The sequence below is a fragment of the Variovorax sp. CF313 genome, assembly GCF_000282635.1.
In the GTDB taxonomy this organism is placed as follows: domain Bacteria; phylum Pseudomonadota; class Gammaproteobacteria; order Burkholderiales; family Burkholderiaceae_C; genus Variovorax.
In genome coordinates, this window is record NZ_AKIW01000028.1 from 55,817 (window position 1) to 106,312 (window position 50,496).

Here is a 50,496-nt window from a genome sequence, read left to right on the forward strand (position 1 = left end):
TCGTCGTCCTGGCACTGGTGCTCATGAGCGGGCTGGCCGCCTGGCTGCGCCGCTTCGGCTTCGGACGCCTGCCCGGCGATTTCGAGTTCCGCGCCTTCGGCCGCGAATGGCAACTGCCGATTGCGAGCACGGTGGTGCTCAGCATGATCGCGGCGCTGGTCGCGCGCCTCCTGTAGACAAGAGACAAACAGCAATGAGAGCCTGCGTAGACATCGGCGGCACCAAGGTGGCCGTGAGCCTTTCCGCCTCGAGCGACGCGCCGCTGATCGGCCGCCGCAGCGAGCCCACGGCCAAGACCGGCGACAACGATGCGGTGGCAGTGCAGATCATGCGGATGATCGACGAAGTCTGTGCGCAGCAGGGCATCGATGCGGCGAGCATCGATCGCGTGGGCGTGTCGTCGGCCGGGCCTTTCGAGCTGCGCGACGGCCAGGTCGAACTGGCCACGCCCAACATCTGCGGCGGCATCGCCGGCCCGGCGCGCGGCCTGCCCAACACCTGGATGACCGCGCTGATCGAGGCCCCGCTGGCAAAGCGCTTCGCCCGCGTGCGGGTCGAGAACGACGCCGTGGCCGCACTGGAGGCCGAGCGCCATTGGGGTGCGCTCCAGGGCGTGGACGATTGCGCCTACGTCACCTGGAGCACCGGCGTCGGCGTCGGCCTGTGCGTGGACGGCCGCGCGCTGCGCGGCAAGAACGGCAACGCCGGCCATGCCGGCCACAGCTTCGTGGTGGACGACGCCAGCGGCGCGCTGTGCGGCTGCGGCAACGTCGGCGACGTCGAAGGGCTGATTGCCGGCAATTCGATCGCACGGCGCTTCGGCCAGTCCGCGGCCGATCTTTTCAGTTCGGCTGCGGGTGGCGAGCGGCATTCGCTCGAGATCGTCGATGCGCTGTGCCGCGTGATGGGCCGCATGCTCTACAACCTGATCGCCACGCTTGACCTGCAGCGCATCAGCCTGGGCGGCAGCGTGTTCTGGCACCACCGCGACTTTCTGCTGCCGAGGCTGCAGGCGCAGGTCGACGGCAAGCTGCCGCCGCTCACGCACGGCGTGCGCCTCGTGCCTGCCGGCCTGGGCGACAAGGTCGGCGACTACGCGGCGCTGGCGCTGCTCGACTGAACGGCCACGCGCGCCGGCGAAACCATGACTCAGCTGCCCCGCCGCCGCTCCTATGCCTACCTGCTGTGGCTGGTGGGCGGCTTCATCGGGGCGCATCGCTTCTATTTGGGGAGCTACCTGGGCGGCGCGGCGCAGCTGGCGCTGCTGCTGTACGGAATGGCGGGCCTGCCGGGATCGCGTTTCGGCCTGGTGCTCGTCCTGCCGTGGCTGCTGTTCGACCTGTACTGGATTCACCGGCAGCTGGCGCGGCAGGGTGCGGCCGGGGCCAGGAAGGAAGATGCCGCGGCCCGGCGCAACGTCCGCCGCGCCGCGGTGAGCGACGCCAAGGACTTCGACCTCGCCGCCCTCGCCGAAGCCAGCCGGCTGCAGGAGCGCTTCGTGGCCGCAGCCGAGGCCGACGACTGGGCCGGGGCCGTCGCCATCGGCGAGCAGGTCGTCGCCAGCGCGCGCCGCGTGTTCAAGGGCCCGCACCAGAACCTCGCGATGAGCCTGTGCATGCTGGGGCAGGCCTGCCACCAGCTCGGCGCCCTCGACAAGGCCCGGGCCTGCCTCGAGGAAAGCCTGTCCATTGGCCGCAAGATCGGCATGCCGGCGGAGGACATCGACATCGCCCGCAAGGCACTCGACCTGGCCCTGGCCGACATTGAGGAGCGCAAGGCCCGCGGCGCGGCATCCGACGAGCAGGGCGCATTGCTGAAGCTGCTCGAAGACCGCGAGGCGCGCTACCGCGACGCGCTGGCCCAGGGCGACCTGCCGAGTGCCGAGAAGCTCTGTGCCGAAACCGTCGCCGCCAGCCGCCGGCTGTACGGCGGCCCGCACAAGGCCGTGGTGCTCCACCTGTCCAGCCATGCGGAGCTGTGCCGCCGGCTGCACTGGAACGACGAGGCGCAGGCCGCGGCCGACGAGGCGCTGGCCATGGCCGGGCAGCTCGGCCTCGACGACAGCTGGCGGCGCGGGCCGACCAACACCCTTGCGCTGCTGCACGCCGCGGCCGGGCGCTCCGACGAGGCCGAGACGCTCTACAAGAAGACCATCGCCATGGCGGTTGCCGAGGCCCGGGGCGGCTCCAGCGACGGCGTGGTGCGCGCCTTCAACAACCTCGCGTTCCTTTACGCCGACTCTGGCCAGGACGAGAAGGCGGAGCTCTGCTACGCGCGCGCCCTCGTGCACCTCGACAAGCTCCCGCCGGGCGAGGGCGATGCCGAACTGCATTCCGACATGCTCAACAACTTCGCCGGCCTCTACATGGCGCGGCGCGACTTCGTCCGGGCCCGGGAACTGTTCGAGCGTTCGCTCGACATCCAGCAGCGCGACTGCCGCGGCATCTCCCCGGCGGCCGCCACCGCCCACAACGACCTGGGGCTGATCGCGCAGGAAGAGGGCGACCTGCGCCAGGCGCTGGTGCACTTCAAGCGCACGCTGCTGCTCAACCAGATCTGCTCGCCCGACCACTTCAGGAACATCGACAACGCGCAGCGCAACATCGACAGCGTGAGCATGGCGCTCGCGGCCGTCGCACGCGCCGCACGCATGGAGCCCAGCACTTGAGCATCGGCGCCGCCTTCTACGCCCTCGACCGCTACCGGCTGCGCGCGCTGGTGATCGATCCGTCCACCGTGTCGGACTTCCTGCACTCGGCTGCCGAGCAGGGCGGTCCGCACGATAGCCAGACGGTGGAACAGGCCTGGGACGTGGTACGCACGCTGATGCCCGAGGCGGTGGATGGCGAAGAGCTCGAAGGCACCGACGGCCTGGGCTGCATCTATCTCACGGCGGCCCACGTGGAGCGCGCGGCGGCGCGGCTCGCGCAGTGCGACGTGGCGGAACTGATGGGCCGTTTCATGGGCGAGCCGGCAAAGTTCGCCGAGCTCTACTGGGCCAGGGTCTGGCAGGACGGCACACAGGATCTCGCGGGCTTCATGGAAGGCGTGAAGCGATTCTTTGCAGCCGCGGCCGCTAGGCGCGACGCGGTCGTCTTCTACATCGTCTGAATCGCAGCTAGCCCGGCGGCCGCACGGCCGCCACGATCTCGCCCAGCCGCCTCAGCCCCGCATCCACCGCCTTCGAATACGGCCAGCCGCAGTTGAGGCGCAGGTAGTTGTCGAAGCGCCCCGAGTTCGAGAACTGCGCGCCCGGCGCCACCAGCACGTGCTCGCGCAGCGCGGCTTCGAACACGTCCACCGACGAGCGCTGCGCCGGCAGCTCGACCCACAGCTGCAGCCCGCCGCGCGGCAGGTTCAGCCGCGTGCCGGCCGGAAAATACCTGGCGATGGCGTCCGCCGTCTGGTCGCGCTGCACGTGCAGCCGCTCGCGCAGCCGGCGCAGGTGGCGGTCGTAGGCACCGCTGGCGATGAACTCGCCCGCCGCGATCTGCGCCAGCGCCTCGTTGTTGCGGGTCTGCGCGTACTTGAGCATTTCCACCTGCGCATGCCAGCGTCCGGCGGTGATCCAGCCCAGCCGCAGCCCCGGCGCCAGTACCTTGTGCAGCGAGGCGCAATAGATCACGTTGCCCGTGCGGTCCCACGACTTCATGGCGCGCAGCGGCGTGTCGCTTTCCACGAGGTCGCTGTAGGTGTCGTCCTCGACCAGCGCAATGCCATGGCTCTCGCACAGGTGCACCAGCCGCTGCTTGTGGGCGTCGGGCATCACGCTGCCGATGGGGTTCTGCAGGTGCGGCACCACCACCACGGCCTTGATGTCGTCGTAGGTGTGGATGGCGAGGTCGAGCGCCTCGAGGGAGATGCCGGTCTGAGGGCTGGTCGGGATCTCCAGCGCGCGCAGCCCCAGGCTTTCGAGCACCTGCAGCAGTCCGTAGAAGGTGGGCGACTCCACGGCCACCGTGTCGCCTGGCTTGGCGATCGCGCGCAGTGCGAGGTTCAGCGCCTCGATGCAGCCGTTGGTGACGAGCACTTCGTCGGGCGGCACCGTCATGCCGACGCGCAGGTTGCGCTGCGCCAGCGCCTCGCGGAACTGCTCGTGGCCTTTCTGCGACGAGGCGGTGGTCAGCAGCTCGGGCCGCTGGCGCAGCGCGCGCGTCATCGAGTTGCGCAGCGCCTCGGCCGGATAGAGCTCGGGGGCCGCGCGGGCGATGGCGAAGTTGAGCTTCACGCCGGTGTGCCGGCCGCGCGCCATGAAGTTGGCCATGCGCGCCCGCATGCTGACGAACTGCGCCGGATCGGGCGGCACGCCAGCCACCGGCTCTTCCATCGGCGCGATGGCCAGCCGCTGCGGCCGCCGCACGAAATACCCCGAGCGGTCGCGTGCCTCGACCCAGCCGTCGCTCTCCATCGCGCGGCAGACCTGCAGCGCGGTCGACAGGCTGATGTCGTGCAGCCGCATCAGGCTGCGCAGCGACGGCATCTTGTCGCCCTGCTTGAGCGAACCAATGTGGATCGCGTCCACGTAGTGCGCGGAGAGCTGGCGGTAGAGCGGTAGCGAGTCCATGGCGTCGATGTTCCCCGCATCGGGCATCCGAAAACAGATGCAGTTGCTCGGGAAAACGACCATAACAGATGCGTTCACAGCCGGGCTGTTCCGGTCGCAATAGCCGTGGCGTGTGCCTGTTTTTTGAGTGGCCGGATTTCTACGATCGATACCCGAATCACCGCTTTTCAAGGCACGCCATGATCACCACGCTCACCTCCGCACCTGCCTCCGTCATCCTGGAGCCGGGCCAGTCCCTGCGTACCGCTGTCGATGCCGGCACGTGGCTGCAGGTGGCCGAGGGCCGGGTGCGCGTAGTGTCCCCGCCCGGGTGGTTCGGCGAGACGGTGTTCATGGCGCAGGCGGTGCTGAACGAGGGCGATGTGCATCACCTGGCGCATGGCGGCTGGATCGAGGTGTCTGCGCTGGCGACGGCGCATCTGCGGATTCATGCGCCGGCGGCGGGGCTGGTTTCAGGACCCGAACAGGGCCGGCCGGTGATGCGTTTCGTGCGCTTGCTCACTGGCTGGTGAGCGTCTCATTCCGTGGCGTGTGCGAAGGACACCGGGTGCTCCCTCCCGCGAATGTCCCCCGGTCGGTGTGAGCACGCCCCCGAACTGAACTGAACAGACAGTTTCAGCGCTCGCTCGCAGCCTCCCGCAGCGCATCCAGAAAGCTCCGGCGCCACCAATGGATGTCCTGCTCGCGAATGCGAGACAGCAGCTTCTGGTGCCGTTCGCGCCGCTCCTCCAACGGCATCTGCAGCGCCTGCTGCACCGTCTCGGCCGTGCCATGGGTGTCGTACGGATTCACCAGCAGCGCTTCCTTCAGCTGCTCGGCCGCGCCGGCAAAGCGCGACAGCACCAGCACGCCCGGGTCGGCCGGGTCCTGCGCCGCGATGTATTCCTTGGCCACGAGGTTCATGCCGTCGCGCAGCGGCGTCACCAGCCCGACGGCCGCCGCGCGGCACAGCCCCGGCACGCGCTTGCGCGCCACCATGCGGTGGATGTAGCGCACCGGCATCCAGTCGAGCTCGCCGTAGTCGCCGTTGATGGCGCCGCACAGCGATTCGAGCTCGCGCCGGATGTCGCCGTACGCATCGACCGTCTCGCGCGTGGGCGAGGCGATCTGGATCAGCGTCGCGCTGCGCCGGTTCTCGGGGTAGTTGGCCAGCAGCTCGCGGAATGCGCGCACGCGCTGCGGAATGCCCTTGGAGTAGTCGAGCCGGTCGATGCCCAGCAACAGCCGGCGGCTCGAGTACTCGCGCTTCATGGTCTCGTACATGTCGCGCGACTCCTTCGCGTGCGTGAGCGCCGCGAACTCGTCGACGTCGATGCCGATCGGGAAGGCGTTGCTGCGCACCGTCTGCCCGTAGGCGCGGTACATGTCGTTGCCCAGGTACTCGCCGTGGGCCTCGTTGCGCACGTAGTGTTCGAAGTGCTGCACGTCCTGCTGCGCCTGGAAGCCGATCAGGTCGTAGGAGAACAGCGAGCGCATCAGCCACGCGTGCTGCGGAATGGCCGCGGTGATGATCTGCGGGGGCAGCGGAATGTGCAGGAAGAATCCGATGCGCTGCCTGCAGCCCATGGCGCGCAGATCGGCCGCCAGCGGGATCAGGTGGTAGTCGTGCACCCAGATGATGTCGTCGTCCTTCAGCAGCGGCAGCAGCTTGCGCGCGAACAGCTGGTTCACGCGCCGATAGCCGCCGATGAAGCCGGCGTCGAAGTGAGCGAGGTCCAGGCGGTTGTGGAACACCGGCCACAGCACGTCGTTGCTGTAACCGAGGTAGTAGCTGTCGTGGTCCTCGCGGCTCAGGTCGATGGTGGCCAGCGTGACCTGGCCGGCCTGCTGCCTGTGCAGTTCGCCTTCGCCGGTCGGGCCACCCTCGACGATCTGTCCGCTCCAGCCGAACCACAGGCCGCCGCTTTGCTGCAGGCTCTCGCCGAGCGCCACGGCGAGGCCGCCGGCCGCCGGCTTGCGCGGGTCCGCCACGCGGTTGGAGACGACGACGAGTCGGCTCATATGCAGGAATCCCAGGGCGCCGACAGGCGCACGGCCGCATTGATGATGCCGACCATCGAATAGGTCTGCGGAAAGTTGCCCCACATCTCGCCCGTGACCGGGTGCGTGTCTTCCGACAGCAGGCCCAGCGGGTTGCGCGCCGCGAGCATGGTCTCGAAGATCTGGCGCGCCTCGGCCTTGCGGCCGATCTTGGCGAGCGCGTCGATGCGCCAGAAGGTGCAGATGTTGAACGCGGTCTCGGGCTTGCCGAAGTCGTCGGCCGCCTCGTAGCGGCGCATGTAGGGGCCGTCGCACAGCGACTTCTCCATGGCGTCGACGGTGGAGATGAAGCGCGGGTCGCGCGCGTCGATCAGGCCCACCTCCACCATCAGCAGGATGCTCGCGTCGAGCTCGTGGCCGCCGAAGCTTTCGGCGAAGGCCTGGCGCTCCTCGCACCACGACTTGGCGAGGATCTCTTCCTTCATGCGCGAGGCATGGCCGTGCCAGTAGGCCGCGCGCTCGGGCAGGTTCAGCGCGCGTGCGATCTTGGAGAGCCGGTCGCAGGCGGCCCAGCTCATCAGCGCCGAGCTGGTGTGCACGCGGGCGCGCGTGCGCAGCTCCCACATGCCGGCGTCGGGCGTGCCGTACACGCGCACCGCCTGCTCGCCCACCGCCTCCAGGTGCGGAAACTCCGCCACGCCCGCGCGGCTGAGCAGCCGATGGTCGTGGAAGGCCTGTGCCGCACCGAGCACGATGTTGCCGTACACGTCGTGCTGGAAGTGCTCCTGCGCCTGGTTGCCCACGCGCACCGGACCCATGCCGCGGTAGCCCGGCAGGCCTTCGACGAAGGACTCGGGCAGCTCGCGCTCCAGCCCGATGCCGTACAGCGGCTGGATGTGCTCGCCGTGCGAGCCGATCACCACGTTGCCGAGCCAGCGCAGGTAGTCTTCCATGGTGCCCACTTCGCTCAGCGAATTGAGCGCGCGCACCACGAAGAAGGCGTCGCGCAGCCAGCAGTAGCGGTAGTCCCAATTGCGCTGGCTGCCCGGCGCCTCGGGGATGCTGGTGGTCATGGCGGCCACGATGGCGCCAGTGTCCTCGTACAGCGAGAGCTTGAGCGTGATGGCCGCGCGGATCACCGCCTCCTGGTACTCGAAGGGAATGGCCAGGCGCTTGCTCCAGGTGCGCCAGTAGGAGATGGTTTCCTGCTCGAACTTGCGCGCGGTGTCGGCGATGCCGTCGAGCAGCGTCTCGTCCACGCCGAACATGAAGTTGTATTCGCGCGAGATCACGAAAGGCTGGCGCGCGAGGATGTGCGAGATCGAGGCGTCGGTGTTCAGCCGCAGCGTCACGTCGGGACCGACGTAGCGGATGTGGTTGCTGCCGCGCGTCACCTCCTCCGGCGCCACGGCGCCCCATTGGAAGCGCGGGTCGAGCGACACGCGCACGCGCGGCGCTCCGGCGATCGGCCGCACGCGGCGCACCATCATCAGCGGGCGGAAGTAGCGTGAGCGGCTGTAGAAGCGCGGCGCGAAGTCGGTGATCTCGATGCCCTGGCCCGCGCTGTCGAACAGCTGCGTGCGCAGCACCGCGGTATTGGGTTCGTACCACTGCTTGCTGGAGGCGAAGTCCTCGATCTCGATGGCCCAGGCGCCGGCGTCTTCGCCGGGATGCAGCAGGGCATTGAAGACCGGATCGCCGTCGAAGCGCGGCAGGCAGCACCACACGGCCCGGCCGCGCGCGTCGATGAGCGCGCTGTAGGCGCAGTTGCCGATCACGCCCACGTTCAGCGAAGGTTCGGCCGGCGGCGCGAAGCCGCGCGTTCCGGGCGCGGCGGCCGCCTTTGCATCGACGGGGGCCTTGTCGTCGGGACCGGCGGCACCGGCCAGCGCCTCGCCCGCGCGGTCTTCGGGAGCCTCCATCAGTTGTCGTTCTCTCATCGGGGGCTCCTCGGGGGTTCGGTGTTCTTGTTTTCGGGGGCTGTCAGCAGGTCGCGTGCCTGCACCAGCCATTCATAGACGTCGCGCGGCGATTCGAGGCGGTGCAGCGCCAGGCTCGGCCCGGAGCCGACCTTGACGGCGATGCCGCCGCGCGGCTGTACCACGGCAAAACCGGTTTCGTCGGTGGTGTCGTCGCCGAGGAAAACCGGCGTGCGGCCCGCGAAGGGCGCTTCGCTCATGAAGGCCTCGATGGCGATGCCCTTGTGCACGCCGGCAGGCTTCACCTCGAAGACGAACTTGCCGTGCATCAGCTCGAGCTGCGGTTCGTGCGCGATGGCGCGCGACATCGCGTCGCGGCACACCGCCTCGAGCTGCGGCGCGAGCCGGTAGTGCAGCGCGATGGCGGCGTGCTTGCGCTCCACCAGCAGGCCTTCGTGCACACGCGCGAGTTCGTTGGCGATGTCGAGGATGGACACGAGGTCGGGCGCGCGCTGCTCCTGCATATGGCCCTCGGCGTCGCGGCGCTGCACGCCGTGTTCGCCGGCCGCGGGCAGGCGCAGCGGGGCCAGGAAGCGGTCGATGGAATCGATCTGGCGGCCCGACACCACGGCGAGCGCGCCGCCGAGCAGGTCGCGCAGATCGCCCAGCAGGGGCACGAGGGCAGGAGGAATCTCGATGGCTTCAGGCGTGGGCGCGAGTCCGACCAGCGTACCGTCGAAGTCGAGAAAGAGGGCTGCGTCCCGGCCTAACGGAGGAGGCAACTGCAAGTTGCTGGAGGACTTTGGCATTGGGAAAAACCATAACACGCGCCATCATGCGCGCGTGTCGGCAAATGCCGAATCTCCCTTTGGCGTCAGCGGGCGGCCGTTTCAGGTTCGTGCCGGCAGCGATGCCGCGACGGCTTCCACCCGCGCCCGGTGAATCGCCTCGCCGATCTTCGGGCCGGTGGCACCCGACTGCTGCGCAGCCTTCGCCACCGCATCGGTGGCCACTGCCGCCGCCGTTGCCAGCAGCGCGAGCAGGCGCTCTCGCTGCGGGTAGGTCGCGTTGCCGAAGCCGGGCCGGCCGCGCGCATCGCACTCGCAGGCCAGCAGCGCCTCGGCGAAGCGTGCGGGCTTGCGGAAAGCATCGCAGCGCTCCAGCAGGCGCACCAGCCCCGTTGCATCGAGTGCGCCGCTGCCGTCGACGTGGCCATGCTCGCGCGCCACCACCTCGGCCAGCTCCCGGATGTCCACCGGCACGCGCCAGCGGTCGCACACCTGCTGCAGCTGCGGTTGTCCAACGCTGCGCATGAGGCAGGCGAAGCGCACCGCCAGCGAGGCCCGCAGGCGCGCACCGGCATCGATGGCCGCCATGGCTTGCGTGCCGGTTTCGATCCCGGGCAGCAGCACGGCCAGCGCGCCGCAGTCGCGCAGCACCTCGAACATGCGCGAGGGATGCGCTTCCATCAGGCCGCGCGACAGCTCCTGCCACACGCGTTCGGGCACCAGCGCATCGGCCTCGCCGGCCGCGACCATCTCGCGCATCAGCGCCATCGTTTCCGGGGCGACGGAGAAGTCGTCGAAGCGGGCCGCGAAACGCGCCACGCGCAGGATGCGCACCGGGTCTTCGCGGAAGGCGTCCGTCACGTGGCGCAGCACCTTGTCGCGCAGGTCGCGCTGGCCGTGAAAAGGGTCGGCGAGCGCGGCGGGCGTGGGGTCGAAGCGGCCGTCGGCGCCCACCAGCTCGGCCGGCAACGCGATGGCGTTGACGGTCAGGTCGCGGCGCGCGAGGTCTTGTTCCAGCGTGACGTCGGGCGCGGCATGCACGGTGAAGCCGCGGTAGCCCGGGGCGCTCTTGCGCTCGGTGCGGGCCAGCGCGTATTCCTCGCGCGTCTCGGGGTGCAGGAACACCGGAAAGTCGCGCCCCACCGGCAGGTAGCCCCGGGCCACCATTTCTTCGGGCGTGGCGCCGACCACCAGCCAGTCGTGGTCGGACACCGGGCGCTCCAGCAGGCGGTCGCGCAGTGCACCGCCAACGAGAAAAATCTTCATGGGTGCAGTGTAGGGATACTCCCGGGTTCAAAAAATAGAACGGTCGTTCGATAATTTTCGAAGCAAACCGGGTAATCGTTCGTCGACCGGACGAAATGAAGCGGCAGACACAAGCCAGCTCCCGAATCCGCGGAGGGATCTTTCAATCAAAGGAGCAATTCGCATGAAGAAGACGATGTTTGCGCTGGCGACTCTGGGGGCCTTGGCGTCCGGAAGTGCGATGGCGCAACAGGCCGGCAACTGGGTCCTCGGCACGGGCTGGTTCCATCTGTCACCGCAGGATTCCAGCAAGCCGCTGACCGTGACTTCGCCCATTCCGGCCGTGCTGCCCGGCTCCGGCGCGAGCGCCAGCGACTCCGACACCCTCGGCCTCAGCGCCATGTATTTCCTCGACAGCCACTGGGCGGTGGAAGGCGTGTTCGGCGTGCCGCCGAAGTTCAAGCTCGACGGCACCGGCACCCTGGGCCGCGTCGGCCAGCTTGGCGAGGCCCGCCAGTGGAGCCCGACCATCCTGGGCAAGTACTACTTCAACGAGGGCAACGACGCCTTTCGTCCCTATGTCGGCCTGGGCGCCACCTACGTCTGGTACAGCGGCGTCAAGCTGACCTCGAACCTGCAGGGCGCGCTGGCCAGCCAGTTCCACCAGTCGCCGTTTGCGGTCAACACCACGGCCAAGCTCGACAGCTCGTTCGCACCCGTGGTCAACGTCGGCGTGGCCTACCAGTTCGACAAGCACTGGGGCCTCTCGTTCTCGGTGTCGTACATCCCGCTGAAGACCAAGGCCAGGCTGACCACGACCTCGGTCACCGGCCTGCCGGTGGCCACCAGCGAGGCCAGCCTGAAGCTGAACCCCATCGTGACCTACCTCGCGGCCACCTACCGGTTCTGACCTGCCACCTGCCTCGAAGACCCTAGCGCCGGGTGCGGTAGGGCTCTTCGAATGGCAGGAAGTCCTTCTCCGCCAGTGCATCGTCGATCCAGGCCTTGACGCCCGGCAGCGCCTGCACGCGCTCGATGTAGGCCGTGATGTGCGGCGGCACCGGCAAGCCAAAGGTCTTGATGCGCGTGCCGACCGGTGCGAAGTAGGCGTCGGCGATGCCGAACTGGGCGCCGAACAGCATCGGGCCGCCGTGCGCCTCCAGCAGGCCGCTCCACATCTGCACGATGCGCGCGAGGTCGCTGGCGACTTCAGGCACCTCCTTCATCAGCCGCGCACCCACTTCGGGCAGCGAAGCCTCGATGTTCATGCCGCAATGGTTGCGCAGGCCGCCGAAGCCCGAATGCATTTCGGCGCAGACGCTGCGCGCGCGCGCACGGTCGGCCACCGACCGGGGCCAGAGCTGCTTCTCGGGGAAGGCTTCGGCGAGGTATTCGGCGATGGCCAGCGTGTCCCAGACGACGAGTTCGCCGTCCACCAGCACCGGCACCTTGGCCACCGGGTTGAGCGCGCCGATGGTGTGCTTGAACTGCGAGTCGGCATCGAACGAATCGAAGCGCAGCACGACTTCCTCGAATTCGATGCCGGCCTGCTTCATCAGCACCCAGGGCCGCATGGACCACGACGAGTAATTCTTGTTGCCGACATAGAGCTTGCGCATAGGGAGGCCTCCGTTCGTTGCGGTGATTCGGGGAAATGCCTTCGATGCTAGCCGGGCGCCGCGCCGCGATTGATGCCGAACGCGGCGCGAATTGATGCGGGGCCGTGTTCGGCCTCAGGGCAGGTCCTTGTTCGGTTCCGGCTCGGCCGCGTCGCGCGGCCCCACGCGGCCCAGGCGCTCCTTCAGCGACTGCGGCCGGCCGCTGATGATGGCGGCATAGTTGGTGGTGTTGGCCAGCACCTTCTTCACGTAGTCGCGCGTCTCGGTGAACGGCACGTTCTCGGCCCAGATGGCGGCGTCGAGTACCGGCCCGTTGCGCCAGTTGCGCGGTCGGCCGGGGCCGGCGTTGTAGGCGGCGGCGGCCAGCGCCATCGATCCGTCGAAGTCGTCGAGCGCGAGCTTCAGGTAGTTGGTGCCGATGGTGATGTTGGTCTCGCGGTCGTTGATCTGGCCGGGCGAGAAGTCCGACATGCCGATCTTGCGGGCCGTCCAGCGCGCGGTGGCGGGCATGACCTGCATCAGGCCCGAGGCGCCGACGCCGGAGCGTGCATCCATGATGAAGCGGCTTTCCTGGCGGATCAGGCCGTAGACGTAGGCCGGGTCGAGGCCGATGTCCTGGGCCTTGCGCAGCACCGTGTCGTGGAAGGGCATCGGGAAGCGCTGCTCCACGTCGACCACGCCCTTGGTGCGCTCACTGGTGTTGATGCAGCGGTCCCACACCTCGCGCTGGCAGGCGAAGTCGGCCGCGGCCAGCAGCGCGCGGTCGTCCATGCCGCCCTTGTCGTGCAGGTTGGTGGCGTAGTTCCACTCGCGCGTGCCTTCGGGGCGCAGGCCCATCGCGATGGCGTAGAGGCCGCGGGCGAGCGCCGGGTTGTTGCGCGCGGCGGCCTTTTCCTCGGGCGTGAGCGGGGCGGGGCGCGTGGGCACCACGGTGCGCTGGCCCAGCTCTTCGAGCGCCAGCATTTCGTAGAAGCCGCGCGAGCCGGCGATGCTCTGGTAGAGCTCGCGGGCCTGGGCGCGGCGTTCGTCGCCGCCGACGCTGGCCAGGGCGCGGGCTTTCCAGTAGACCCAGGTCGGGTCGAGCTGGGCGGTTTCGCTCATGGCGTCGATGGCGGGCGCCACCTCCTTCCACTGGCCCGTACGCAGGGCGGCGCGCACGCGCCAGCCGAGCATGTCGTCGGACAGGTCGCCGTTCTTCGTGACGTTGGCGAAATAGCTGCCGGCCTGCGGCCACAGCTTGATGGCGGCGGCGCGGCCGATGGTTCCCCAGAGCCAGTTGCGCTCTTCGGCGGAGAGCATCGGGCCCCACTTGCTGTCGAGCTGCGAGGCGGCCAGTTCGGGATCGGCAATGGCGACCTTGATGAGCGCCAGCACCACCAGCTCCTTGCGCGACTTGGCGGCCACGAAGGCGCGGCCGGTCAGAAACTTGGCCGAGCTGGCGTTGAGCTCGTCGAACAGCGGCAGCGCATCGGGCGCGGCGATGGTGACGGCGGCGCGCGCGGCCTGCGGGCGGTTGGCCTCGATGGCCAGGCGGGCCTTTTTCCAGACGTCGTTGGTCGACATCAGGCGGGCGGCGACCATGCGGTCTGCGGCGGTGAGGCAGCCGTCGTCCAGGTCTTTCTGGGCGAGCCAGCTGCGACGCACCTCGTCGGCCTGCGCCTGCGTGGCGGTGCCGCTGCGCAGCGTGTCGACCAGGACCGCGTAGCAACGCACCTGTGCATCGTCGCCCATGCGGAAGCCGTCGAGCGAGGCGGAGAAGTTGTCCCAGTCGCGGCGCTGGCCGGTGAGCAGCAGCCAGTCGTTGCGCAGGCGGTCTTCCTGGTAGGTGCCGGGGTAGCGCGCGAAGAAGTCCTGCACTTCGTTGGGGGCGGCTTCCTGCAGGCGTGCCTTGAGTTCCCAGTAGGCGGCCCAGGGTTCCAGCGCATGGCCTCGGGCTTGCGGCAGCAGGGCGGCCAGGCGGGCTTTGTCGCCGCGCTGGAAGGCCTGCTTCATCTGGATCAGCACGTCGTCGTTGGTGTTGCCGTTCTGTGCCGCGGCGGGCTGCTGCGAGAGCAACGCGGCGAGGGCCAGGACAGCGGAAAAAACGAGTGCGGGGGTTGTGTTGCGCGGGTAGGCGCGCTTGGGTGCCAAAATGCTTGGGAACTGCATCGGGGGATTATGGACAAGTCAAAGGATGCCGGCACTTCGGCGACGGCGAGTTTTCTGAAGGATCAGCTGCGCAAGGCATTGATCGCACAACGCCTGGCCATGCCGGACCGGCTGACACGCGCAGACCTGCTGCAGCGCGTGATGCGCATCTGGCTGGTGGGCCGGCCCGACACCGTGATCGGCGCCTACTGGCCGATCAAGGGCGAGTTCGATCCGCTGCCCGCGCTACATCGATGGAAGGAAGACGGCGAGCTGATGGAGGAGGCGCAGCGTCGCCGCATCGGACTGCCGGTGATCGACAAGGTCCACAAGACGCTGACCTTCCATGCCTGGTACCCGGGCTGCCAGATGGAAGAAGACGCCTACGGCATTCCCAAGCCCAAGGACACCGAGCTGATCGTGCCGACCCTGCTGTTCGTGCCCTGCGTGGGCTACAGCGCGGGCGGCTACCGGCTGGGCTATGGCGGCGGTTTCTACGACCGCACGCTGGCCGCGCTGGAGCCGCGGCCGTTCACGGTGGGGCTGGGGTTCACCCACGGCTTCCTTGAAGACTTCGAGCCAGAGGCGCACGACCTGCCGCTCGACGCGATCCTCAACGACAACGGCGTCGTCTGGCCAACGAGCTGAGCGGCTCGGTCAGTCGATGTTGTCGACGGTGTCCGGATCGGGCACCTCGCCGATGGTCTCGCGCGTGGTCACGGCCTGCAGCTGCAGCCAGTCGCAGAAGGCCCTGATCTCCGGGCGAAGCGCATTGCGCGGCCCGGCGATGAGCCAGTAGGACATCGGCGAGTCCATGCGGTGCTGCGGCAGCACCTCCACCAGGTCGCCGTTGGCCAGGCTCTCGGCAATCAGCGAACTGCGCGCCAGCGTCACGCCCTGGCCGGTGAGCGCGGCCTGCACCATCTGGTAGGCGTAGTTGAAATAGAGCCAGCGCTTGGGCTGTGCGCGCTCCAGCCCGTTCACCTCGAACCAGCGGCGCCAGGTCAGCCACTCCAGGTGCGTGCGGTGCGCGTCGCCGGCCTCGATCAGCGTGAACCGGGTGATGTCCGCGGGCGTCTTGATGGGCGGGTTGCTCTTCAGCAGCCAGGGGCTGGCCACGGGTGTCAGCGTTTCGCCGAACAGGCGCACGGCGCCGGCGGGCATGCTTTCACGAGGGCCGTAGCGCAGGGCGATGTCCACGTCTGCCACTTCGAGGTCGACCGCGACGTCGCTGGCGTCGATGCGGATGTCGATCTCGGGGTTGTCGCGCTGGAAGGCCTCCAGCCGCGGGATCAGCCACATCGAGGCGAACGAGGCAAAGGTGGTCAGCGACACGCTCTGGCGTCCCGCGCTCTGGCGGATCTGGCGCACGGCCATGTCGATGCGCGGCAGCGACTGCTGCACCGCCAGCAGCAGCAGGGCGCCGGCGCTCGTGAGCTCCACCGCGCGCGTATGGCGCAGGAACAGGGCCACGCCCACCTCTTCCTCGAGCGATTGGATCTGGCGGCTCACGGCCGACTGGGTCAGCGCCATTTCTTCCGCTGCGGCGCGGAAGTTCAGGTGCCGGGCCACCGCCTCGAAGGCGCGCAGGTGCCCGGCGGAGATCGGGCGGGAGCGCAAATGGGTCTGCGAATGTTGCATGGGTATGACTTTGGAGGGCGAGTCGGCGTCCAGGTCGATTGATGCTGAACACGCATCAGTAGGCTAACTCGTTTTCATTGGACCGCCAACGCCGTAGAAACGATCATTCATTCCCGAACTGCGCTATTGCCTCTTTCTGTCAAGCGCTTCGGCAAAGCCCAAGGAGTTACACCATGTCCACCGCTGTCTGCACCACCGAATCGTTCTCGCCCGTGTCCGTTCCTGCCCGCGCCGCCGCCGTTCCGCCGGCCGTGCGCCGTGGCGCCTGGCAGATCGCGCCCGGCGAGGCGATGAGCCTGAAGGCACGGTCGGCCAGCATCCTGCGGGTCAAGCAGGGCCGGGTGTGGATCACGCCCGACGCCACGCTGCGCAATCCCAGCGAAGACCTGGTGCTCGCACCCGGCGAATCGCTGACGGTGGCCGCGGGCCAGCGCATCGTGATGGAGGCGTGGGACGGCTACGGCGCGACCTACAGCTGGGACAACGCCTGATCGACCGACCGCCTCCAGGAGCTGAAAAAGCGGCCTTCCGGCCGCTTTTCTCTTTTTGGGGAGCCAGCCGCTCCATTCAGCAGTTGATGTCGAAGCTGGGCCGCAGGTCCAGGAAGTGCCGAAGGGCCGCCTCGCCGTCCAGCACGTGCACGCCGGCCATCAGGTCGAGGCCCTCGCATTCGGCCAGCCCCATGCCGAAGCCGCTGTAGCGGCGGGCCTCCAGGGGGGCCTCGTAGAGCACCCTGACGTCGACATGGCGCGGATCCTTCTCGATCTGCCGCATCAGCATGTCGACGGCCTCGCGCGGGCCTTCCAGGTGCTGGCAGAAACGCAGGCCGTCGAACACCAGCAGCCCCGTGATGCCGCGCTCCGCGTTGCGCGCGCGTGCCTGGGAAGTGATCGACCCCACGGTAGCCGGGGACTGGTCCTGGGCCAGCGTGCTGCAGTAAAGGACCTCGTGGAGCGGGAGTTTCTGCGGTTGTTCGTCTGTCATGCGTCTGGTGAGGGGAGGACATGCGCAGTGTAGGAAAGCCGGGGACGCCGCGAAATGTCAAAAGACACAGGCGAACGGCCTATAGTGAAGCGTGAAATTCGAGGACTACCCCGTTGCCGCGTCGCCTCCCCAGGGCATGAATCCGTGCGACCAATGCGTATTGCGCCGCCTCGATGCATTCCTGCCGGTCTCGGGCGAAGAACTCGCGACCATCCAGGCGTTTCGCGTCGGCTCCCGGCGGGTGGAAGCCGGCAGCTCGATCATCGACGAGCACCGGCGCAGCCCGCAGCTCTTCACCCTCTATTCGGGCTGGGCCTTTCGCTACAAGACCTTGAGCGACGGCCGGCGGCAGATACTGAGCTTCCTGCTGCCCGGCGACTTCCTCGGCCTGCAGGACGAGTTCGCCGACGGCCACACGCACGGCGTGGAGGCGGTGACCGACGTCACGCTGTGCGCGTTCTCGCGCGAGCGGCTCTGGGAGCTGTTCCATGCCCAGCCCAAGCTCGGCTACGACATCACCTGGCTGGTGGCGGGCGAAGAAAAGATGGTCGACGACAGCCTCGTCACCTCGGGGCGGCGCAACGCCGCCGAGCGCGTGGCCATGCTGCTGATGCACCTGTACCGCCGCGCGGAACGCGTGGGCATGGTGCGCGACGGCTGGGTCGAGTTTCCGTTCAACCAGCAGCACATCGCCGACGCGCTCGGGCTCTCGCTGGTGCACACCAACAAGACGCTGCGGCGGCTGCAGCGCCTGGGGTTCTACAAGATCGACGCCGGCTGGCTGCGCATCATGGAGCCGCATGCGCTGGAAAAGCTGGGCGACTACTTCGAGCGCCCGATGCGTCCCACGCCCCTGATCTGAGGAGGCAGGCCCTTCAGCGCGTGGCCGCCAGCTGGCGCAGGTCTTCCTGGTAGGCCTGCAGCCGGCGCACCGCCTGCGCGCGCTGGCTCGCGGTGGTGCCGTTGTGCAGCGCTGCCGTGTTGCGGCAGCCTTCCTGCAGCAGCGCCTGCTGCTGGTCGCGCCAGGGTCCGGGCGGCGGCTCAGCGATGCGCTGGATGTAGTCGTGCAGCGCGGCGCGCGCCTCGGCGGGCGATGGCTTGCCGGCGACGAAGCCGCGCAGCACCGCCAGTGCGTCCTGCTGGCGCCTGCGGCGCTCGGCATCCGTCAGCCGCGGGTCGAACACCGACTGCGCCGCCTGCTGCTTGAGCAGGTCGCGCTGCTCGTCGGTGAGCCGGCCATAGAAATCCTCGGCCCGGTCGAGGGCCCGGTCGTAGCGCTTTTCCTGCACCTGCGCCGGGGTGCGCTCGAGCCAGCCCTTGCGGTATTCGGCGTTGACCTTCGCGTACTTGCGTTCCAGCTGCTGCAGTTGGGACTCGCTCAGGCTGAGCGCCAGTTCGGTACCAGCGGGCTCGGCGCGCTCGGTCACGGCCAGCAGGCGCTCGCGGATGCGGTCGGTCATGGCGCATACCTGTGCCGGCGTCACCTCGCCCGGCGCCAGCGCCTGCGCCTCCTGCAGCAGCGAGGCGATGCGCGGCAGCTCGTTCTGCCGGTGCCAGGCCAGCAACTGCTCGAGTTCGTCGCGCACCTTCGGTGTCTGCGCACCGTTGAAGTCCAGGTAGGCGTCGAGCCGCCAGTAGCTCACCGTGGGCAGGTTGTTGTAGGCCAGCTTGATCGCGCTGCAGGCGCCCAGGGCGGCGGCGGCAAGCAGCACGCCGATAATCCGCGCCACTGCAGCGCAACGAAATCGGGAAGAAAAACGCATGAATCAAACTCCGCAACAAGACAACCAGGGGCCGGTCGACATCGTCATCATGGCCGCCGGCAAGGGCACGCGCATGAAAAGCAGGCTGCCCAAAGTGTTGCATCGGTTGGGTGGCCGCGCCCTGCTGGCGCATGTGGCGGGCACCGCCGCGCGCATCGGTGCGCGCAGCGTGGTGGTTGTCACCGGGCACGGCGCGGCCGAAGTCGAGGCTTCGCTGGACAGCGGCATCCCTGGTGCCACGCTGCGCTTCGCGCGCCAGGAGCCGCAGCTCGGCACCGGCCACGCGGTGCAGCAGGCCGCGCCGCTGCTGCCGGACGACGGCACGGTGGTCGTGCTGTCGGGCGACGTGCCGCTGATCGGCGAGGACACGCTGCGTGCGCTCATCGCGGCCAGCGGGGGACAGCGGCTCGCGCTGTTGACCATCGAATTCGACGACCCGAGCGGCTACGGCCGCGTCATCCGCGCGGCGGGCGGTGGCGAGGTCACTGCCATCGTCGAGCACAAGGACGCAAGCGAAGCGCAGCGTGCCGTGCGCGAGATCTACAGCGGCGTGATGGCAGTGCCCGCGCGCCTGCTCAAGGGCTGGCTCGCGCGGCTGGACAACAGGAACGCGCAGGGCGAGTACTACCTGACCGACGTGGTGAAGTTCGCCGCCGCCGACGGCGTGCCCGTGGTCGCGCACGTCACCGCCGACGCCCTTCAGGTGGCCGGCATCAACAGCCCCGCCCAGCTCGCGGCGCTCGAACGTGCCTGGCAGCTGCGCCAGGCCGACGCGCTGATGGAGCAGGGCGTGCGCCTGGCCGACCCGGCGCGCTTCGACCTGCGCGGCACGCTCGAATGCGCGGGCGACGTGGAGATCGACGTCAACTGCATCTTCGAAGGCATGGTGTCGCTGGGCGAGGGCGTGCGCATCGGTGCCAATTGCGTGATTGCCAATGCGCGCATCGAGGCCGGTGCAGTGATCCACCCGTTCACCCACGTCGACGGCGAGAAGGCTGGCGTGACGGTGGGTGCGGGCGCACTCGTCGGCCCCTTCGCGCGGCTGCGTCCCGGCGCGCAACTGGGCGCAGAGGTCCACATCGGCAACTTCGTCGAGGTCAAGAACTCGACGCTGGCCCCCGGCGCCAAGGCCAACCACCTGGCGTATCTGGGCGACGCCACCGTGGGCGAGCGCGTCAACTACGGCGCGGGCAGCATCACCGCCAACTATGACGGCGCCAACAAGCACCGCACCGTGATCGGCGACGACGTGCACGTGGGCAGCAACTGCGTGCTGGTGGCGCCGGTCACCATCGGCGCGGGCGGCACCATCGGCGGTGGGTCGACCATCAACAAGTCGACCGAGCCGGGCGCGCTGACCGTGGCGCGCGGCAAGCAGGTCAGTTTCCCGAACTGGAAGCGCCCGCAAAAAAAACCGAAGGCCTGATCGCCTTCTTCCTCATGCCCGGGGTGCCAGCGGCACCTGGGGCTCGAACTTGGCGCGCTTGAGGCTGAAGAAGGCCTTGACGTTGCGCACGTTCGCATCGGCCGTGAACAGGCGCTGCGTGAGCGCGCCGTAGTCCGGCATGTCGCGCGCGGCCACCACCAGCACGAAGTCCGGCCCCGGCGACACGCGCCAGCACTGCTGCACCGCGTCGTCTGCGATCACGCGGGCCTCGAAGGCGTCGAGCGACGCGGCGTCCTGCCGGTCGAGCGAAATCTCGATCACCGCCTGCAGGCCGTGGCCTAGCGCCGCGGCGAGCCGGTCGGGCGACAGCAGCGCGACCTGGCGTTCGATGAGCCCTTGCTCGTGCAACCGCTGCACCCGGCGCAGGCAGGTGGGCGGCGAGATGCCGGCATCGGCGGCCAGGCGCTGGTTGGTCTGCGAGGCGTCGCGCTGAAGGGCGTCGAGCAGGCGCAGGTCTATTGAATCTAGCGATATTGATTCCATATTCGGTGAAATTATGGAATAAAAATCCATACATGTAATAGCATGAAATAAAAAGTCAAAACTATCGGTATTACGAAGACATATTTCTTTCTGGCCTGCCTACCATTCAGGCTCCTCTCCATTCAAAAGGCAGCTCACCATGTGCGGCATCGTCGGGGCAGCGTCCCATCGCAACATCGTTCCGGTCCTGGTCCAGGGCCTTCAGCGGCTCGAATACCGCGGCTATGACTCGTGCGGCGTGGCGGTGCATGCCGGCGGCCTGACGCGCGCGCGCACCACCTCGCGCGTGGCTGACCTCGTGGCGCAAGTGCGCGACGACAAAGTCGAAGGCCTCACCGGCATCGCCCACACGCGCTGGGCCACGCACGGTGCGCCGGCGGTGCACAACGCCCACCCGCATTTCAGCCATGGCCCCGGTGCCGATGCGCCGGCCGCGCGCCCAGGCCGCATTGCGCTCGTGCACAACGGCATCATCGAAAACCACGAAGCCCTGCGCGCCACGCTCGAAGCCAGGGGCTACGTGTTCGAGAGCCAGACCGACACCGAGGTCATCGCTCACCTCGTCGACAGCCTCTACGACGGCGACCTGTTCGAAGCCGTGAAGGCCGCGGTGCTGCAGCTGCACGGCGCCTATGCCATCGCCGTGATCTGCCGCGACGAACCGCAGCGCGTGGTCGGCGCACGCGCGGGTTCGCCGCTGATCCTCGGTGCGGGCAAGGACGGCGCAGAGAACTTCCTCGCCAGCGACGCGATGGCCTTGGCCGGCGTGACCGACCAGATCATCTACCTCGAAGAAGGCGATGTGGTCGACGTGCAGCCCGGCAAGTACTGGATCGTCGACAGGAACCACAAGCCCGTGACGCGCATCGTGCGCACCGTGCAGGCCCACAGCGGCGCGGCCGAGCTCGGCCCCTACCGCCACTACATGCAGAAGGAAATCTTCGAGCAGCCGCGTGCCATCGGCGACACGCTCGAAGGCGTGGAAGGCATCGTGCCCGAGCTGTTCGACGGCATCGGCCAGGATGGCGCCACGGGCGCCAGCGCCCACCGCGTGTTCCAGGACATCGACAAGATCCTCATCCTCGCCTGCGGCACCAGCTACTACAGCGGCTGCGCCGCCAAGTACTGGCTCGAAGGCATCGCGAAGATTTCCACGCAGGTCGAGATCGCGAGCGAATACCGCTACCGCGACTCCGTGCCCGATCCGAAGACGCTGGTCGTCACCATCAGCCAATCGGGCGAAACCGCCGACACGCTGGCCGCGTTGAAGCATGCGCGCTCATTGGGCATGGAGCAAACGCTGACCATCTGCAACGTGGCCACCAGCGCGATGGTGCGCGAGTGCAAGCTGGCGTACATCACGCGGGCGGGCGTGGAGATCGGCGTGGCGTCGACCAAGGCCTTCACCACGCAGCTCGCGGGTCTGTTCCTGCTCACGCTGGCCATCGCGCAGGCGAAGGGCCGGCTGAGCGAAGCCGACGAGGCGCGCTACCTGAAGGAGATGCGCCACCTGCCTGTCGCGCTGCAGTCGGTGCTGGCGCTGGAGCCGCAGATCATCGGCTGGGCCGAGGACTTCGCGCGCAAGGACAACGCGCTGTTCCTGGGCCGCGGGCTGCACTACCCGATCGCGCTCGAAGGCGCGCTCAAGCTCAAGGAAGTGACGTACATCCACGCCGAGGCCTACGCCGCCGGCGAGCTCAAGCACGGCCCGCTCGCGCTGGTGACGAGCGAGATGCCCGTGGTGGCCGTCGCACCGAACGATGCACTGCTCGAGAAGCTCAAGAGCAACCTGCAGGAAGTGCGCGCGCGCGGCGGCGTGCTCTACGTGCTGGCCGACGGCGACACGAAGATCACGAGCAGCGAAGGGCTGCACGTGATCCGAATGCCGGAGCACTACGGCGCGCTCTCGCCGATCCTGCACGTTGTGCCGCTGCAGCTGCTGGCGTATCACACGGCGTGTGCGCGGGGGACGGACGTGGACAAGCCGCGCAACCTGGCGAAGAGCGTGACGGTGGAGTGAGTGCGGGCGAACGCCAGGTGCTTTTGTTCTGACCTAATAAAGTCGTAAACGTGCAAATAGAGTCGTAAACGGGGCAATAGAGTCGTAAACCTTCCTGGGTGCAAGAAGGGTAGGGCGCCCGCGCGGCGTGCTGCGCGAGTGGCCGTGCGGCGCTGAGTCCAAGAATGTCTAGCAGCAGTGCTGCATGACAAGCATCTTTCCGTAGCGTGATCGACGCTGACGACGGGTACCCTCTTGCCATGGACACACTCCCTGATGAGGGCAGCAACTCGTGCTTGTATTTCTGGGGCTTCGACTACGACCGCTCCTCTGGAGCCCGGGCGAGCGCCGAGTTAGTGCTGCTAGCGGGCTTCTCTGACTCTTGGAAGAAGACGACGATCGACGATCGGAGTGGCGATGTGCACAAATGATGAACGCGGCCTTTGCAGTCCCTTGCAGGTGACCGGCACGCGACCTTGTGGAGATTTACCTCGAGCACGGCGGTCGACGCACGAGATCGAACTCCATAGATAGATATTGGACGGGGTTGTCTTTCACAGGACCCCGTCCGCAGCGATCCATATGCTGGTGAGCGAAGGGTGACCGTGTCTGATCCGCATTTCGGCCCGCACTCGCGATGTCGTGCGGGGCCGACCGTCGGACCTTCAGTATCCCGTTGATTTCGCTCGAAGCTCCTTCTTGTATCGCTTTATCAACGATTGCATTAGTTCAGCGGGCTCGACCGTCAGACCTTCGCATAGCAAAACTAGGCTAGTCAGTGATGGGCTAGTCGTCGCCGTCTCCAGCTTGGCGACGAATGTGCGGTTGAGACCCGCCGCGAATGCTAATTCTTCCTGATTGAAACCAAGAGCTGACCGCCGAGCCTTTAGCTCAGCTGCAAATGCTCTCAGCAGCGCAGGATTCTGAGTCGACCGCATGCAACGAATCTCGTTGCATGGACTACTTTATGCACCCGCTTGTATGGTACAAACTTGGAAAAATAGACTATCGAGAATGGGTTGATGCTCGCCATTTCTAAGCTGGATGGAAGGCCGCCGCTGAACCACTCACGGCGTTTGGCTTGCGCTCGGAAGGGCTGCGCATGCTGATGCCGCTCTTGCTGGCACTTGGCATTGCTTTGGCTCTTTTCTATTGGGTATGGATCGCCGTTCCGCGCGGGACTCAGAGTCGGCGTGAGATCCTTCTTCAGACGGAGAGCCGGACATCGGGCGCCACGTTCTTCCCAGTCGACCCGCGTCGCATGCTGGGCGATTGGGATGAAACCTGCATCCTGTTCGATCCGGATGCCCGCAAGGCCTGCATCGTCGTTCGCGGAAAGAAAGCCCGAACCGTCGATTTCGAGTACTTCAACACCTGGCAGCTCAAGTGGACCGAATATCCCGCAAACCCGGTGTTTCGCTTTCAGCACGTGCACTTCCTCTTCGAGACCAGTGACTTCGATCGCCCGACGATTCGCGTCGCCGTGCCCTCCAGGTCCGATGGCGAGGCATGGAACGCCAAGCTCTCGATCCTGATGCCCTGAATGCGCTGCTAAAGAAATGGGCCTACCGACGTGAAGCTGCTCATCCTTTCGGACCTGCACCTCGAGTTCGGGACCTTTCTCGTCCCGAAGGTCGACTACGACGCAGTGATCCTTGCTGGGGACATCTTCGTCCCCGGTTCCAAGGCCATGCGCTGGGCCCGGCGAGCAGTCAATTTCGGTGACACGGTCCCGATCATCTTCGTGCCGGGCAACCACGAGTTCTACAGTGGTGTCCTCCAGACCACGCAGAAGGAAATGGCGCTGACCGCGGCCGCGTGCAAGGTTCATCTTCTGGCACCCGGCGAGGTCGTGATCGCCGGCGTCCGCTTTCTGGGCTGCACGCTGTGGACAGACTTCGAACTGCCGATCCAGACCAAGACAGGGTTGCTGGTAGACACCGAACGGGCCAGGAAGGCGGCCAAGGTCCGTCTCAACGACTACTCAGCGATCCGGTGGGCCGAGGCGCAGGAATCCTCCGACGCACCCGTGGTAGCAGCCAAGTCAAGAAAGCGCCGCCTGGTACCCGAAGACACGCTGGCGCTCCACCAAAGTGACCGCGCCTGGCTGGCCCAGAAGCTGGCCGAGCCCTTTGACGGGCCAACGGTGGTTGTGACCCACCACGCCCCGCACCGAAACTCTCTCGCGCGGCACTATCAGTCCGACTGGCTGTCCGCATCTTTTGTGAGCGAACTTCCAAGTTCCTTCTTCGAAGTGCCCTCGCTCTGGATTCACGGTCACCTCCATGAGAGTCACGATTATCAAGCGGGCAATTGCCGGGTGGTGTGCAATCCCCGTGGGTACTTGCAGCATGGCCGCGGCCTGGAGAACAAGCAGTTCAACCCCGAGTTCGTGGTCGAGCTATGAGTGACATCCAGTCATCTACCCACACGATCCAGCAAGTGCTGGCTGCCGCGACTGCGGTCTCGGGTGGGGACTTTGAGGCGGCCATCCTCTGGTACAGGAACGAGCCATTCGCGCTGTTTGATTGCAGGACCACCGAGTCGCTGGTAGCCGAAGGGCGAGCCGCCGATGTGCTCGATCTCCTTGAGTCCTTCCAGGCCGGGTTTGCTGGATGATGAAGCCCTGTACTTGCCGTCTACCCATGGCGGAAGCGGCGCTGACCCATGATGCCTTTGGTCGCACGAGTGATTCCAGCGATTTGCTGTTCCTGGATATCGATGGTGTTCTTCATCCTGTCGGCGTGGACTACTCTTTTAGCAGCAGGTTCTTCAGCCATTTGCCACGGCTGGAAGCGCTTCTTCGAGAGTTCGAGTCTGTCGACGTCGTCATCTCGTCGGATTGGCGGCTGGCCGAAAGCATCGAGCAGTTGCAGCAGTATTTCAGCGATGACATTCGGCACCGGATCATCGGAGCGACGCCGCAGATTGACCCGAATCTGGTCGTCCGATACCGACGGCAGTTGGAGATCCAGACTTGGCTCGACGGGAACGGCCGCAGTGACGCAGAGTGGGTCGCGCTTGACGATTGGCCCTCGAACTTCGAAGCGGGCTTCACGCGGCTCGTGCTCACCGATCCCAAGCGTGCATTCGATCAAGACAGCTTCCAGGAACTGCGCTCGCACTTCCTGCGGTTCGCGGCTGGACGATGAACCGCCATCGGCACATGAGATGAAACCGCTCATCCCGTCAGACCTTCATGCGCGATCCGAGCGCGAGCGGTCAGCGCCAAAGCTGATGTTCTTCGGCGACCCCCACGGCTACTTCGACCCCGTGATCGCTGCGGTCGAGCGCTTTCGGCCCAAGGCGATCGTGCTGTTGGGAGACCTCCAGGCGCGCCAACCTCTGCAGATCGAGCTGCAGTCGATCCTGCCTCTCACCGAGGTCCACTGGATACACGGGAATCACGATACCGACGGGGATTTGGACTACCAGAATCTGTTCGACTCAGACCTCGCAGATCGAAGTCTGCATTGCCGCATCGTCTCCGTCGCTGGTTACCGGGTCGCCGGCTTGGGGGGCATCTTCCGCAGCAAGATCTGGGATCCGCGGTGGCCGATTGAAGAGGCGGCGTTCCAGTCGAGCGACGCCATGCGTCGAACCATGAAGAGCCACGAGCGGTGGCGCGACGGTATTTCCCGCAAGCACCGATCCTCCATCTTCCCGGATGAGTACCAGCGGTTGCTGCGGAGCGGCCCCGCCGACATCCTGGTGACGCACGAGGCGCCGTCGGCCCATCCACACGGCTGGAAAGCGATCGACGAACTCGCCGAGAAGCTCGGCGTCCAGCTGGTGGTTCACGGCCACCACCATCAGAACATCGACTATCTCGGCGAGGGCCTGATGACCGCCGCAGCGCCTTTCCGTGCCTTCGGGGTTGATATGGGCTCGCATCTGGCATGGCCGCGCGATGAGCCTGGGCCGGGAGGGCCTCTACAAGACGTGCTCGACCTCGCTACTCAGGTGTTCGGCGCAGCGGCCCAAGCCTGGCTGGACAAGCCGCACGAACTGCTCGATGGTCAAACGCCGGCGGCGTTCGCGGCCGGGGGTGGCTCTGACAAGGTGCGATCGATGCTCAACGCCATTCAACACGGCGGTGTCGTATGAGGGCCGATGGATATGGGCCAGGAGATTCAGGGTGATCCTGTTCCTAGATTTCGACGGCGTGCTGCATCCGGAGGGGGAAGATCACATCCTCAACGGCGGCGTCGACTTCTGCTTCCTGCCACGCCTGGAGGCGTTGCTGCGCGAGTTCACACACGTGAAGATCGTCATCAGTTCATCGTGGCGCGAGCAGCTTCTCTACAAGACCTTGCTGAAGCCGTTCTCCAGCGACATCCGGGCTCGGATTCTCGGGGCCACGCCGCATTCGGGTTTCGGCCTTCCACCGCCGTATGGGAAGCGTGAAGGAGAGATTCTCGCCTGGCTCCAGATCCACGATGCCGTCGACGAACCTTGGGTCGCGCTCGACGATGCCTACTGGCAGTTCGATCACTGCAAGGACCACCTGGTGATGTGCGGCTCGTTCGTCGGCTTCGACGACAAGGCCAGCGCCGAGCTTCGTGCGCGCTTTGAAGGAGTATCCCGATGAAACTACTGGTTCTTTCCGACCTCCACCTCGAGTTTGCGCCGTTCGAACCGGCGCCCGATCTTGAGTTCGATGTCGTCATCCTCGCCGGCGACATTCATTCGCCGGCCAAGCGTGCTGTCCAGTGGGCAGCGGATCGTTTTCGCGGCAAGCCTGTCATCTATGTGATCGGGAACCACGAATGCTTCGATGGCCAGATCGAAACGACGCTGGCAGAAGCGCGCCATGAAGCCGAAGGAACCAATGTCCATCTGCTCGATGGTGACGAGTTGGTGATCGACGGCGTGCGCTTCCTCGGCGCGACACTGTGGACAGACTTCGAGCTCGCCATCGAGACGCCCGAAGGACTGGTCAGCGACGTAGCGCGTGCCATGAAGATGGCGACCAATCTGCTGAACGACTACACGTTGATCCGCGCACCCGACGAGTCGGCGGAACCCGGTACCTGGCGCTACAAGCAAGGAAGAAAGCTTCAAGCGGAGGACACGCTTCGGATTCATCAGGCGCAACGCGCCTGGCTGCAGGCGAAGCTCGTGGCACCGTTTGCAGGACCGACGATGGTCGTGACACACCATGCCCCCCACCGTGGCTCGCTTTCACAGCGCCATGCGGATGACTGGGCATCGGGCGCCTTCGTCAGCGAGCTTCCGGAGTCTTTCTTTGATGTACCTGTGCTCTGGGTACATGGACACACGCATCAGCAGTTCGATTATCGGACCCGTTCGTGTCGAGTTGTCTGCAATCCGCGCGGCTACATGAACTGGAGCGGGAGGATCGAGAACAAGGCGTTCGATCCGGGATTGGTCATCGATGTAAAAGTTCTTGCCCACAGGGGTGGCTAGAGCTCTTTCGAAACATTCGTCTATCGAAGTGGCCCCGCTTGATTCATACGCACCATGAGACCATGACATGCGGTACCGCATCCGAAGGAGAGTGATCCACGCAATGAGGGCGCCAAGCAGCGCACCTGGCAGGATCAGTATCCAGAAATTGTGGCCGCATACCAATGAATCAGAAATGCCAGGTAGAGAGCAAGCGACCGTTGGAAGCAGCCATCCTCCGACGAAGAAGACACCGATCACCAAGAAGATTTTGAGCAAGTATTTCATAATCAAAGAGGCGGCCGGAACTATTGCCTTGAGACTAGTTGGATGTAGGAGGAAGCGTAGTGCAAGGGCAGCTTGCCTGAAGGCACCGGATAATTTCCTTGCTCCTAGCGATGGCATCGGCCTGCTCAGCATCAGTCGGATTGGCATCTCCATTGATGTGTTCTCTAGACGGTATCCCGCCACCCCAAATTTGCCAGTTCTTGTGTCTGCGTGCCGCTGCATCCTGGGCGGCATGCAAGGCTCGGCCCAGCCCCTGCATGGTGCAACTAGCGAGTTGCTGATCAATAAAGTCCTCGTATCTTTTCTTGCACTCGTCAGTGCTCCAACCCCTTGCGCACATCGCGTGCCCGTGCGAGTTGTCCGGGCTTTGTGAACCATCGGTCCAGTCAGCACCTGTGGAGAAGCCTGCAGCACGCCATACGACTCGCTCGCTGTACCCCATCTGCTGCATCGCAGTGCTAATGAAATAGGTATGCCATGGTCCAAGGAATAGTCCAAACGGGTCGGTAAACTTCAGAGCGATGGCTGCCACATAGATACGTCGATTCGGGCCACCCGCAAGCCCGATTGGATCGTTCTGAAGGTACGACCCGATTCGGGCGTCATAGCTTCGAAAATAGTTGTAGAACAGCCTTGACTCTTTATCCGCATACTGCCCCGGATACCTTAGGTTGAATTGCACCTCCGAGATGCTGGTGGCCCCCGGGCTCGGCGTGACCTCGTGATTCGCGAAACGGTTCCTTGCGATCGTGGGCTGATCTTCCCCAAAAGCGCTGTAGCCCCATTGCCAGACCGCCTGGCCATTGGCGTTGGTGAGCTTCCTGGGGGTGTTCAGGTGATCGCTGTGGATGGCATAGGTGTCACCATCGATGACCGCCGCAATCGGCATCGGCCCGTTGCCCGTCGGCAGGTAGATGTACTGGCTCTGCCCCGCCCCCGCTGCTGCCCACCTCCGCAATCAGCGTGCCCTGCTCGTCATAGACGTAGGCGTAGCCCAACTGCTCAGCCTGCGTGGTGCTCGGGCTCCACAGCTTCGTAAAGAACGCGATCAGGCTGGCCATGAAACCAGGGTCCGTCTCGTCGCCCTGGCTCGGCGGGTACAGCGGCTCCGTCTTGAACACCCGCTGTCCCAGCGCGTTATGCGCATAGCGCGTGGTGGGGCTGACGTCGTCTGCCCTGCGCCGATGTCGCCGAGGCCCGCCGGCCTCGGCGACAGAGGTTACTGGGAGGGACTGCTTGCTTCCTCGGCCTGCTCGCGATGCATCGCTTCGGCGCTTGTCTTCCACAGCGACACCACGATACCGCCTGCTATCAGCACGAAAGTCACGGTGAGCGAGATCACGGGTGGGATCTTGCCGATCAACCCCACAAGGAAGATCTTGCTGCCGATGAACACGAGCACTAGGGCCAGCGCGTACTTGAGGTACTTGAAGCGATGGATCATGGCCGCCAGCGCGAAGTACAGCGCCCGCAGGCCCAGGATGGCAAAGATGTTGCTCGTGTAGACGATGAACGGATCGTTCGTGATCGCAAAGATGGCGGGTACCGAGTCCACGGCAAAGACAAGATCCACAAACTCGATCAGGACCAGCGCCAGGAACAGCGGCGTGGCAAACCGCTCAATCCGGCCGCTGCCGGCGTCGGTCTCGCGCACCCAGAACGCGTTGCCGCGCAGGCCATCGGTCACGCGCATGTGCCGCTTGAGGAGCTTGAGCAGCGGGTTGCTGGCGATGTCCGGCACATGGTCTGCGATCACCCACATCTTAATGCCGGTGAAAACCAGAAAGATACCGAACAGGTAGAGCAGCCAGCTGAACTGGCTCACCAGGCTGGCGCCCAGCGCGATCATGATCGCGCGCAGCACGATCACGCCCAGGATGCCCCAGAACAGCACGCGGTGCTGGTATTGCCGGGGGATGGCGAAGAAAGTGAAGATCAGCGCGATGACGAACACGTTGTCCATCGAGAGCGACTTCTCGATCAGGAAGCCGGTGTAGTAGTCCATGCCGCTTTGCGCGCCCAGGTACCACCACACCCATGCGCCGAACAGCAGCGCCGCGCTGATGTAGCCGGCCGACAGCACAAGGCTCTCGCGCACGCCGATCTCGCGGTCGTCCTTGTGCAGCACGCCCAGGTCGAACGCCAGCAAGGCGACGACGATGCCGATGAATGCCAGCCATATCCAGGCCGGTTTGCCCAAAAAGTCCGTCAGCAGGAATGGAACGAGTGCGTCCATGGTGTTGGTTCTTGTCGTGGAGGTGTTGAAAATGGGTGACGGCGCATGGCGCCGCACGTGTCATGCCGCATCCGACCTGCGGCTGTACAGGCCCTGATGCGTCATCGCAGCGTCATTGCGGCGTTGTTGCAGCTCACCGGGCAACGGTGATGCCAGGTGCGCCGGAGCCGGCCCCGCGACGCTTGAGAAAAGCGATCAGGGCATGGGCGCCAACGGCCAAGGCCACGAGCACCGCGGTGCCCAGGCCCCACACCCCCCAGGCCAGCACCGTGATTGCGCCGGACAGGGCGGGCACGGCGTCGAGGACGGCCTGAAGCATCGAGCTCGCCGACGCGATCATGGTGGCGAGTTCCTGCGCCAGCCCGGGCGGCGTCCAGGCCCTGAGCCAGTCGGGGACCAGGATCGCGCCCGCGGCGGGCGCGCCGCTGCCCAGAGCGCCTGCGTTGACGACCGCCCAGGCCACTGCCGCATGCGTGCCCCAGCAGGCCAGCGACCACAAGGCCAGGAGCACGGACGAGAGAAACCAGCTGATTGCGTAAAACATGGGTGTCGTTCCTTCAAAATGGCAGGCGCCCAGTATGGAGATGGGGCATCGTGATAGACACCAGATTTCTTCGAACTTAGTATTCGGTTTTTCCGAACCAAGGTGCGTGTTGAACTACCGTCATCTCCACTACTTCTGGATGGTTGCCAAGGAGGGCGGCTTTGCCCGCGCCGCAGATCGCCTGGAAATGGCGGTACAGACCATCAGCGCGCAGGTGCGCGATCTGGAGAAGGCCCTGGGTCACCAACTGCTCAAGCCCTCGGGCCGCGGCGTGGCGCTGACTGAAGCGGGCCTCGCGGCGTATGCGCGGGCCGAAGAAATCTTCCAGCTCGGGCAAGGCATTGCCGAGGAGGTGCGCCAGGCGGCCAGCGCCAAGGTCGCGCGGCTGTCGGTGGGGTTGTCCGACGGCATCTCCAAGCTGGCGGCGCATGCGCTGCTGGAGCCGGTGCTTGCCACGCCGCACCTTCGCCTGGTGTGCCACGAGGGCGAGTTCGATGAACTGCTGTCCGAGCTGGCCCTGCATCAGCTGGATGTGGTGCTCGCCGGGCAGGCGGCCCCGCGCAACCCGAACCAGCGCCTGACCAGCGAACGCATCGCCCGCTCCAGATTGCAGTGGTACGGACCAGCCTCACTGGTCAGGAAGCAGGTGCGCGAGCGGTTTCCTCAGTCGCTGCAGGATCTTCCCGTGCTGCTACCCACGTTTCATTCGCCGCTGCGATCCACGCTGGACAACTGGTTCCAAGATCTCGGCATGCGGCCCCGCGTCGTAGGAGAGTTCGAGGACAGCGCCCTGCTGGCGGTGTTTGCGGCCCGCGGGCTCGGGGTGTTTCCGGTCAGCCATCTGGGCGCCCAGGATGTCGGGTTGATGCGGGGGCTGCGCCTGCTGGGAGACTGTCCCAACATCGGCGAGGAAGTGCATGCCATCTGGTCGCGCCGCGGGCAACATCACCCGCTGGTGCGCCAGATGGTCGCCTGCGCGCACGAGGCAGGCGCTGTCTAGCCCGCGCCTGGGTTCCGCACGGTCGCGGGGATGGCGGCTCAGGGCTGCGTTGGCGCTTCGCCGATGTACCAGTGCTTCAGCGCCGATCGCATGATCCACGTCTCCGAGGCTGCCAGGTGGCGGTCCGCCGTTGCGGCCGCGTCGGCGAAGCGAAGCACCTTGTGCTGCAGTCCTGGATCGCTCACCTCTTCCAGCAATGCGGCCAGGGTGGCCTCGTCGATGCTGCCGGTCAGCAGGCGGCGCGCGTGCATGCCCATCAGCAGGTCTTCGCACAGGGTGTGCAGCACCCGGGCGAAGTCGCCCGGTGCAAGACCCAGCTCGCGCTCGATGTTCTGCCCGTGCAGGGCATCCATCTCCGAGTGGCTGACGTGGCCGTCCGAGATCAGCAGCAGCGCGACGATCCGGGCCGCCGCTTCGGGGCTGTTTGTGGGGTAGGTACGCATCATTTTTTCCTTTGGGTGTTGTTAAGGGAGGAAGGGGAAAGGCTCACGCCGGTCGCGCCGTAAGGGCGCAAGAAGTTTGCGCGGTGGGGTCAGTCGCGGCCGGGGTGGCGGCGTTGCGGGCGTTCGTGGCACACGGATTCGATGCGAGCAAGAACCGGCGCCGGTACGCGCGACACGCTGCGGTCTTGCAGTACCTGCCTGAACAGCTGCAAAGCTCTGGCGCAAGAAGAGGTGAGCAATTCGGCCACAAGTGGCAATAACTTCATGTGGGATCTCCTGATGGTCGGGGTGACCTCGAATGTGGGGCCGATAGAGCGGCACAAGAAGCAGTTTTTCTCGATGTGGAAGTGAGAAAAAATATGCTGTGTCTGGTCGAGTGAGCGAACTATGGTGCGGACTTCAACGAAGGAGAACGCTGATGCAGATTTTTTCAAGAGCCGTGATCCCGCAGCGTCCGGGATACGGGAAGCCGTCGAGCGCCGCATACGCTTTGTTCTTCGGCGCCGGAGTGCGCTGGTGCCGCGTGCCGATATCCGGCTGGCCGACGTGAACGGCCCCCAGGGGCGGGGTGGACAAGCACTGCCAGGTCGAGCTGCGCATGGATGGCGCGGGCGCAGTGGTCGTGTCGTCGGTGGCCAGGGATTGGCGCACGGCGCTCGACATGGCGCTGGCACGCGCACTGCGGCACGCGCAGCGTGCATGGCCTTGCGAGATCCAATGAGCGAACCACTCTGCTCAGACGCCATGCTTCGGTCATTGGTGGCGCGTGCCGACCGAGCGGCAGCTAGCCTTCTCGGACGCTACGCCCTGCGAGTTCAGTTCGCCGCCACGCAGTTCAAGTCGGCGCAGGCACTGGAGGAAGACGTCGATATCCGCCGCATCCATACCGTCGAGGAGATCGACGTTGAGACGCGCGATGCGAGGAAACAAATCAGCGAAGAGTTGCTGGCCCGAAGGGCTCAAGCGCACACGCACTTCGCGACCGTCCTCGGCATCCTGCTGTCGCTCTACCAGCTTTTTCTCGAAAAGGCTCTGCAGGCCACGCGAACTGCTCACGCGGTCCAGATGCAGACGCTCGGCGAGCTCGGAGGACGTGACTTCCCCAATCTGCGCGAGCATGCCGATCATTCCCCACTCGCGACGCGTGATGCCGAAGCCGCCTTCGACCATGCGGGTCACCATGCAACTGCTCTCGCGCGCTGCGCGCCATAACCGGTACAGCAGCAGGTTTTCCAGTGAACTGGGGGCGCGCAACGCAGCCGCATTGGGGAATGCTTGCATACAAATTAGAAGGTTGTGATCGCACCGATTCGCAGGCGGATGATTGAGTAGGTCGACTATTGCCTAGCGCACGATCTACGGTTCAGCGATGTCTCGTGAAGAGCCATGGCCCGAGCCGCTGTGCGTGGCCCTGATGGAGGTACGCAGGAGGATTGCCCAGCGTGTTGGCCCCTAGAGTGCATCGCATGCGATCAGCATACTTTTCACCTGCAGAGGTTGGCGGGCACGGGCCGAGGCGTCACTGGCGTCGGCGGTCAAAGTACTGGATTTGCGGGCCAAAGCAAGCTGGGCATGCCGCATGCCGCATGCCGCATGCGGCGACCTGCGACGACGCGCCGTTCGGCGGCATCCGAACGGCAGCGGCACCCATTCAAAGATGCCGTCTTGAATCACACCAGCAAGCTCTTCGCCACGTACGAGACATTGCGGCAGGTGGACCGACGGCGCCATGTATATCTCGACGAAGAGCTTCGCATGGCGACCGTGTCCGTCTGAGGCGAGGGAGATGCCCGCTCAGGACTTGATGAACGCCAGCAGGTCGGCGTTGAACTTGTCCTTGTGCGTGTCGGTCAGGCCGTGCGGTGCGCCGGGGTAGACGATGAGCTTGTTGTTCTTCACCAGCTTGGCCGAGGCCAGGCCGGCGGCGCCGATCGGCACGATCTGGTCGTCGTCGCCGTGGACGATGAGCGTCGGCACGTCGAACTTCTTCAGGTCTTCGGTGAAGTCGGTTTCAGAGAAGGCCTTGATGGAGTCGTAGGTGTTCTTGTGGCCGCCCATCATGCCCTGCGCCCACCACGAGTCGATGAGGCCCTGCGACACCTTGGCGCCGGGGCGGTTGAAGCCGAAGAAGGGGCCCGAGGGCACGTCCTTGTAGAACTGGGAGCGGTTGGCGAGCTGCGCCGCGCGCAGGCCGTCGAACACCTCGATCGGCAGGCCACCGGGGTTGGCGGCGGTCTTCAGCATCAGCGGCGGCACGGCCGAGATCAGCGCGGCCTTGGCCACTCGCTTGGTGCCGTGGCGGCCGATGTAGCGCGCCACTTCGCCGCCGCCGGTCGAGAAGCCGACCAGCACGACGTTCTTCAGGTCCAGCGTCTCGATGACGGTGGCGAGATCGTCGGCATAGGTGTCCATGTCGTTGCCGTTCCAGGGCTGGCTCGAGCGGCCATGGCCGCGGCGGTCGTGCGCCACGGTGCGGTAGCCCTGCGATGCCAGGAACAGCATCTGCGATTCCCAACTGTCGGAATTGAGCGGCCAGCCGTGGCTGAACACGACGGGCTGGCCGGAACCCCAGTCCTTGAAATACAGCTGCGTGCCGTCCTTGGTGACGATGGTGTTGCTCATGGTGCGTGTTCCTTTCAAAGAACGATGGATGGCGCCTTGGTTCGGCGCAGCGGTGGAAGCGGCGGACGCCGCCTTGGAGAAGCCGGTTGCCCCGAGGGCGCCGGCTGCGACGGATGCGCCTCCGAGCAGCAGGCTGCGGCGGGTGGGAGTGGCTGTCAAGTTCTTGCTGTTGGTGGACATGGTGCTTTCCTTTGTTGACGTGGTTGAGGTGAGATAAACTATCGCTTGTATTAATATCGCATGCGACATAAATGGCTTGAAAAAACAGGAAGACGGATGCAGCGATGCATCACGCGTTCCTGTCGAGGTTCGAACGCAGCGCCAGCAACTGGGCCCGCAGGACGCCGATTTCCTTGGGCGCCAGTTCCATCGCCTGCGCGACGCATGACGGAAGGGCTTTGGCCTTGCCGCGAAGCGCTCGGCCTTCGGCGGTGAGGGACACGATGACCTGGCGCTCGTCCGATGCCGACCGCACGCGCTGGATCAGGCCCCGCGCCTCGAGCCGCTTGAGCAGCGGGGTGAGGGTGGTGGTTTCGAGCGCCAGCCGCGTGCAGATCTCGGAGACGTTGATGCCGTCTTTCTCCCACAGCACGAGCATGACGAGGTACTGCAGATAGGTCAGGTCCAGGTCGTGCAGCAGGCCGCGATAGACCTTGTTGAGGCTCAGCATCGTCGAATAGAGCGCGAAGCAGAGCTGCTCGTCCAGCGCCAGCGAGTCGCCCTGCGGGGCGTTGACGGGCTTGGCGGGAAGGCGCTTGGAAGGCATAGGCCGGATATTAGATCGCATGCGATTTAAATGCAAGCAATATTAGTCTGATGGTGTGTGCGCTGTTCGTCTGAAAAATGGCACTGAGTGAATGATGAGGATGAGATGAATGATCGCGCGGTCCGCTCCGATCTTCGGCAGAGACCACGCAGGCCCAACTCGAGAAAATTGAACAACATCTCTGTTCACGCAGAGAGGTCGGCGCGGTCTTGGTTACCGCAATTCAGCCGAGCGGCACCGGCCCTAGAGTAGGTCCTCGGGCACCAGAGGCGCCAGCAGATCGATCTTCCAGCGCGACCAGAAATCCGTTTCGGGTTCCTGGTGGAGGATGGTGTCAGCCCCATCGCCCGAAGCCGGACTCACCCATTCGACGGCGCCCGTCAAGCCGAGCTGCAACTGGTACGCCCCGTCGAGCCGGATGAAGCCGATCAGGCTGGTAACCTGCTGCGCGATCTGCGGGCTGAAGATGAAGATCCCGACCTCGGTGTTGTGCAGTTTCGAGCGTGGGTCGAAGTTCATCGAACCGAGAAACACGATGTTGCGGTCGATCACGGCCGACTTGCCATGCAGCCGCCCGCTTGCGGAGCCGTAGGTGCCGAAGCGCCTGGTTTGTTCCACCCGCCTGGGGCTGACTTCGTAGAGCGCCACGCCCAGCCGCAACATCTCCGCGCGATAGCGCCGGTAGCCGGTGTGTGCCAGCGATTGGTCAGTGGCCGCCAGCGAGTTGGTCACGATGCCGTAGCTCACGCCCTTGCCGCGGACGAAGCGGATCGACTCCATTCCTGTGGGTCCGGGAATCAGGTAGGGCGTAGTCTGCATGACCTCGATCTGCGCGCCGCGCAGGTAGCGTCGCAGGTTGTAGAGCACGCCGTCCATCGCCACCTCGGCGGGCAGCCCGCGCCCATCTTCCGTGAGCGCCAGGGCTTTGTCCGGCGGGTCGGCATACGCTTCTGCGCGCGCCCAGATGAGCGAAAGCGCTCCCGCGTTAAAGTCCCTCGCCAGGGGGGTGTTGCCCAGCAGGTCGGTGGAGTCGGGCTCCTCGGGGTGCAGCATCTGCGGCCCGCTGGTAAGCCGGTCGAAGCGCTCGTGCAATTCTTCGGCCGATTCGCTGCCCTTTGCCACCAGCGATTCGATGGGGTACGCGTAAGGGCTGTTCCAGTACATGTCGAACTGCGACGACAGCGTGGGTACTACGGCGCCAGCCACCAGCGTGTCGATGTCGATGAAGTTGGAGCCACCGTCGCGCAGGAAGTACTCGTTGGCGATGTTGCGCCCGCCCATGATCGCCATCGTGTTGTCCGCCACGAAGAGCTTGTTGTGCATGCGGCGATGCACGCGGTCGAAGTCCAACAGCGACGCAGCCACGCGTGTGCCGAGGAGGTCGCGCCCATCGGGAAACGGATTGAACAGGCGCACCTCGACATTCGGATGCGAGGCAAAGCTGGTGAAGAGCGCATCGGCACCCGCGGTGTGGAGATCGTCCACCAGCAGCCGCACGCGCACGCCGCGGTCCGCCGCCTCGCGCAGAGCGCGTAGCAGGTAGCGTCCACTCTCGTCGTTCTGCAGGAGGTAGTACTGCACGTCGATGGAGCGCTGTGCGCGCTGCGCAAGCTCGATGCGGGCGTGCAGCGAAAACTGCGGCATCGGCAGCAGGCGGAATCCGCTCAGTGGTTCGCCAGGTGGTGCGGCCAACTTGACGAGGCGGCCCAGCACAGTGTCCTCGCCGTCGGCGATGGCGGTCGAGGGTCTGCGTCGCACGTCGATGGGCAGGCCGGAGCAACCGGCCATGCAGAGAGCCGAGAGGCAAAGAAACAACCAGGCGATCCACCGGGCGTCCGGTTGATCGGTCGCCCGTTTGGAGGTGTTGTTCGGCATCGAAGAGAGAGCAACTTCAACTTGGCAGGCGCTTGAAGCGCGCCTCGTCACCTGCTGTACTTGGGCCATCGCTGGCGCGTGCCGCCCGAGCGGCGATCGGCTTTTTCTGGCACTGCGCCTAGCATGCTCAACTCGCGGCCACGCAGCTCGAGCCAGCGTAGGCACTGGAGGAAGGTATCGATGTATGCAGCATCGATGCCGTCGAGGAGCTCGATGTTGAGGTTCGCGAAGCGAGGGAACAACTCACGGAAGAGTTGATGGCCTGAAGGGCTCAGGCGCACATGCACTTCGCGGCCGTCCTCGGCGTCCTGCCGCCGCTCCACCAATTTCTTTTGGAAGAGACTGCTCAGACCGCGCGAGGTGCGAACGCGGTCCAGGTGCAGGCGCTCGGCGAAAGCCGAAGACCTGATCTCTCCGATCTGCGCGAGCATACCGATCATTCCCCACTCGCGATGCGTGATGCCGAAGCCGCCTTCGACAAGGCGCGTGGCCATGCTGCTGCTGGCGCGGGTTGCACACGACAGCCTGTATAGAAGCAGGTCGTCCAAGGACTGGGGTGCGCGCAACGCACCCGCATCGGGGAAAGCTTGCATATGAATCAGGGGTGTATTGCCCCTCTCCGAAATCAAATACGGTCGAAGCAATTCATGTTCATCGCCTTGGTCCAGGCCTTGAAAAAATCACGGACAAACGTCGTCTGTGCTCCGAAATTTTTTGGGCTTCGACCAATGCCCGCAGTTGGTAGACCGGACAGAGAAGACAAAATCAGGGCACGTGCCGGTCTACTTGCGTTCCCCGGCAATGCGATCACGCCCTAGTCCACCAAAATGCCAGACTTGTTGGCCTGAAACGCAGGCCTCATCCCGCAACGAGGCAACGGGGAGTTGAGGGTGCAGGGAACTACCGGGCCAGGGTGTGCGGGCACTTGAAAGCTGTGTTCAGCTGCCGGCGTACGGCAGCGACGAGTGATGCACGACGATGCGCAGCTTGCCGGCACTGTCCTTCACGAAGGTCCAGGTCTTATCGACCGTAGTGACCTTGCCGTCTGGACCGGTGAACAGCACGTTGCCCAGCGTGCTCGCCACGTCACCGTGGATGAGCACGGCGCTGTTGGCAATCTCGCACTTGCTCCAGCCCTTCAACGCGAAGCCGGTGTCGTTGGGAAATGTCGGATTGCCGCCCACGAAGTACGCCAGTGCGCCGTCGCGGGCGGTACGGAAGGTCTGCGGCGATGTCGTGAGCGTGGGCTTGAACAGCACCGCGCCCTGCTGGTAGGCGTACGCGCTGTCGATGACCTTCTCGGCCAGCGCCCTGGCCGCCGGCTGCCCGCCGCTGGCATTCGCGGCGCTGATGTCGATCAGTGCCTTGCACCACGCCCGCTGGGCCCCTAGGACTTCGGCTTCCGTGATGCTCTGGCTTGCGATCTTCTCTTTGGCGGCGGCCGGCGAGATCGCGCCCGCGATGAGGACGCTGGCGATGGCGATATGGGTGAAATGTTTCATCTTTGATTTCCGGTTGTGCTGCACGCCCTCCGCAGGTTGGTGCATGCAGGCGCAACGATACGCATCGACGTGCCCGGAATAAACGCCGCTTTGTGTCATTATTTGTCCCGGAATCCGGAACAAAAGGACGACTTTGATGGACCGATTGAGCGCCATGCAAGCGTTTGTTGCTGTTGTAGAGGCCGGTAGCTTTGTGGGTGCCGCCGATGAACTCGGGGTGTCGAAAACCTCGATTTCGCGTCTGGTCGTCGACCTGGAATCGCACCTTGGGGCCCGCCTGTTGCAGAGAACCACGCGCCGGGTGCGCCCGACGGAAGCGGGAGAACGCTTCTTCGCGCGGGCGAGCTTGTTGCTGTCGGATCTGGAGGAGGCCGAGTCCGAAGTCACTTGGGCCACGATCGCACCGAGCGGCCTGTTGCGGGTGAGCGTGCCGTTGTCGTTCGGGCAGCGCTATCTGGCGCCCCTCTTTCCTCTGTATCGGGAGCAGTATCCGGACGTTCAACTGGAAGTCTCCCTGACAGACCACGTAGTCGACCTGGTGAACGAAGGCTTCGACCTTGCCATTCGCGGGGCTTGGCAGCACCGCGAGACCTATGTCGCACGGCATCTCGCCCCTGTCCGCGTGGTGATCTGCGCATCGCCGGCCTATGTGGCCAAGCACGGCGTCCCACAATCGCCGGAGGCACTGACCGGGCACAACTGCTTGACCAAGATTTCCAGCGCCACCTCGGAAATCTGGACTATCTCCCAAGCTGGCGACACCGTCTCCATCCCTGTTCGAGGCAGCATGCGCGCTGACAGTGACGACGTTCTGGTGACCGCAGCATTGGCCGGCGAAGGCATCGTCGTGATGCCGACGTTCATGGTCGGTGACGATATTGCGCAGGGCAATCTGGTGCCTTTGCTATTGGATTGGCAATACCGGCCGTTGACTCTCATGGCCGTCTACCCGACCAGGCGCTATCTGTCGGCCAAGGTCCGCACCTTCGTCGAGTTCATGCAGAAGGCGTTCGCGGGCGAGCCCGCCTGGGATCGATGGATGGACATGTTCCCGGAGGTGCGGAAAGGACACGGCTCTCCTGGCGAATGAGGCTTTTGTAGCCTGCTGATCACCGCACTGGGTGTGTGGACGCCAATCCGCCGAGTGGATGGCGGCCTGCCGTGCGATCGGCCATAGTGCGTTGCCGCGCCCTCAGGCGTTCTTGAAGTCGGGCGGACGCTTGTTGAGGAAGGCGTCCATGCCTTCCTTCTGGTCGACGGTGGCGAACAGCGCGTGGAACAGTCGGCGCTCGAACATCACGCCGTCGCTCAGGCCGCTTTCGAAGGCGCGATTGACCGATTCCTTCGCCGCCATCACCGAGATCTGCGAGTAGCCGCAGATGATCAGCGCCGCGCCCAGCGCCTCGTCGGCGAGCTTTTCGAAAGGCACCACGCGGCTCACGAGGCCGGCGCGCTCGGCTTCGGCGGCGTCCATCATGCGGGCCGTGAGCACCATGTCCATGGCCTTGCTCTTGCCCACTGCGCGTGGCAGGCGCTGCGTGCCCCCGGCGCCGGGGATCACGCCGATCTTGATCTCGGGCTGGCCGAACTTCGCGTTGTCGGCCGCGATGATGAAGTCGCACATCATCGCCAGCTCGCAGCCGCCGCCCAGCGCGAAGCCGGCCACCGCGCCGATCACCGGCTTGCGGATCGAGCGAATGGTTTCCCAGTTGCGGGTGATGTAGTCGCCCTTGTAGGTGTCGATGAAGCTGTACTTGGCCATCGCCGCGATGTCGGCGCCGGCCGCGAAGGCGCGCTCGCTGCCCGTGAGGATGATGCAGCCGATGGCGTCGTCGGCATCGAAGGCCTTCAGGGCCTGGCCCAGCTCGGTCATGAGCGCGTCGTTGAGCGCATTCAGGGCCTTCGGGCGGTTGAGGGTGATGATGCCGACCTTGCCTGCTTCGGTCCGCACTTCGATGTTTTCGTAGCTCATTTCTTACTGCATGCCCTGACGGCGCAAAAGAATCAATGCTAGCTGCCGGGCTGGTCGGAAATCAATGAGCAAGAACGCACGACGCATTTGCAGAAATCCACATGTGCCCACTTTGTCCGTCAAAGCCACCTCTTTGGCCGCCGACGCAAGTGACGCCATGCAGGGTGCCTTGGATACTTCGAGACGTGGTCTCCCACTGTTGACCTCGCGGCGCTTGTGCACAGCCGACGGGAGATCGCGACGTCAGCAACAAGAACAGGAGACATCCACAATGGAAAATGCCATGCGCCGCCACACGGTCGCGGACCTGCTGCGCCGAACCGCGCGGCGCGTTCCCACCAAGACTGGTTTGGTTTGCGGTGACGTACGTTGGACATTCGCCGAATTCGATGCGGTTGTCGACAGCGTGAGTGCGGGGCTGGCTCGCATGGGCGTGGCATACGGGAGCCGGGTAGCAATCCTTTCCCGAAACTCGCATGCCTTTGCGGCCTTCCGTTTCGCCGTGGCGCGGCTCGGCGCTGTTCTGGTGCCGATCAACTTCATGCTAAAAGCGGAAGACGTCGCGTACATCCTGCGCCATGCCGACGCAGAGATGCTTGCCGTCGACAGTGGATGCGCGGAGCTTGGGCGCGCCGCTGCTGCCAAGGACACCGCTGTGCGGCAGTTCGTCTGGCTGCCCTCCGAGGACTCGATTTCGGCGGTGGAGGGCATGACCTCGTTCGACGACCTCGCTGCGACTGCTGCAGCACCTCCCGAGGTGCTGCAGCTCGCAAGCTCGGATCTCTTGCAGATCGTCTACACGAGCGGCACCGAGTCGATGCCAAAGGGCGCGATGCTCACTCACGACGCGGTGATCTGGCAATACGCGAACTGCGCGATTGAGGTCTCCATCGGGGTGGAAGACGTGGTGCTGCATGCCTTGCCCTTGTATCACTGCGCGCAGCTGGACGTGTTTCTTGGGCCCGCCGTCTACATCGGGGCGACCAGCATCGTGACCGCGAAGCCGACACCAGAGAACCTGCTTGCCCTCATGGCAAGGCACCGGGTCACCTCCTTCTTCGCACCGCCTACCGTCTGGATCGCATTGCTGCGGTCGCCGCTGCTCGACGCGACGGACTGGTCGTCGCTGACGAAGGGGTACTACGGCGCATCGATCATGCCCGTGGAGGTGCTGCGAGAACTCAAGCGCCGCCTGGGTCAAGTTCGGTTCTGGAACCTGTACGGCCAGACAGAAATCGCACCTCTTGCGACACTCCTTGGCCCGGAGGATCAGTTGAGGAAGCCGGGCTCTTGTGGCCGCCCCGCGCTCAACGTCGAGACGCGAGTGGTTGCCGAAGGCATGCGCGACGTGGAGCCTGGTGAAGTCGGTGAAATCGTTCACCGCTCGCCCCACCTGATGCTCGGCTACCTGAATGACGAGCCGCGCACGAAAGCGGCTTTCGAGGGGGGGTGGTTTCACTCGGGCGATCTGGCGACTATCGACGACGAAGGTTTCATCACGGTCGTCGATCGCATGAAAGACATGATCAAGACCGGCGGCGAGAATGTTGCCAGTCGCGAAGTGGAAGAGATGGTTTTCCGCATCCCCGAGGTGTCCGAGGTGTCGGTGATTGGCGTACCCCACCCGAAATGGGTGGAGGCAGTGGTCGCCGTCGTGATCGTCAAGGCTGGGCGGGAACTCAGTGAGGCGGACGTCATCACGTACTGCGCTCATCACATGGCGGGGTTCAAAGTCCCCAAAGCAGTGGTGCTGACCGACTCGTTCCCCAAGAATCCCAGCGGCAAGGTTCTGAAGCGTGAGCTTAGGGAAAAGTACGCGCAGGTATTCCAATAGGGGAGGCTAGAGTCGAGGCTCGGCATCCACTACAAGGAGACAGGAAATGTTGCCCGGGCGGTTTCAGCAATGAAGGCTTCAGCGGCAGCGGCAGCGGCCAGGCCCTCTGTTGCCATGTCCTGGGTCCGCGGGACGGCGCGACACTTCGAATCTGTCGGACTCGACGTTCGCGCGCTGTTTCGTGACGCCGGATTGAATTACGAGGATCTGAACGATCGCGATGCGCGCATCGATGGAGACAGCATCAGCCTGCTTTGGGAGCTCGCTGTAGCGCGCTCTGGCGACCCCAATCTTGGCCTTGCAAACTCGGACGTGCTGCATCCAGGCAGCTTGGACATGATCATGCATGTCATGATGAGTTCGCCAGATCTGGGGGCTGCGGTGGGCAGGTTCATACGGTACATGCGCCTCGTCAGCCACGTCGCCGACATCAGTCTGGTGCGCGACGATGCAGCCTACGTATTCACCTTGCATATCGACGGTATCGCGAGGCCCGTGCCGCGGGCGCGCGTGGACTTTGCCGTCGTCATGATCCTGAACATCATGCGATGGCTGACAGCCCTGAACCTGCGTCCGCTGGCGGCTGGGTTTCCGTATGCGGCATCGGGCGAATTGGAAGCCTACCGGCAGGCGTTCCGTTGCCCATTGCAGTTCAATGCCCCGTCGCACCAGCTGCACTTTGCTGCATCGGATGTATTGGCACCTCTGCCCACCGCCAATCCCGCTTTGCAGGAACTGACGGATCGTGTGGCCAGCGATCACCTCACACTGTTGGATTCCACCCGAGTCGTCCCGCGAGTCAAGCACATCGTCGTTCAGAGGCTGCCTGACGGTGAGCCGCTGCGCGCGAGGATTGCAGAAGTATTGGGCATGAGCGAGCGAACCCTGCAACGCCGTCTCGACGCAGAGGGAACCTCGTTCAACGAGCTGGTGGACCAGACGCGGCGCGAGCTCGCTGAGCAGTACCTCCGCAGCCGCAAGATCGCCATTGCCGAAGTCGGCTATCTTCTCGGCTTCTCGGACCAGAGTACCTTCTATCGCGCTTGCAAGCGATGGTTTGGAACCTCGCCAGGCGACTACCGAAGCAGCGTCGCCAACGTACCTTGACCGTGGCGCGAGCCCACGGTTTGAGTCGCCGACGGTATCGTGCCTGCGTCGCTTGGCCGGCAAACCCAGTACTTTGGCCGCTGGCGCCAGTGACCCCCTGAGGCGCGCTCGACAGACTCCCTGTCGACGGCGCGCCGATTGCATGCAAAGGATGCAACCGGACAGCCCCGCGGAGCCCTCCCTGTGGCGGCTCACCATAAAAGGAGACAAGGCATGCCAATTTCATTTCAGGGGTCCTCGCGGGGGGCTATTTTCCTGTGCGCTTCCATCGTGAGCGCGTGCGGTGGTTCAGGCGGCGGTTCTTCCGCGGTGCAGGAGACGTCCTCAAGTGCCAGCTCAAGCCGTTCGATGTGGCCAGTGCGGACTACCCGGGCGCCGTCTTCTCGGTGGTCCAGGTGACCCGCCTTCGTGCGGTCTTCCCCGACGGCGTCTGCGACTGGACCAAGCCGGGCGTTGGCCAGAGCAGCACAACCTCCGGGCTGCTGGACTTCACCGAAGGACCCGGCGGCACCTGTCTCGACGCCGCTATAGCCCGTATGAGCGAAGGTGCGACGAGGACGATCTCGCGCCGCCGCGATGGGCCGCGTCGCAATCGGCCGGCTCAAACACGTACATCGAACGGTCCCATTCACTTTTGGAGTTTTGAATGAGTAAGCAGGTCTTTGTCAGTGGAGTCGGCATGGTGCCGTTCTCCAAGCCTGGCAAGCATGAGCCGTATCCCCGAATGGCCGCGGCGGCAGTGGCGAGAGCGCTCGAAGATGCGGGAATCGGGTACGAGCAGGTGGAGCAGGCCTATGCCGGATACGTCTATGGTGATTCGGCCGCGGGTCAACGGGCGCTTTACGAAGTCGGCATGACCGGCATACCGATCATCAACGTCAACAACAACTGCGCCACGGGATCCACCGCCTTGTTTCTTGCGCGCCAGGCCATCGCCAGTGGCGCAGCGGATTGTGTGCTGGCCGTGGGGTTCGAACACATGAACCCCGGGGCGCTTGGATCCGTTTTCACCGATCGCCCCAGCCCCTTCGACCGTTTTGACAAGGCAACGCAGGCGCTGGTAGGGCACAGCGAGATTCCACTGGCGTTGCGGTACTTCGGCGGCGCCGGCATCGCCCACATGCAGCAGTACGGCACCAGCCTCTCTACCTTCGCCAAGATCCGGGCCAAGGCGAGCCGGCATGCAGCCAACAACCCGATGGCGCTGTTCCGGAACGTGGTAAGCGAGGAAGAGGTACTTGCCGCACCGGTGCTCTGGGAGGGCGTGATGACCCGCCTGATGGCCTGTCCTCCGACCTGCGGTGCGGCTGCCGCAGTGCTCTGCAGCGAGTCGTTTGCGGCGCGTCACGGCCTCGCACAAACCGTTCGCATTCGGGCGCAGGCGATGACCACCGATGGTCCGGCCACCTTCGGGGCCGGTGACATGCGGGAAGTCGTGGGCTTCGGCATGGCCAAGGCGGCGGCGCACAAGGTGTACGACGCGGCAGGTGTGGGACCTGAGAACATCGATGTGGTGGAACTGCACGACTGCTTCGCCCACAACGAGTTGATCAGCTATGAATCGCTCGGCCTGTGCCCCGAAGGTGGCGCCGAACAATTTGTCTGCGATGGCGACAACACCTATGGGGGGAGGGTGGTGACGAACCCCTCGGGCGGCCTGCTTTCCAAGGGTCATCCGCTGGGCGCCACGGGCCTTGCCCAGTGTACGGAGCTCGTCGAGCAACTCCGAGGCACTGCGGGTGCCCGGCAGGTCCAGGCGGCGCGGCTCGCGCTCCAGCACAACCTCGGGATAGGTGGTGCTTGCGTCGTCACCCTCTATGAACGTGTGTGAGAAACGTGCCCCACCCAAGGATGCCGCAGGGGCGGTGTATCTGCTTTGCCATGCGGATTCAATTGCGGTCGCGACACCGTCGACCTGAGTGCCCCTCCTTCCAGAAGACAGACATTTCCAGATGCACAGCTTGAGAAGCATTCCCCTGCGAGAGCCTATCGCAACCCTACAGAGAGACATCGTTCTCGAGACGCGGCGGCTGACCAAGGAATTTAGAGGCTTCACTGCGGTCAGCAAGGTCGACCTCTCGGTGGTGCGCGGCTCGATCCACGCGCTCATCGGCCCGAACGGCGCGGGCAAGACGACCTGCTTCAACCTGCTGACCAAGTTCCTCGAGCCGACCACCGGCACGATCCTGTTCAACGGACAGGACATCACGCGCGAGCGCCCCGCGCAGATCGCGCGCCGCGGCATCATCCGCTCGTTCCAGATCTCGGCCGTGTTCCCGCACCTCACGCTGCTGGAGAACGTCCGCCTGGGCCTGCAGCGCAGGCTGGGCACCTCCTACCACTTCTGGAAGAGCGAGAAGTCGCTCAAGCCGCTGGATGCCAGGGCCCGCGAGCTGCTGGCCGAAGTCGGCCTCGAGGAGCTCGCCGACGAACAGACCGTGAACCTGCCCTATGGCCGCAAGCGCGCGCTGGAGATCGCGACCACGCTGGCCATGGAGCCCGAACTCATGCTACTGGACGAGCCCACGCAGGGCATGGGCCACGAAGACGTGCACCGCGTGGCCGAACTCATCAAGCGCGTGTCGGCCGGCCGCACCATCCTGATGGTCGAGCACAACATGAGCGTGGTCTCGACCATCGCCGACACCATCACCGTGCTGCAGCGCGGCGCCGTGCTGGCCGAAGGCCCCTACGCCGTGGTCTCGAAGAATCCGCAGGTCATGGAAGCCTACATGGGCACCACCGAAGGCCAATTGCAGGGAGCTCACTGACATGACGGCCGCACTTGAAATCAAGGGCCTGCAAGCCTGGTACGGCGAATCGCACGTGCTGCACGGCGTCGACATGGTCGTGCAGCCCGGCGAAGTCGTCACGCTGCTGGGCCGCAACGGCGCGGGCCGCACCACCACGCTGCGCGCCATCATGGGCCTGACCGGCGCGCGAAAGGGCAGCATCGAGGTCAACGGCAGGCAGACCATCGGCATGCCCACGCACCGCATCGCGCACCTCGGCATCGGCTATTGCCCGGAAGAGCGCGGCATCTTCGCCAGTCTCTCGTGCGAGGAGAACCTGATGCTGCCGCCCGAGCTCAAGGGCACGGGGCAGGGCATGTCGGTCGAAGAGATCTACGCCATGTTCCCCAACCTCGCCGAGCGCCGCCACAGCCAGGGCACGCGCCTGTCGGGCGGCGAGCAGCAGATGCTGGCAGTGGCCCGCATCCTGCGCACCGGCGCCAAGCTGCTGCTGCTCGATGAGATTTCCGAAGGCCTCGCACCGGTCATCGTGCAGGCGCTGGCCCGCATGATCACCACGCTGCGCGCCAAGGGCTACACCATCGTGATGGTGGAGCAGAACTTCCGCTTCGCCGCGCCGCTGGCCGACCGCTTCTACGTGATGGAGCACGGCCGCATCGTCGAGAAGTTCGGCGCCGCCGAGCTCGAAGCCAAGATGCCGGTGCTCAGCGAGTTGCTTGGCGTCTGAATACGCCCTCCACATTCTTTCCGCTCAACCTCAGGAGACAGCATGCAATCCAAACTCAAGATGATCGCCCTCATGCTCAGCGTCGCGGGCATCGCCTCCCATGCGGCGCACGCACAGGACAAGGTCAAGATCGGCTTCATCACCGATCTGTCAGGCTTCTACGCCGACGTCGAAGGAAAGAACGGCGCGCTGGCGATCCAGATGGCCATCGACGACTTCGGTGGCAAGGTCAATGGCATGCCCATCGAGCTGCTGCAGGCCGACCACCAGAACAAGGCCGACATCGCCGCTTCCAAGGCGCGCGAGTGGATCGATACGCAAGGGCTGACCATGCTCTTTGGTGGCGTTGGTTCAGGTACTGGCCTGGCCATGGCCAAGGTGGCGCAGGAGAAGAAGCGCGTCTTCATGGTGAATGGTGCTGGCAGCTCGGCGCTCACCAACGAGCAGTGCAGCCCGTACACCGTGCACTATGCCTACGACACCGTGGCGCTGGCCAAGGGCACAGGCAGCGCGGTGGTTGCGCGTGGCGACAAGAATTGGTATTTCCTGACAGCCGACTACGCCTTCGGCCAGGCCCTGGAGGCGGACGCCACCAAAGTGTTGAAGGAGAAGGGTGGCACCGTGGCTGGTAGCGTCAAACATGCGCCGAACACCTCAGACTTCTCGTCGTTCCTGCTGCAGGCGCAGAACTCCAAGGCCCAGGTGCTGGCGCTGGCCAATGCGGGCGGCGACACCATCAACTCGATCAAGGCCGCCAAGGAATTCGGCATCACCAAGACCATGAAGATGGTCGGCCTGCTGGTGTTCGTGACCGACGTGCACAGCCTGGGCCTGAAGAACACCGAAGGCCTGCTGCTGACCACCAGCTGGGACTGGAACCTCGACGACAAGACGCGCGCCTTCGGCAAGCGCTTCTTCGAGAAGACCAAGCGCATGCCCACCGACATCCAGGCGGCCGACTACTCGGCCACAATGACCTACCTGAAGGCCGTGCAGGCCGCCAAGACGGTCGATGCCGACAAGGTGATGGAAACGCTCAAGTCCACCCCCATCGACGACTTCTATGCCAAGGGCAGCATCCGCGCCGACGGCCGCTTCGTGCATGACATGTACCTGGTGCAGGTGAAGTCGCCGGCCGAGTCGAAGCAGCCGTGGGACTACTACAAGGTGGTCCAGAAGCTCAAGGGCGAAGAGGTCTTCACGACCAAAGCTGAGAGCAAGTGCGCCTTATGGAAGTAACCCCCCAGGCTGCGCGCACTGCGTGTCGCTTCGCCAACCCCCCTTTGCAAGGGGGGCGGGCCGGCCGCTTCGGGCGGCCGTGCGCGGCGGCCCCTGCGAAAAAGAAGAAACGGCCAGTGGTGTCCTGAACTTTCTATGAACATTTCCCTTCCCGCCCTGTTGAGCCAGCTCCTGCTTGGGCTGGTCAACGGTTCCTTCTACGCCATCCTGAGCCTCGGGCTGGCGGTGATCTTCGGCCTGCTCAACGTCATCAACTTCGCGCACGGCGCGCTGTTCATGCTCGGCGCCGTCCTGACGTGGATGGCCATGGAGTATTTCGGCATCAACTACTGGGTGATGCTGATCGCCGCGCCCGTCGTCATCGGCATCTTCGGCGTGCTCATCGAGCGCCTGCTGCTGCGCTGGATCTACAAGCTCGACCACCTCTACGGCCTCTTGCTCACGCTGGGCCTCACGCTGCTGATCGAGGGCGTGTTCCGCTCGGTCTACGGCGTGTCGGGGCTGCCCTACGACGCGCCCGATGCGCTGTCGAGTTCCACCGACCTGGGCTTCATGGTGCTGCCGAACTATCGTGCCTGGGTGGTCGTTGCATCGCTGGTGATCTGCTTTGCGACCTGGTTCGTGATCGAGAAGACCCGCCTGGGCGCCTACCTGCGCGCCGGCACCGAGAACCCGCGGCTGGTGGAGGCCTTCGGCGTCAACGTGCCGCTGATGATCACGCTGACCTATGCCTTCGGCTGCGCGCTCGCGGCCTTCGCCGGCGTGCTCGCTGCACCGGTGATGCAGGTGTCGCCGCTGATGGGGCAGAACCTCATCATCGTGGTGTTCGCGGTGGTCGTGATCGGCGGCATGGGTTCGATCATGGGCGCCATCCTCACGGGTCTCGGGCTCGGCGTGATCGAAGGGTTCACCAAGGTTTTCTATCCCGAGGCATCGTCTACGGTTGTGTTCGTGATCATGGTCATCGTGCTGTTGATTCGCCCCGCCGGCCTGTTCGGCAAAGAAAAATAAGGCGAGTGGCATGAACACGAAAAAAATCTCCCTCATCGTCTACGCACTTCTGCTGGTGGCGCTCGTCGCGGCGCCGTTCTTCGGCGCCTACCCGGTGTTCGTGATGAAGCTCATGTGCTTCGCACTGTTCGCCGCGGCCTTCAACCTGCTGCTGGGCTTCACGGGCCTGCTGTCGTTCGGCCACGCGGCCTTCCTCGGCGGCTCCGCCTATGTGGCGGGGCATGCGATGAAGGTCTGGGGCCTGACGCCCGAGCTGGGCCTGATCGCGGGCACGCTCAGCGGCGCTTTCCTCGGCTGGATCTTTGGCGTGCTGGCCATTCGCCGCCAGGGCATTTACTTCGCGATGATCACGCTGGCGCTCGCGCAGATGATGTTCTTCGTCGCGCTGCAGGCCAAGTTCACGGGCGGCGAGGACGGCCTGCAGGGCGTGCCGCGCGGCAAGCTGTTCGGCCTGGTCGACCTGTCCAACGACCTCACGATGTACTACGTCGCGCTGGTCATCGTGGTCGCGGCCTTCCTGCTGATCGTGCGCACCATCCACTCGCCCTTCGGGCAGGTGCTCAAGGGCATCAAGGAGAACGAGCCGCGCGCGCTGTCGCTGGGCTACGA

At 65.2% G+C, this 50,496-nt stretch carries 55 protein-coding genes (1 of these 55 running past the window's edge); 30 read left to right on the plus strand and 25 right to left on the minus strand.

What is annotated here, in order from left to right:
• The 4 genes in view from PMI12_RS09530 to PMI12_RS09545 are tightly spaced (at most 24 nt apart) and all read left to right on the plus strand, a layout consistent with a single transcriptional unit that may run on beyond the window.
• Positions 1 to 176: the 3' portion of a DUF2905 domain-containing protein gene (locus PMI12_RS09530; RefSeq protein ID WP_007831478.1), read on the plus strand. The gene continues 19 nt to the left of window position 1, outside the view; only the last 176 of its 195 coding nucleotides appear in the window; the start codon falls outside the window, past its left edge; the stop codon is at positions 174 to 176.
• A gap of 17 nt (positions 177 to 193) precedes the next feature.
• Positions 194 to 1,120 (plus strand): ROK family protein, encoded by a 927-nt coding sequence (locus PMI12_RS09535; RefSeq protein ID WP_007831480.1) that lies wholly within the window; start codon positions 194 to 196, stop codon positions 1,118 to 1,120.
• Positions 1,121 to 1,144: 24 nt separating this feature from the next.
• Entirely contained in the window at positions 1,145 to 2,668 is a 1,524-nt protein-coding gene (locus PMI12_RS09540; RefSeq protein WP_007831482.1) for a tetratricopeptide repeat protein, read from the plus strand.
• Positions 2,665 to 3,111 (plus strand): DUF1877 family protein, encoded by a 447-nt coding sequence (locus PMI12_RS09545; RefSeq protein ID WP_007831484.1) that lies wholly within the window; start codon positions 2,665 to 2,667, stop codon positions 3,109 to 3,111. Before PMI12_RS09540 ends, PMI12_RS09545 begins: the two co-directional genes overlap by 4 nt.
• A gap of 7 nt (positions 3,112 to 3,118) precedes the next feature.
• Here PMI12_RS09545 and PMI12_RS09550 read toward each other — a convergent pair whose 3' ends face one another.
• Complete coding sequence (locus tag PMI12_RS09550) at positions 3,119 to 4,564, minus strand: aminotransferase-like domain-containing protein (RefSeq protein WP_042673126.1); 1,446 nt, start codon at positions 4,562 to 4,564, stop codon at positions 3,119 to 3,121.
• 179 nt (positions 4,565 to 4,743) lie between these two features.
• Between PMI12_RS09550 and PMI12_RS09555 the strand changes: the two genes are divergently transcribed.
• Entirely contained in the window at positions 4,744 to 5,076 is a 333-nt protein-coding gene (locus PMI12_RS09555) for a hypothetical protein (protein WP_007831488.1), read from the plus strand.
• A gap of 103 nt (positions 5,077 to 5,179) precedes the next feature.
• Here the strand turns inward: PMI12_RS09555 and otsA are convergent, their stop codons facing one another.
• The 4 genes from otsA to PMI12_RS09575 form a co-directional block, all read right to left on the minus strand.
• On the minus strand, positions 5,180 to 6,565 hold the full coding sequence (gene otsA / locus PMI12_RS09560; RefSeq protein WP_007831489.1) for an alpha,alpha-trehalose-phosphate synthase (UDP-forming): 1,386 nt from the start codon (positions 6,563 to 6,565) through the stop codon (positions 5,180 to 5,182).
• Positions 6,562 to 8,484: a glycoside hydrolase family 15 protein gene (locus PMI12_RS09565; RefSeq protein ID WP_007831491.1), complete on the minus strand. Its 1,923-nt coding sequence runs from the start codon at positions 8,482 to 8,484 to the stop codon at positions 6,562 to 6,564. The genes otsA and PMI12_RS09565 overlap by 4 nt, the downstream gene beginning before the upstream one ends.
• Positions 8,481 to 9,272: a trehalose-phosphatase gene (gene otsB, locus PMI12_RS09570; RefSeq protein ID WP_007831492.1), complete on the minus strand. Its 792-nt coding sequence runs from the start codon at positions 9,270 to 9,272 to the stop codon at positions 8,481 to 8,483. The genes PMI12_RS09565 and otsB overlap by 4 nt, the downstream gene beginning before the upstream one ends.
• An 81-nt stretch (positions 9,273 to 9,353) precedes the next feature.
• Positions 9,354 to 10,517, minus strand: a complete 1,164-nt coding sequence (locus tag PMI12_RS09575; RefSeq protein ID WP_007831495.1) for a hypothetical protein — start codon at positions 10,515 to 10,517, stop codon at positions 9,354 to 9,356.
• A 163-nt stretch (positions 10,518 to 10,680) separates the two neighbouring features.
• Here PMI12_RS09575 and PMI12_RS09580 point away from each other — a divergent pair, with 163 nt between their 5' ends.
• Complete coding sequence (locus PMI12_RS09580) at positions 10,681 to 11,406, plus strand: OmpW/AlkL family protein (protein WP_007831496.1); 726 nt, start codon at positions 10,681 to 10,683, stop codon at positions 11,404 to 11,406.
• Positions 11,407 to 11,428: 22 nt separating this feature from the next.
• On the opposite strand, the gene PMI12_RS09585 is transcribed toward PMI12_RS09580, so the two are convergent.
• Both PMI12_RS09585 and PMI12_RS09590 read right to left on the minus strand, forming a co-directional pair.
• Positions 11,429 to 12,115 (minus strand): glutathione S-transferase family protein, encoded by a 687-nt coding sequence (locus PMI12_RS09585; protein WP_007831497.1) that lies wholly within the window; start codon positions 12,113 to 12,115, stop codon positions 11,429 to 11,431.
• A gap of 114 nt (positions 12,116 to 12,229) precedes the next feature.
• Positions 12,230 to 14,263, minus strand: a complete 2,034-nt coding sequence (locus PMI12_RS09590; protein WP_007831498.1) for a lytic transglycosylase domain-containing protein — start codon at positions 14,261 to 14,263, stop codon at positions 12,230 to 12,232.
• A gap of 9 nt (positions 14,264 to 14,272) precedes the next feature.
• On the opposite strand from PMI12_RS09590, the gene PMI12_RS09595 reads away from it, so the two are divergent.
• Entirely contained in the window at positions 14,273 to 14,890 is a 618-nt protein-coding gene (locus tag PMI12_RS09595; protein ID WP_007831500.1) for a 5-formyltetrahydrofolate cyclo-ligase, read from the plus strand.
• A gap of 9 nt (positions 14,891 to 14,899) precedes the next feature.
• Here PMI12_RS09595 and PMI12_RS09600 read toward each other — a convergent pair whose 3' ends face one another.
• Positions 14,900 to 15,883, minus strand: coding sequence for a LysR substrate-binding domain-containing protein (locus PMI12_RS09600; protein ID WP_007831501.1), 984 nt, complete (start codon positions 15,881 to 15,883; stop codon positions 14,900 to 14,902).
• A gap of 173 nt (positions 15,884 to 16,056) precedes the next feature.
• Between PMI12_RS09600 and PMI12_RS09605 the strand changes: the two genes are divergently transcribed.
• The gene (locus PMI12_RS09605; RefSeq protein WP_007831503.1) at positions 16,057 to 16,374 is read left to right on the plus strand and encodes a DUF2917 domain-containing protein; all 318 of its coding nucleotides are present in this window, start codon (positions 16,057 to 16,059) and stop codon (positions 16,372 to 16,374) included.
• A gap of 76 nt (positions 16,375 to 16,450) precedes the next feature.
• Here PMI12_RS09605 and PMI12_RS09610 read toward each other — a convergent pair whose 3' ends face one another.
• Positions 16,451 to 16,867 (minus strand): BLUF domain-containing protein, encoded by a 417-nt coding sequence (locus tag PMI12_RS09610; protein WP_007831506.1) that lies wholly within the window; start codon positions 16,865 to 16,867, stop codon positions 16,451 to 16,453.
• A gap of 91 nt (positions 16,868 to 16,958) precedes the next feature.
• On the opposite strand from PMI12_RS09610, the gene PMI12_RS09615 reads away from it, so the two are divergent.
• The gene (locus PMI12_RS09615; protein ID WP_007831507.1) at positions 16,959 to 17,729 is read left to right on the plus strand and encodes a Crp/Fnr family transcriptional regulator; all 771 of its coding nucleotides are present in this window, start codon (positions 16,959 to 16,961) and stop codon (positions 17,727 to 17,729) included.
• A gap of 13 nt (positions 17,730 to 17,742) precedes the next feature.
• Here PMI12_RS09615 and PMI12_RS09620 read toward each other — a convergent pair whose 3' ends face one another.
• Positions 17,743 to 18,579, minus strand: a complete 837-nt coding sequence (locus PMI12_RS09620; protein WP_237726060.1) for a DUF6279 family lipoprotein — start codon at positions 18,577 to 18,579, stop codon at positions 17,743 to 17,745.
• A gap of 49 nt (positions 18,580 to 18,628) precedes the next feature.
• Between PMI12_RS09620 and glmU the strand changes: the two genes are divergently transcribed.
• The gene (gene glmU / locus PMI12_RS09625; protein ID WP_007831509.1) at positions 18,629 to 20,056 is read left to right on the plus strand and encodes a bifunctional UDP-N-acetylglucosamine diphosphorylase/glucosamine-1-phosphate N-acetyltransferase GlmU; all 1,428 of its coding nucleotides are present in this window, start codon (positions 18,629 to 18,631) and stop codon (positions 20,054 to 20,056) included.
• 12 nt (positions 20,057 to 20,068) lie between these two features.
• Here glmU and PMI12_RS09630 read toward each other — a convergent pair whose 3' ends face one another.
• Positions 20,069 to 20,560, minus strand: coding sequence for an Lrp/AsnC family transcriptional regulator (locus tag PMI12_RS09630; protein ID WP_007831511.1), 492 nt, complete (start codon positions 20,558 to 20,560; stop codon positions 20,069 to 20,071).
• Between the two features lie 139 nt (positions 20,561 to 20,699).
• Here PMI12_RS09630 and glmS point away from each other — a divergent pair, with 139 nt between their 5' ends.
• Positions 20,700 to 22,580, plus strand: coding sequence for a glutamine--fructose-6-phosphate transaminase (isomerizing) (glmS, locus tag PMI12_RS09635; RefSeq protein WP_007831512.1), 1,881 nt, complete (start codon positions 20,700 to 20,702; stop codon positions 22,578 to 22,580).
• A 644-nt stretch (positions 22,581 to 23,224) separates the two neighbouring features.
• On the opposite strand, the gene PMI12_RS28085 is transcribed toward glmS, so the two are convergent.
• Positions 23,225 to 23,497, minus strand: coding sequence for a helix-turn-helix domain-containing protein (locus PMI12_RS28085; RefSeq protein WP_081502633.1), 273 nt, complete (start codon positions 23,495 to 23,497; stop codon positions 23,225 to 23,227).
• A 164-nt stretch (positions 23,498 to 23,661) separates the two neighbouring features.
• Here PMI12_RS28085 and PMI12_RS09645 point away from each other — a divergent pair, with 164 nt between their 5' ends.
• From PMI12_RS09645 to PMI12_RS09675, 7 genes are read left to right on the plus strand one after another with little or no spacing between them, the layout of a single operon-like run.
• Positions 23,662 to 24,102 carry a hypothetical protein gene (locus PMI12_RS09645; protein WP_042673127.1) on the plus strand — a complete coding sequence of 147 codons (441 nt, stop codon included), beginning with the start codon at positions 23,662 to 23,664 and terminating at the stop codon, positions 24,100 to 24,102.
• Between the two features lie 30 nt (positions 24,103 to 24,132).
• Positions 24,133 to 24,966, plus strand: coding sequence for a metallophosphoesterase (locus PMI12_RS09650; RefSeq protein WP_007831514.1), 834 nt, complete (start codon positions 24,133 to 24,135; stop codon positions 24,964 to 24,966).
• Positions 24,963 to 25,178, plus strand: coding sequence for a hypothetical protein (locus PMI12_RS09655; RefSeq protein ID WP_007831515.1), 216 nt, complete (start codon positions 24,963 to 24,965; stop codon positions 25,176 to 25,178). The genes PMI12_RS09650 and PMI12_RS09655 overlap by 4 nt, the downstream gene beginning before the upstream one ends.
• A gap of 26 nt (positions 25,179 to 25,204) precedes the next feature.
• Positions 25,205 to 25,711 carry an HAD domain-containing protein gene (locus tag PMI12_RS29085; protein WP_007831517.1) on the plus strand — a complete coding sequence of 169 codons (507 nt, stop codon included), beginning with the start codon at positions 25,205 to 25,207 and terminating at the stop codon, positions 25,709 to 25,711.
• Between the two features lie 19 nt (positions 25,712 to 25,730).
• A complete protein-coding gene (locus PMI12_RS09665; RefSeq protein ID WP_049965576.1) occupies positions 25,731 to 26,666 on the plus strand; it encodes a metallophosphoesterase in 936 nt (311 codons plus the stop codon).
• 31 nt (positions 26,667 to 26,697) lie between these two features.
• Positions 26,698 to 27,150, plus strand: a complete 453-nt coding sequence (locus PMI12_RS09670) for an HAD domain-containing protein (protein WP_007831525.1) — start codon at positions 26,698 to 26,700, stop codon at positions 27,148 to 27,150.
• Positions 27,147 to 27,989: a metallophosphoesterase family protein gene (locus tag PMI12_RS09675; protein WP_007831527.1), complete on the plus strand. Its 843-nt coding sequence runs from the start codon at positions 27,147 to 27,149 to the stop codon at positions 27,987 to 27,989. The genes PMI12_RS09670 and PMI12_RS09675 overlap by 4 nt, the downstream gene beginning before the upstream one ends.
• Before the next feature lie 301 nt (positions 27,990 to 28,290).
• Here the strand turns inward: PMI12_RS09675 and PMI12_RS28090 are convergent, their stop codons facing one another.
• The 4 genes from PMI12_RS28090 to PMI12_RS09690 all read right to left on the minus strand — a co-directional run bounded on the left by PMI12_RS28090 (position 28,291) and on the right by PMI12_RS09690 (position 31,036).
• A complete protein-coding gene (locus PMI12_RS28090) occupies positions 28,291 to 29,145 on the minus strand; it encodes an RHS repeat domain-containing protein (protein WP_007831529.1) in 855 nt (284 codons plus the stop codon).
• Entirely contained in the window at positions 29,117 to 29,317 is a 201-nt protein-coding gene (locus PMI12_RS09680) for a hypothetical protein (RefSeq protein WP_157632168.1), read from the minus strand. Before PMI12_RS09680 ends, PMI12_RS28090 begins: the two co-directional genes overlap by 29 nt.
• 158 nt (positions 29,318 to 29,475) lie before the next feature.
• Positions 29,476 to 30,492, minus strand: a complete 1,017-nt coding sequence (locus PMI12_RS09685) for a TerC family protein (RefSeq protein ID WP_007831533.1) — start codon at positions 30,490 to 30,492, stop codon at positions 29,476 to 29,478.
• Between the two features lie 133 nt (positions 30,493 to 30,625).
• Positions 30,626 to 31,036: a hypothetical protein gene (locus PMI12_RS09690; RefSeq protein ID WP_007831534.1), complete on the minus strand. Its 411-nt coding sequence runs from the start codon at positions 31,034 to 31,036 to the stop codon at positions 30,626 to 30,628.
• Positions 31,037 to 31,142: 106 nt separating this feature from the next.
• Between PMI12_RS09690 and PMI12_RS09695 the strand changes: the two genes are divergently transcribed.
• Positions 31,143 to 32,036 (plus strand): LysR substrate-binding domain-containing protein, encoded by an 894-nt coding sequence (locus PMI12_RS09695; protein WP_042673120.1) that lies wholly within the window; start codon positions 31,143 to 31,145, stop codon positions 32,034 to 32,036.
• A 38-nt stretch (positions 32,037 to 32,074) separates the two neighbouring features.
• Here the strand turns inward: PMI12_RS09695 and PMI12_RS09700 are convergent, their stop codons facing one another.
• Complete coding sequence (locus PMI12_RS09700) at positions 32,075 to 32,479, minus strand: tellurite resistance TerB family protein (RefSeq protein ID WP_007831536.1); 405 nt, start codon at positions 32,477 to 32,479, stop codon at positions 32,075 to 32,077.
• A gap of 89 nt (positions 32,480 to 32,568) precedes the next feature.
• Positions 32,569 to 32,913 (minus strand): hypothetical protein, encoded by a 345-nt coding sequence (locus PMI12_RS29090; RefSeq protein WP_162130815.1) that lies wholly within the window; start codon positions 32,911 to 32,913, stop codon positions 32,569 to 32,571.
• 134 nt (positions 32,914 to 33,047) lie between these two features.
• On the opposite strand from PMI12_RS29090, the gene PMI12_RS29375 reads away from it, so the two are divergent.
• The gene (locus PMI12_RS29375; protein WP_237726061.1) at positions 33,048 to 33,200 is read left to right on the plus strand and encodes a hypothetical protein; all 153 of its coding nucleotides are present in this window, start codon (positions 33,048 to 33,050) and stop codon (positions 33,198 to 33,200) included.
• Between the two features lie 32 nt (positions 33,201 to 33,232).
• Here the strand turns inward: PMI12_RS29375 and PMI12_RS09710 are convergent, their stop codons facing one another.
• From PMI12_RS09710 to PMI12_RS09740, 6 genes are all read right to left on the minus strand, one after another.
• Positions 33,233 to 33,760 (minus strand): MarR family winged helix-turn-helix transcriptional regulator, encoded by a 528-nt coding sequence (locus PMI12_RS09710; protein WP_007831538.1) that lies wholly within the window; start codon positions 33,758 to 33,760, stop codon positions 33,233 to 33,235.
• 513 nt (positions 33,761 to 34,273) lie between these two features.
• The gene (locus PMI12_RS09720) at positions 34,274 to 35,281 is read right to left on the minus strand and encodes an alpha/beta fold hydrolase (RefSeq protein WP_007831540.1); all 1,008 of its coding nucleotides are present in this window, start codon (positions 35,279 to 35,281) and stop codon (positions 34,274 to 34,276) included.
• 109 nt (positions 35,282 to 35,390) lie between these two features.
• On the minus strand, positions 35,391 to 35,867 hold the full coding sequence (locus tag PMI12_RS09725) for a MarR family winged helix-turn-helix transcriptional regulator (protein WP_007831542.1): 477 nt from the start codon (positions 35,865 to 35,867) through the stop codon (positions 35,391 to 35,393).
• 243 nt (positions 35,868 to 36,110) lie between these two features.
• A complete protein-coding gene (locus PMI12_RS09730; RefSeq protein ID WP_007831543.1) occupies positions 36,111 to 37,742 on the minus strand; it encodes a phospholipase D family protein in 1,632 nt (543 codons plus the stop codon).
• Between the two features lie 47 nt (positions 37,743 to 37,789).
• Positions 37,790 to 38,335, minus strand: coding sequence for a MarR family winged helix-turn-helix transcriptional regulator (locus PMI12_RS09735; protein WP_042673128.1), 546 nt, complete (start codon positions 38,333 to 38,335; stop codon positions 37,790 to 37,792).
• A 345-nt stretch (positions 38,336 to 38,680) separates the two neighbouring features.
• Entirely contained in the window at positions 38,681 to 39,244 is a 564-nt protein-coding gene (locus PMI12_RS09740; RefSeq protein WP_042673122.1) for a hypothetical protein, read from the minus strand.
• Between the two features lie 136 nt (positions 39,245 to 39,380).
• On the opposite strand from PMI12_RS09740, the gene PMI12_RS09745 reads away from it, so the two are divergent.
• On the plus strand, positions 39,381 to 40,334 hold the full coding sequence (locus PMI12_RS09745) for a LysR family transcriptional regulator (RefSeq protein WP_007831548.1): 954 nt from the start codon (positions 39,381 to 39,383) through the stop codon (positions 40,332 to 40,334).
• Between the two features lie 102 nt (positions 40,335 to 40,436).
• Here PMI12_RS09745 and PMI12_RS09750 read toward each other — a convergent pair whose 3' ends face one another.
• Positions 40,437 to 41,216, minus strand: coding sequence for an enoyl-CoA hydratase (locus PMI12_RS09750; RefSeq protein WP_007831549.1), 780 nt, complete (start codon positions 41,214 to 41,216; stop codon positions 40,437 to 40,439).
• 271 nt (positions 41,217 to 41,487) lie between these two features.
• Here PMI12_RS09750 and PMI12_RS09755 point away from each other — a divergent pair, with 271 nt between their 5' ends.
• The 9 genes from PMI12_RS09755 to PMI12_RS09790 all read left to right on the plus strand — a co-directional run.
• Positions 41,488 to 43,050, plus strand: a complete 1,563-nt coding sequence (locus PMI12_RS09755) for a fatty acyl-CoA synthetase (protein WP_007831551.1) — start codon at positions 41,488 to 41,490, stop codon at positions 43,048 to 43,050.
• Positions 43,051 to 43,164: 114 nt separating this feature from the next.
• Positions 43,165 to 44,157, plus strand: coding sequence for an AraC family transcriptional regulator (locus PMI12_RS09760; RefSeq protein WP_007831552.1), 993 nt, complete (start codon positions 43,165 to 43,167; stop codon positions 44,155 to 44,157).
• A 278-nt stretch (positions 44,158 to 44,435) separates the two neighbouring features.
• The gene (locus PMI12_RS29380; RefSeq protein WP_272943558.1) at positions 44,436 to 44,807 is read left to right on the plus strand and encodes a DUF6351 family protein; all 372 of its coding nucleotides are present in this window, start codon (positions 44,436 to 44,438) and stop codon (positions 44,805 to 44,807) included.
• Positions 44,804 to 45,988 (plus strand): lipid-transfer protein, encoded by a 1,185-nt coding sequence (locus PMI12_RS09765; RefSeq protein WP_007831553.1) that lies wholly within the window; start codon positions 44,804 to 44,806, stop codon positions 45,986 to 45,988. The genes PMI12_RS29380 and PMI12_RS09765 overlap by 4 nt, the downstream gene beginning before the upstream one ends.
• A gap of 121 nt (positions 45,989 to 46,109) precedes the next feature.
• Positions 46,110 to 46,928 carry an ABC transporter ATP-binding protein gene (locus tag PMI12_RS09770; protein WP_007831554.1) on the plus strand — a complete coding sequence of 273 codons (819 nt, stop codon included), beginning with the start codon at positions 46,110 to 46,112 and terminating at the stop codon, positions 46,926 to 46,928.
• Position 46,929: 1 nt separating this feature from the next.
• Entirely contained in the window at positions 46,930 to 47,637 is a 708-nt protein-coding gene (locus PMI12_RS09775) for an ABC transporter ATP-binding protein (protein WP_007831555.1), read from the plus strand.
• A gap of 42 nt (positions 47,638 to 47,679) precedes the next feature.
• Complete coding sequence (locus PMI12_RS09780; RefSeq protein WP_007831556.1) at positions 47,680 to 48,876, plus strand: ABC transporter substrate-binding protein; 1,197 nt, start codon at positions 47,680 to 47,682, stop codon at positions 48,874 to 48,876.
• A 135-nt stretch (positions 48,877 to 49,011) separates the two neighbouring features.
• Positions 49,012 to 49,887 carry a branched-chain amino acid ABC transporter permease gene (locus PMI12_RS09785; RefSeq protein WP_007831565.1) on the plus strand — a complete coding sequence of 292 codons (876 nt, stop codon included), beginning with the start codon at positions 49,012 to 49,014 and terminating at the stop codon, positions 49,885 to 49,887.
• A gap of 10 nt (positions 49,888 to 49,897) precedes the next feature.
• On the plus strand, positions 49,898 to 50,496 hold a 599-nt coding region (locus tag PMI12_RS09790), incomplete at its 3' end, for a branched-chain amino acid ABC transporter permease (RefSeq protein ID WP_007831566.1).

Excerpts from the sequence above, each read along its gene's own strand:
- PMI12_RS09735 (WP_042673128.1), bottom strand. The coding sequence starts at position 38,335 with ATGCAAGCTTTCCCCGATGCGGGTGCGTTGCGCGCACCCCAGTCCTTG.
- PMI12_RS09755 (WP_007831551.1), top strand. The coding sequence starts at position 41,488 with ATGGAAAATGCCATGCGCCGCCACACGGTCGCGGACCTGCTGCGCCGA.
- glmU (WP_007831509.1), top strand. The coding sequence starts at position 18,629 with ATGAATCAAACTCCGCAACAAGACAACCAGGGGCCGGTCGACATCGTC.
- PMI12_RS09720 (WP_007831540.1), bottom strand. The coding sequence starts at position 35,281 with ATGTCCACCAACAGCAAGAACTTGACAGCCACTCCCACCCGCCGCAGC.
- PMI12_RS09610 (WP_007831506.1), bottom strand. The coding sequence starts at position 16,867 with ATGACAGACGAACAACCGCAGAAACTCCCGCTCCACGAGGTCCTTTAC.
- otsB (WP_007831492.1), bottom strand. The coding sequence starts at position 9,272 with ATGCCAAAGTCCTCCAGCAACTTGCAGTTGCCTCCTCCGTTAGGCCGG.
- PMI12_RS09710 (WP_007831538.1), bottom strand. The coding sequence starts at position 33,760 with ATGCAAGCATTCCCCAATGCGGCTGCGTTGCGCGCCCCCAGTTCACTG.
- PMI12_RS09645 (WP_042673127.1), top strand. The coding sequence starts at position 23,662 with ATGCTGATGCCGCTCTTGCTGGCACTTGGCATTGCTTTGGCTCTTTTC.
- PMI12_RS28085 (WP_081502633.1), bottom strand. The coding sequence starts at position 23,497 with ATGCGGTCGACTCAGAATCCTGCGCTGCTGAGAGCATTTGCAGCTGAG.
- PMI12_RS09575 (WP_007831495.1), bottom strand. The coding sequence starts at position 10,517 with ATGAAGATTTTTCTCGTTGGCGGTGCACTGCGCGACCGCCTGCTGGAG.
- PMI12_RS09690 (WP_007831534.1), bottom strand. The coding sequence starts at position 31,036 with ATGTTTTACGCAATCAGCTGGTTTCTCTCGTCCGTGCTCCTGGCCTTG.
- PMI12_RS09555 (WP_007831488.1), top strand. The coding sequence starts at position 4,744 with ATGATCACCACGCTCACCTCCGCACCTGCCTCCGTCATCCTGGAGCCG.
- glmS (WP_007831512.1), top strand. The coding sequence starts at position 20,700 with ATGTGCGGCATCGTCGGGGCAGCGTCCCATCGCAACATCGTTCCGGTC.
- PMI12_RS09745 (WP_007831548.1), top strand. The coding sequence starts at position 39,381 with ATGGACCGATTGAGCGCCATGCAAGCGTTTGTTGCTGTTGTAGAGGCC.
- PMI12_RS09585 (WP_007831497.1), bottom strand. The coding sequence starts at position 12,115 with ATGCGCAAGCTCTATGTCGGCAACAAGAATTACTCGTCGTGGTCCATG.
- PMI12_RS09780 (WP_007831556.1), top strand. The coding sequence starts at position 47,680 with ATGCAATCCAAACTCAAGATGATCGCCCTCATGCTCAGCGTCGCGGGC.
- PMI12_RS09590 (WP_007831498.1), bottom strand. The coding sequence starts at position 14,263 with ATGCAGTTCCCAAGCATTTTGGCACCCAAGCGCGCCTACCCGCGCAAC.
- PMI12_RS09665 (WP_049965576.1), top strand. The coding sequence starts at position 25,731 with ATGAAACCGCTCATCCCGTCAGACCTTCATGCGCGATCCGAGCGCGAG.
- PMI12_RS09685 (WP_007831533.1), bottom strand. The coding sequence starts at position 30,492 with ATGGACGCACTCGTTCCATTCCTGCTGACGGACTTTTTGGGCAAACCG.
- PMI12_RS09700 (WP_007831536.1), bottom strand. The coding sequence starts at position 32,479 with ATGCGTACCTACCCCACAAACAGCCCCGAAGCGGCGGCCCGGATCGTC.
- PMI12_RS09595 (WP_007831500.1), top strand. The coding sequence starts at position 14,273 with ATGGACAAGTCAAAGGATGCCGGCACTTCGGCGACGGCGAGTTTTCTG.
- PMI12_RS09565 (WP_007831491.1), bottom strand. The coding sequence starts at position 8,484 with ATGAGAGAACGACAACTGATGGAGGCTCCCGAAGACCGCGCGGGCGAG.
- PMI12_RS09750 (WP_007831549.1), bottom strand. The coding sequence starts at position 41,216 with ATGAGCTACGAAAACATCGAAGTGCGGACCGAAGCAGGCAAGGTCGGC.
- PMI12_RS29085 (WP_007831517.1), top strand. The coding sequence starts at position 25,205 with ATGGCGGAAGCGGCGCTGACCCATGATGCCTTTGGTCGCACGAGTGAT.
- PMI12_RS09655 (WP_007831515.1), top strand. The coding sequence starts at position 24,963 with ATGAGTGACATCCAGTCATCTACCCACACGATCCAGCAAGTGCTGGCT.
- PMI12_RS09770 (WP_007831554.1), top strand. The coding sequence starts at position 46,110 with ATGCACAGCTTGAGAAGCATTCCCCTGCGAGAGCCTATCGCAACCCTA.
- PMI12_RS09785 (WP_007831565.1), top strand. The coding sequence starts at position 49,012 with ATGAACATTTCCCTTCCCGCCCTGTTGAGCCAGCTCCTGCTTGGGCTG.
- PMI12_RS09730 (WP_007831543.1), bottom strand. The coding sequence starts at position 37,742 with ATGCCGAACAACACCTCCAAACGGGCGACCGATCAACCGGACGCCCGG.
- PMI12_RS09775 (WP_007831555.1), top strand. The coding sequence starts at position 46,930 with ATGACGGCCGCACTTGAAATCAAGGGCCTGCAAGCCTGGTACGGCGAA.
- PMI12_RS09550 (WP_042673126.1), bottom strand. The coding sequence starts at position 4,564 with ATGGACTCGCTACCGCTCTACCGCCAGCTCTCCGCGCACTACGTGGAC.
- otsA (WP_007831489.1), bottom strand. The coding sequence starts at position 6,565 with ATGAGCCGACTCGTCGTCGTCTCCAACCGCGTGGCGGACCCGCGCAAG.
- PMI12_RS09760 (WP_007831552.1), top strand. The coding sequence starts at position 43,165 with ATGTCCTGGGTCCGCGGGACGGCGCGACACTTCGAATCTGTCGGACTC.
- PMI12_RS28090 (WP_007831529.1), bottom strand. The coding sequence starts at position 29,145 with ATGCCGATTGCGGCGGTCATCGATGGTGACACCTATGCCATCCACAGC.
- PMI12_RS09630 (WP_007831511.1), bottom strand. The coding sequence starts at position 20,560 with ATGGAATCAATATCGCTAGATTCAATAGACCTGCGCCTGCTCGACGCC.
- PMI12_RS09740 (WP_042673122.1), bottom strand. The coding sequence starts at position 39,244 with ATGAAACATTTCACCCATATCGCCATCGCCAGCGTCCTCATCGCGGGC.
- PMI12_RS09535 (WP_007831480.1), top strand. The coding sequence starts at position 194 with ATGAGAGCCTGCGTAGACATCGGCGGCACCAAGGTGGCCGTGAGCCTT.
- PMI12_RS09725 (WP_007831542.1), bottom strand. The coding sequence starts at position 35,867 with ATGCCTTCCAAGCGCCTTCCCGCCAAGCCCGTCAACGCCCCGCAGGGC.
- PMI12_RS09600 (WP_007831501.1), bottom strand. The coding sequence starts at position 15,883 with ATGCAACATTCGCAGACCCATTTGCGCTCCCGCCCGATCTCCGCCGGG.
- PMI12_RS09765 (WP_007831553.1), top strand. The coding sequence starts at position 44,804 with ATGAGTAAGCAGGTCTTTGTCAGTGGAGTCGGCATGGTGCCGTTCTCC.
- PMI12_RS09605 (WP_007831503.1), top strand. The coding sequence starts at position 16,057 with ATGTCCACCGCTGTCTGCACCACCGAATCGTTCTCGCCCGTGTCCGTT.
- PMI12_RS09580 (WP_007831496.1), top strand. The coding sequence starts at position 10,681 with ATGAAGAAGACGATGTTTGCGCTGGCGACTCTGGGGGCCTTGGCGTCC.
- PMI12_RS09540 (WP_007831482.1), top strand. The coding sequence starts at position 1,145 with ATGACTCAGCTGCCCCGCCGCCGCTCCTATGCCTACCTGCTGTGGCTG.
- PMI12_RS09680 (WP_157632168.1), bottom strand. The coding sequence starts at position 29,317 with ATGGCCAGCCTGATCGCGTTCTTTACGAAGCTGTGGAGCCCGAGCACC.
- PMI12_RS09675 (WP_007831527.1), top strand. The coding sequence starts at position 27,147 with ATGAAACTACTGGTTCTTTCCGACCTCCACCTCGAGTTTGCGCCGTTC.